The sequence below is a fragment of the Shewanella sp. 125m-7 genome (genome assembly GCF_052977045.1).
In genome coordinates this window covers 1-55,675 of sequence record NZ_JBRILQ010000034.1, presented here as the reverse complement: position 1 = coordinate 55,675, position 55,675 = coordinate 1, and the positions used below count along the sequence as shown (strand labels likewise).

The 55,675-nt window shown below is 43.5% G+C and carries 43 protein-coding genes, 3 tRNA genes and 1 pseudogene; 31 read left to right on the top strand and 16 right to left on the bottom strand.

The features are described from left to right. The first annotated feature begins 112 nt into the window (after positions 1-112). From ACVBIL_RS15180 to aguB, 10 genes are all read left to right on the top strand, one after another. Positions 113-189 (top strand) — tRNA-Arg (locus ACVBIL_RS15180). Between the two features lie 37 nt (positions 190-226). After that, positions 227-303, top strand: a tRNA-Arg gene (locus ACVBIL_RS15175). 8 nt (positions 304-311) lie between these two features. Continuing rightward, a tRNA-Ser gene (locus ACVBIL_RS15170) sits at positions 312-403 on the top strand. Positions 404-1,881: 1,478 nt separating this feature from the next. Then, positions 1,882-2,130 (top strand): OadG family protein, encoded by a 249-nt coding sequence (locus ACVBIL_RS15165; RefSeq protein WP_447167808.1) that lies wholly within the window; start codon positions 1,882-1,884, stop codon positions 2,128-2,130. Between the two features lie 19 nt (positions 2,131-2,149). Further along, positions 2,150-3,964 (top strand): sodium-extruding oxaloacetate decarboxylase subunit alpha, encoded by a 1,815-nt coding sequence (gene oadA / locus ACVBIL_RS15160; RefSeq protein WP_447167807.1) that lies wholly within the window; start codon positions 2,150-2,152, stop codon positions 3,962-3,964. 8 nt (positions 3,965-3,972) lie between these two features. Then, positions 3,973-5,103 carry a sodium ion-translocating decarboxylase subunit beta gene (locus ACVBIL_RS15155; RefSeq protein ID WP_447167806.1) on the top strand — a complete coding sequence of 377 codons (1,131 nt, stop codon included), beginning with the start codon at positions 3,973-3,975 and terminating at the stop codon, positions 5,101-5,103. A 146-nt stretch (positions 5,104-5,249) separates the two neighbouring features. Further along, positions 5,250-6,191: a LysR substrate-binding domain-containing protein gene (locus ACVBIL_RS15150; protein ID WP_447167805.1), complete on the top strand. Its 942-nt coding sequence runs from the start codon at positions 5,250-5,252 to the stop codon at positions 6,189-6,191. Between the two features lie 233 nt (positions 6,192-6,424). Continuing rightward, positions 6,425-7,531, top strand: a complete 1,107-nt coding sequence (gene aguA / locus ACVBIL_RS15145; RefSeq protein WP_447167804.1) for an agmatine deiminase — start codon at positions 6,425-6,427, stop codon at positions 7,529-7,531. Positions 7,532-7,577: 46 nt separating this feature from the next. Further along, the gene (locus ACVBIL_RS15140; protein WP_447167803.1) at positions 7,578-8,663 is read left to right on the top strand and encodes a polyamine ABC transporter substrate-binding protein; all 1,086 of its coding nucleotides are present in this window, start codon (positions 7,578-7,580) and stop codon (positions 8,661-8,663) included. A 90-nt stretch (positions 8,664-8,753) separates the two neighbouring features. Then, positions 8,754-9,638, top strand: coding sequence for an N-carbamoylputrescine amidase (gene aguB, locus ACVBIL_RS15135; protein ID WP_447167802.1), 885 nt, complete (start codon positions 8,754-8,756; stop codon positions 9,636-9,638). 122 nt (positions 9,639-9,760) lie between these two features. On the opposite strand, the gene ACVBIL_RS15130 is transcribed toward aguB, so the two are convergent. Both ACVBIL_RS15130 and ACVBIL_RS15125 read right to left on the bottom strand, forming a co-directional pair. Continuing rightward, positions 9,761-9,946 carry a hypothetical protein gene (locus ACVBIL_RS15130; protein WP_447167801.1) on the bottom strand — a complete coding sequence of 62 codons (186 nt, stop codon included), beginning with the start codon at positions 9,944-9,946 and terminating at the stop codon, positions 9,761-9,763. Positions 9,947-10,046: 100 nt separating this feature from the next. Next, entirely contained in the window at positions 10,047-11,297 is a 1,251-nt protein-coding gene (locus tag ACVBIL_RS15125; RefSeq protein ID WP_447167800.1) for a dicarboxylate/amino acid:cation symporter, read from the bottom strand. A 490-nt stretch (positions 11,298-11,787) separates the two neighbouring features. On the opposite strand from ACVBIL_RS15125, the gene ACVBIL_RS15120 reads away from it, so the two are divergent. From ACVBIL_RS15120 to ACVBIL_RS15105, 4 genes are all read left to right on the top strand, one after another. Then, the gene (locus ACVBIL_RS15120; protein ID WP_447167799.1) at positions 11,788-14,622 is read left to right on the top strand and encodes a M16 family metallopeptidase; all 2,835 of its coding nucleotides are present in this window, start codon (positions 11,788-11,790) and stop codon (positions 14,620-14,622) included. A 177-nt stretch (positions 14,623-14,799) separates the two neighbouring features. After that, positions 14,800-16,365: a glutamate--cysteine ligase gene (gene gshA, locus ACVBIL_RS15115; protein WP_447167798.1), complete on the top strand. Its 1,566-nt coding sequence runs from the start codon at positions 14,800-14,802 to the stop codon at positions 16,363-16,365. A 2-nt stretch (positions 16,366-16,367) separates the two neighbouring features. Continuing rightward, entirely contained in the window at positions 16,368-16,808 is a 441-nt protein-coding gene (locus tag ACVBIL_RS15110; RefSeq protein ID WP_447167797.1) for a hypothetical protein, read from the top strand. A gap of 125 nt (positions 16,809-16,933) precedes the next feature. Then, positions 16,934-17,551 (top strand): transglycosylase SLT domain-containing protein, encoded by a 618-nt coding sequence (locus ACVBIL_RS15105; RefSeq protein ID WP_447167796.1) that lies wholly within the window; start codon positions 16,934-16,936, stop codon positions 17,549-17,551. 156 nt (positions 17,552-17,707) lie between these two features. Here ACVBIL_RS15105 and ACVBIL_RS15100 read toward each other — a convergent pair whose 3' ends face one another. Further along, complete coding sequence (locus ACVBIL_RS15100) at positions 17,708-18,964, bottom strand: sensor domain-containing diguanylate cyclase (protein ID WP_447167810.1); 1,257 nt, start codon at positions 18,962-18,964, stop codon at positions 17,708-17,710. 448 nt (positions 18,965-19,412) lie between these two features. Here ACVBIL_RS15100 and purE point away from each other — a divergent pair, with 448 nt between their 5' ends. The 3 genes from purE (at position 19,413) to ACVBIL_RS15085 (ending at position 21,383) form a co-directional block, all read left to right on the top strand. Beyond that, a complete protein-coding gene (purE, locus tag ACVBIL_RS15095) occupies positions 19,413-19,916 on the top strand; it encodes a 5-(carboxyamino)imidazole ribonucleotide mutase (RefSeq protein WP_447167795.1) in 504 nt (167 codons plus the stop codon). 353 nt (positions 19,917-20,269) lie between these two features. Continuing rightward, positions 20,270-20,827, top strand: coding sequence for a sigma-70 family RNA polymerase sigma factor (locus tag ACVBIL_RS15090; protein ID WP_447167809.1), 558 nt, complete (start codon positions 20,270-20,272; stop codon positions 20,825-20,827). Beyond that, a complete protein-coding gene (locus tag ACVBIL_RS15085) occupies positions 20,817-21,383 on the top strand; it encodes a hypothetical protein (protein WP_447167794.1) in 567 nt (188 codons plus the stop codon). The genes ACVBIL_RS15090 and ACVBIL_RS15085 overlap by 11 nt, the downstream gene beginning before the upstream one ends. 130 nt (positions 21,384-21,513) lie before the next feature. Here the strand turns inward: ACVBIL_RS15085 and ACVBIL_RS15080 are convergent, their stop codons facing one another. Beyond that, positions 21,514-21,930 carry a hypothetical protein gene (locus ACVBIL_RS15080; protein ID WP_447167793.1) on the bottom strand — a complete coding sequence of 139 codons (417 nt, stop codon included), beginning with the start codon at positions 21,928-21,930 and terminating at the stop codon, positions 21,514-21,516. 211 nt (positions 21,931-22,141) lie between these two features. Between ACVBIL_RS15080 and ACVBIL_RS15075 the strand changes: the two genes are divergently transcribed. From ACVBIL_RS15075 to ACVBIL_RS15060, 4 genes are all read left to right on the top strand, one after another. Then, positions 22,142-25,417, top strand: a complete 3,276-nt coding sequence (locus ACVBIL_RS15075) for a S41 family peptidase (protein WP_447167792.1) — start codon at positions 22,142-22,144, stop codon at positions 25,415-25,417. Between the two features lie 356 nt (positions 25,418-25,773). Next, positions 25,774-26,919: an HlyD family secretion protein gene (locus tag ACVBIL_RS15070; RefSeq protein WP_447167791.1), complete on the top strand. Its 1,146-nt coding sequence runs from the start codon at positions 25,774-25,776 to the stop codon at positions 26,917-26,919. After that, positions 26,909-28,000, top strand: a complete 1,092-nt coding sequence (locus tag ACVBIL_RS15065; protein WP_447167790.1) for a DUF2955 domain-containing protein — start codon at positions 26,909-26,911, stop codon at positions 27,998-28,000. The genes ACVBIL_RS15070 and ACVBIL_RS15065 overlap by 11 nt, the downstream gene beginning before the upstream one ends. 193 nt (positions 28,001-28,193) lie before the next feature. After that, positions 28,194-28,778, top strand: a complete 585-nt coding sequence (locus ACVBIL_RS15060) for a lipid-binding SYLF domain-containing protein (protein WP_447167789.1) — start codon at positions 28,194-28,196, stop codon at positions 28,776-28,778. A 147-nt stretch (positions 28,779-28,925) separates the two neighbouring features. Here the strand turns inward: ACVBIL_RS15060 and ACVBIL_RS15055 are convergent, their stop codons facing one another. The 5 genes and pseudogenes from ACVBIL_RS15055 to ACVBIL_RS15035 all read right to left on the bottom strand — a co-directional run bounded on the left by ACVBIL_RS15055 (position 28,926) and on the right by ACVBIL_RS15035 (position 31,261). Next, positions 28,926-29,372 (bottom strand): OsmC family protein, encoded by a 447-nt coding sequence (locus ACVBIL_RS15055; RefSeq protein ID WP_447167788.1) that lies wholly within the window; start codon positions 29,370-29,372, stop codon positions 28,926-28,928. A 241-nt stretch (positions 29,373-29,613) separates the two neighbouring features. After that, positions 29,614-30,276, bottom strand: a complete 663-nt coding sequence (locus ACVBIL_RS15050; protein ID WP_447167787.1) for a hypothetical protein — start codon at positions 30,274-30,276, stop codon at positions 29,614-29,616. Positions 30,277-30,282: 6 nt separating this feature from the next. Continuing rightward, positions 30,283-30,528: pseudogene (locus ACVBIL_RS15045) on the bottom strand (DUF3325 domain-containing protein); the annotation flags it as partial. A gap of 107 nt (positions 30,529-30,635) precedes the next feature. Further along, positions 30,636-30,791: a hypothetical protein gene (locus ACVBIL_RS15040; RefSeq protein ID WP_447167786.1), complete on the bottom strand. Its 156-nt coding sequence runs from the start codon at positions 30,789-30,791 to the stop codon at positions 30,636-30,638. Between the two features lie 185 nt (positions 30,792-30,976). Next, positions 30,977-31,261 (bottom strand): hypothetical protein, encoded by a 285-nt coding sequence (locus ACVBIL_RS15035; protein ID WP_447167785.1) that lies wholly within the window; start codon positions 31,259-31,261, stop codon positions 30,977-30,979. Between the two features lie 571 nt (positions 31,262-31,832). Here ACVBIL_RS15035 and hpf point away from each other — a divergent pair. Continuing rightward, the gene (gene hpf / locus ACVBIL_RS15030; protein ID WP_447167784.1) at positions 31,833-32,189 is read left to right on the top strand and encodes a ribosome hibernation-promoting factor, HPF/YfiA family; all 357 of its coding nucleotides are present in this window, start codon (positions 31,833-31,835) and stop codon (positions 32,187-32,189) included. A gap of 106 nt (positions 32,190-32,295) precedes the next feature. Here the strand turns inward: hpf and ACVBIL_RS15025 are convergent, their stop codons facing one another. Together ACVBIL_RS15025 and ACVBIL_RS15020 are read right to left on the bottom strand one after the other, a co-directional pair. Further along, complete coding sequence (locus tag ACVBIL_RS15025) at positions 32,296-34,224, bottom strand: monovalent cation:proton antiporter-2 (CPA2) family protein (protein WP_447167783.1); 1,929 nt, start codon at positions 34,222-34,224, stop codon at positions 32,296-32,298. Further along, complete coding sequence (locus tag ACVBIL_RS15020; RefSeq protein ID WP_447167782.1) at positions 34,224-34,844, bottom strand: NAD(P)H-dependent oxidoreductase; 621 nt, start codon at positions 34,842-34,844, stop codon at positions 34,224-34,226. The genes ACVBIL_RS15025 and ACVBIL_RS15020 overlap by 1 nt, the downstream gene beginning before the upstream one ends. 456 nt (positions 34,845-35,300) lie before the next feature. Here ACVBIL_RS15020 and ACVBIL_RS15015 point away from each other — a divergent pair, with 456 nt between their 5' ends. The 5 genes from ACVBIL_RS15015 to ACVBIL_RS14995 all read left to right on the top strand — a co-directional run bounded on the left by ACVBIL_RS15015 (position 35,301) and on the right by ACVBIL_RS14995 (position 42,022). Then, positions 35,301-36,512, top strand: a complete 1,212-nt coding sequence (locus tag ACVBIL_RS15015) for an NnrS family protein (protein WP_447167781.1) — start codon at positions 35,301-35,303, stop codon at positions 36,510-36,512. A gap of 58 nt (positions 36,513-36,570) precedes the next feature. After that, positions 36,571-37,980, top strand: a complete 1,410-nt coding sequence (locus tag ACVBIL_RS15010; protein ID WP_447167780.1) for an ammonia-forming cytochrome c nitrite reductase subunit c552 — start codon at positions 36,571-36,573, stop codon at positions 37,978-37,980. A 338-nt stretch (positions 37,981-38,318) separates the two neighbouring features. Continuing rightward, entirely contained in the window at positions 38,319-38,807 is a 489-nt protein-coding gene (locus ACVBIL_RS15005; RefSeq protein ID WP_447167779.1) for a hypothetical protein, read from the top strand. Between the two features lie 94 nt (positions 38,808-38,901). After that, positions 38,902-39,888: an AraC family transcriptional regulator ligand-binding domain-containing protein gene (locus ACVBIL_RS15000; protein WP_447167778.1), complete on the top strand. Its 987-nt coding sequence runs from the start codon at positions 38,902-38,904 to the stop codon at positions 39,886-39,888. Positions 39,889-40,009: 121 nt separating this feature from the next. Continuing rightward, positions 40,010-42,022: an alkyl/aryl-sulfatase gene (locus tag ACVBIL_RS14995; protein ID WP_447167777.1), complete on the top strand. Its 2,013-nt coding sequence runs from the start codon at positions 40,010-40,012 to the stop codon at positions 42,020-42,022. A gap of 1,900 nt (positions 42,023-43,922) precedes the next feature. On the opposite strand, the gene ACVBIL_RS14990 is transcribed toward ACVBIL_RS14995, so the two are convergent. Beyond that, positions 43,923-44,552, bottom strand: coding sequence for a hypothetical protein (locus ACVBIL_RS14990; RefSeq protein WP_447167776.1), 630 nt, complete (start codon positions 44,550-44,552; stop codon positions 43,923-43,925). A gap of 179 nt (positions 44,553-44,731) precedes the next feature. Beyond that, the gene (locus ACVBIL_RS14985; RefSeq protein WP_447167775.1) at positions 44,732-45,643 is read right to left on the bottom strand and encodes a hypothetical protein; all 912 of its coding nucleotides are present in this window, start codon (positions 45,641-45,643) and stop codon (positions 44,732-44,734) included. 855 nt (positions 45,644-46,498) lie between these two features. On the opposite strand from ACVBIL_RS14985, the gene ACVBIL_RS14980 reads away from it, so the two are divergent. Further along, complete coding sequence (locus tag ACVBIL_RS14980) at positions 46,499-46,639, top strand: hypothetical protein (protein WP_447167774.1); 141 nt, start codon at positions 46,499-46,501, stop codon at positions 46,637-46,639. Positions 46,640-46,985: 346 nt separating this feature from the next. Further along, a complete protein-coding gene (locus ACVBIL_RS14975) occupies positions 46,986-47,960 on the top strand; it encodes a choice-of-anchor H family protein (RefSeq protein WP_447167773.1) in 975 nt (324 codons plus the stop codon). A gap of 383 nt (positions 47,961-48,343) precedes the next feature. Here ACVBIL_RS14975 and ACVBIL_RS14970 read toward each other — a convergent pair whose 3' ends face one another. Next, the gene (locus ACVBIL_RS14970; RefSeq protein WP_447167772.1) at positions 48,344-50,623 is read right to left on the bottom strand and encodes a TonB-dependent hemoglobin/transferrin/lactoferrin family receptor; all 2,280 of its coding nucleotides are present in this window, start codon (positions 50,621-50,623) and stop codon (positions 48,344-48,346) included. Positions 50,624-51,049: 426 nt separating this feature from the next. On the opposite strand from ACVBIL_RS14970, the gene ACVBIL_RS14965 reads away from it, so the two are divergent. After that, positions 51,050-51,322, top strand: a complete 273-nt coding sequence (locus ACVBIL_RS14965) for a hypothetical protein (RefSeq protein WP_447167771.1) — start codon at positions 51,050-51,052, stop codon at positions 51,320-51,322. A gap of 96 nt (positions 51,323-51,418) precedes the next feature. Here the strand turns inward: ACVBIL_RS14965 and ACVBIL_RS14960 are convergent, their stop codons facing one another. Then, positions 51,419-52,747 (bottom strand): hypothetical protein, encoded by a 1,329-nt coding sequence (locus tag ACVBIL_RS14960; RefSeq protein ID WP_447167770.1) that lies wholly within the window; start codon positions 52,745-52,747, stop codon positions 51,419-51,421. A 407-nt stretch (positions 52,748-53,154) separates the two neighbouring features. Then, positions 53,155-54,471, bottom strand: coding sequence for a DEAD/DEAH box helicase (locus ACVBIL_RS14955; protein WP_447167769.1), 1,317 nt, complete (start codon positions 54,469-54,471; stop codon positions 53,155-53,157). A gap of 489 nt (positions 54,472-54,960) precedes the next feature. Here ACVBIL_RS14955 and ACVBIL_RS14950 point away from each other — a divergent pair, with 489 nt between their 5' ends. After that, positions 54,961-55,083, top strand: a complete 123-nt coding sequence (locus ACVBIL_RS14950) for a hypothetical protein (protein ID WP_447167768.1) — start codon at positions 54,961-54,963, stop codon at positions 55,081-55,083. The last annotated feature ends 592 nt before the right edge of the window (positions 55,084-55,675 follow it).

Here is a 55,675-nt window from a genome sequence, read left to right as displayed (position 1 = left end):
CGGATGTAGCTCAGCTGGATAGAGTACCTGGCTACGAACCAGGCGGTCGGAGGTTCGACTCCTCCCATCCGCACCATATAAAACATAATTAGATTTAAGTAGTACCGATTTTGCGGATGTAGCTCAGCTGGATAGAGTACCTGGCTACGAACCAGGCGGTCGGAGGTTCGACTCCTCCCATCCGCACCATATTAAACATAGTTAAATAGTAAGTTTTACCGATTTTGCGCGTGTAGCTCAGCTGGATAGAGTACCTGGCTACGAACCAGGCGGTCGGAGGTTCGACTCCTCCCACGCGCACCATGTTTTGCGGAGAGGTGGCCGAGTGGCCGAAGGCGCTCCCCTGCTAAGGGAGTATGGGCTTTAACTCCCATCGAGGGTTCGAATCCCTCCTTCTCCGCCATTTATTAGATACAAAAAACCGCACTAAGTGCGGTTTTTTTGTGTCTGTTATTTACGCTTGTGTTAACCCATTATTGTTATTGGCTGATTAGATTGTTTTTCTGTCTATTATTGATTTTACCTTCCTCGTTTTAGCTCCTAATATTTAACCCTCCTGTTTGAGTCATATTTCCCATGCATCTGAATATCCAACATTAGTCTTAATTGATTAGCTGTAAGCATCCAGTGATCTACATCTAGCCCAGTTTATTCAGGTCTAATCGTTCCGAACACCTTGAGTGGGCATAATACGAATGTCAATCAAGGTATATATGAATGCAAAATGACAATATCGAACCCACAGCAAAGAATCCAAAGAAGAAGCCAACGGCTTAATCACTGAGCAGGGCTACGTCTATTCCCCATGTTAGCTAAGAGTCTGTTGATGGTATGAGTATGCCTCTGCAGAGCCTGAGCTTATTGATCAAAGCAATTGTGGGGGAAGCAAAGGCACGGTTATCCAGAAGTTTAGTTACCAAGTATTAATGCTCGGCAGATTTATGTTGGGGTCAAATTATCACTGGGTGTGACTTGATCACGGGGTGCAGCAAATTAGGCTTTTGACTCACGCCGTCAATGTCGCTGGTTGGACTGACATAAATACACTACAAGTTGCGATAGCAATACTGATTTAAACACTCTTGTTTATCGTAACCGTCTATTACAAATGGCAACAATCAACGCTTAAAGGACAGGCCTAGCAAGCGCTCGCAGCGAAAGACTGGTATCGATTCATCAGTGTTCTTTATCGACAACGAGATAAGGTTAATGCCCCTGCAATATTGGAAGTTGATGATAGTGAAGCGCAGTTAATGCAGAGTGATGAAAAAACGAATCAAACACTATCAAGATTACTTTATTGTTTGTTTAGTCGGCCTGCGAAGGTTTGTAGCAATGAGTCGCTAGGGGCTGCTGAGACAGCTGTAGCAAACAATATGACTCGCTCCTTAAACTCTGCCGCCTCAGCCCCATCTCAAGCATCATTAACAAAATGGATAAAATAGCGGTGAATTCTCACCTTTTATATATGCCTATTGAGTGACTCTTTCCGAGAAACGTAATTGCATAAAATCTCACCGTAGAGTGAAATCTAATCCTCTGTTCTATTTTCTGAATTCATTTTCCAGAAATTACACCGTTAAATTATAAAGAAATTGTCATAAAAGCTTGTATATTGTTGGATATTGAATTTTTAGTCACTTTCAATGAGGAATTGTTAGTTAGCTTGTGTTGTTGATGTTTTTCGTGGTATGACCAATTTACAGCTTGGTCGCTATTTTGTTATAAATAGGTTGTTGTTTTTGCTCGGCGCTCGCAATTTCACTGTAAAGCAGTATCTAAAATGAATGGAATGAAATGCATAGTTTGTGAGTGTTAGGTGAATAATTATTGGGTGGTTGTTGTTTTTGTTCGCAAAGAAGATGCCAATGAGAGGGTGAGATGGATTCAATATCTGGGCAGTTATATGACGCACTGGGGATCATGGTACTAGGCATGACGCTAGTATTTGTTTTTTTGAGTATTCTCATTTTAGCAATCAATTTAGTAGCTCGAAAATTTGGACCTTTACCGCAACAGGATGTGAGTCAAGTTCCTTCGACTCAACCGCAGTCGGGGCAAGCGAGTGTGAGTCCTTTAATAGCTGCAGTTATCACTGCTGCAATTCATCAGCATCGTAAGAAAGTATAATAAAAGCAGGGAGTTTTGTATGAGCAAGCCATTGGCTTTAACTGACGTGGTCCTAAGAGACGCGCACCAATCTATTCTCGCTACTCGTTTGCGTACCGAAGATATGTTACCTATTGCACCTTTACTCGATCAAGTTGGCCTTTGGTCAATTGAGTCTTGGGGAGGCGCAACGTTTGATTCGTGTATTCGCTATTTAGGTGAAGATCCATGGGAACGTATTCGTGAGTTAAAAAAGGTCATGCCCAACACACCACAGCAGATGCTGCTGCGTGGACAAAACCTGTTAGGTTACCGTCATTATGCTGATGACTTAGTACATCGTTTTGTAGAGCGGGCACATACAAACGGAGTCGATATATTCCGTGTATTCGATGCCATGAATGACGTACGTAACCTTGAAACAGCAGTTAAATCAGTTATTGAAGTCGGTGGCCATGCTCAAGGCACACTCTCTTACACGACCAGTCCTGTACACAAGCTTACAACCTGGGTTGATATGGCCAAGCGCATTGAAGATATGGGCTGTCATTCTTTATGTATTAAAGATATGGCGGGTTTGCTTAAGCCTTTTGAAGCTTTTGACTTAATTAGCCAAATTAAATCTAAAACTGATCTTGTGGTGTCACTGCATTGCCATGCCACCACAGGCCTAAGTACTGCTACCTACCAAAAAGCCATTGAGGCGGGTATCGATGTACTCGATACAGCCATTTCATCAATGAGCCAAACCTATGGTCATACAGCTACAGAGACGGTTGTTGCCATGGTTGAAGGTACTGACAGAGCTACAGGTTATGATATGGAGTTGCTAGAAGAAATAGCTGCGTATTTTAGAGTCGTGCGTAAAAAATATGCTGCATTTGAAGGTGAGCTAAAGGGCATCGATTCGAGAATTTTACGAGCCCAAGTCCCTGGCGGCATGTTAACTAATATGGAAAGCCAATTAAAAGAGCAGGGTGCTGCAGATAAGCTTGATCTTGTTTTAGAAGAGATCCCGCGTGTGCGGGAAGATTTAGGTTTCTTGCCCTTAGTTACACCGACTTCGCAAATTGTCGGTACTCAGTCAGTTATCAATGTATTAACTGGCGAGCGTTATAAATCGATGACTAAAGAAACTGAAGGTGTATTAAAAGGCGAGTATGGCGCAACGCCAGCCCCCGTTAATGCCGAGTTGCAACAGCGTGTATTGGCGGGAAAAGAGGCAATTACTTGCCGTCCTGCTGACTTGCTTGAATCAGAGCTTGATAGATTGCGTGTAGAGCTAAAACAAAAAGCGGCTAGCGATGGTATTACTCTTGCCGAGGAGCTTGATGATGATGTACTGACCTACGCATTATTCCCACAAATAGGTCTTAAATTCCTAAGTAATCGTAATAACCCAGATGCGTTTGAACCTAAGCCAGAAGTGGCAGCTAAAGCACTCGAAGAAGATAAAAAGGTAGCGGCGAAAGCCGCTAGTCAGCAAGGGCCAGAAACCTATACGGTGACCGTGCAAGGGCAAAGCTTTGTGGTAGAAGTGGCCGAAGGTGGCGATATTAGTCAAATAACTCCTAGCGAGAACGTAGTGCCTTTTGTTACGCCTGCAGCAACAGCAAGTGTGAATGTTGAAACCGCGGCGGTAAAACATGAGCAAAATGCGCCGTTATCGGGCAATATTTTCAAAGTGCATGTCTCTGCTGGTGACAGCGTTAAAGAAGGGGATGTGGTTATTATCCTCGAAGCGATGAAAATGGAAACCGAAGTCCGCGCCGAAACCGATGGCGTCATCTCAAAGGTTTGGGTTAAAGAAGGTGACGCGGTTGCAGTTGGTAGCCAGTTGTTGGCGTTAGCTTAGGAGTCGTCATGGAAGGATTAATCGCATTCTGGTCAGAGTCCGGCATTGCCAACTTTACTGGTGGCCAATTGCTAATGATGGGGGTTGGCTGCTTACTGTTATATCTGGCAATAGCTAAGAAGTTTGAACCCTTATTGCTGCTGCCTATTGGGTTTGGTGCAATACTGGCGAACATCCCCAACGGTGGTTTTACTGAGGAGGGGGGCTTACTTTATTTTGCTTACCATGTGGGGATTGAAACTGGTGTCTTCCCATTGCTTATCTTTATGGGGGTGGGAGCATTAACTGATTTCAGCGCCCTTATCGCTAACCCTAAAATGTTATTGCTTGGTGCGGCAGCTCAGTTTGGTATCTTTTCGACCTTGTTAGGTGCTATTGCGCTTAACTGGATACCCGGTTTTGAGTTCTCGATGAAAGACGCTGCTGCAATTGCCATTATTGGTGGAGCCGATGGGCCGACGGCTATCTTCTTAGCCTCTAAACTTGCGCCAGAACTGCTAGGAGCAATTGCGGTTGCAGCCTATTCATATATGGCACTTGTTCCGATAATTCAGCCACCAATTATGCGTTTGCTTACAACTGACTCAGAGCGTCAAATTAAGATGGAGCAGCTTCGTGAAGTGAGCAAAAAAGAGAAGATCATCTTCCCTTTAATGGTACTTGGATTAACGATTTTGTTCCTACCCGCAGCAACGCCACTAGTGGGTATGTTCTGTCTTGGTAACTTGATGCGAGAATCGGGTGTTGTTGATAGGTTATCGAACACGGCGCAAAATGAACTTATCAATATTGTGACCATCTTTTTAGGTCTTGCTGTTGGTTCTAAGTTGTCGGCAGAACAGTTTTTGCAGATGGAAACGCTAGGTATTTTAGTGTTAGGTGCCGTTGCGTTTGCGATAGGTACAGCCACGGGGGTGCTGATGGCAAAACTGATGAACAAGCTTTCGGGCGGTAAGGTTAACCCATTGCTTGGCGCCGCAGGTGTCTCTGCTGTGCCGATGGCTGCGCGAGTGGTGAACAAGGTTGGCCTTGAGGCCAATAACCAAAATTTCTTGCTAATGCATGCCATGGGGCCAAACGTGGCCGGAGTGCTAGGCAGTGCAGTCGCCGCAGGTGTGTTGTTAGCCGTACTCGGCTAGTTGATGCCTTTTGGAAAAGTCCCGTATTCAGTACTCTGAAGCGGGATTTTTTTATTTATGGAGTAATGATTAATTGTTGCTGTTAATTTCAGCTGTTCTAGCTTAGTCTAATTTAACACTTTCTTTACTAACTAAATTATGAGCTTATGCGGCGCTTACCACCGTTAAATCCTTTGAGAGCTTTCGAATCTGCAGCTAGGCATGAGCACTTCTCTCGCGCCGCAGATGAGCTTTGCGTCACTCATAGTGCGATTAGTCATCAAGTGAAGACATTGGAGGAGGCATTAGGCATTAAGTTGTTCGAAAAGCAAGGCCGTAATGCTAAGTTGACGCCGTCGGGGGCAAACTTGTTACCCGCAATACAGGAAGCGTTCGATATTATCAGTCAAGCCTGTGAAAAAGCAGTTGAGCCCGGATTAAGTGGTCGCTTAGTTATTTCTGCCCCCCCTGAACTTTCTTCTAAGTGGCTTATTAAACAGATTGGTGATTTTGCTATTCGTTATCCTTCAATCGATGTCAGTCTATTGCTGCACTCTAGCGACGAAACTAGCATTAATCCACAGACAGATCTCTCTATTATCTATGGTGCTGGAGACGCAGACTGGAATCGCTATTGGGTCACTCCGATTAAACGGATGGAGTTTTTTCCTGTGTGTAGTCCCTTGTTACTCGAATCGGATAATAATGTGGGGCTAGCGGCTAAGAAAGAGGGCTTTCTCCCCTTAGACTTGAGTGCGCAGCGCCTATTACACGATGATCAAGACGGTAAGACGTGGGCGACTTGGCTCGGAGCTCATGCGCCGCATATCTTAAATACGCCACAACATTTAAACTTTGCCCATGCAGGTCTGTCTTTAGAAGCCGCAATAGCAGGGTATGGCGTTGCTATTGGAGATAATTTCACTGCCAGTACAGAGTTAGCAAGTGGCAAGCTGGTTAGGCCGTTTGAGCAAAGTGTTCCTTCGTTAGGTAACTATTATTTGGTCGCCGAAAAACGAAAAAGAGGGGATGCTAAACTCATTACTTTCATCGATTGGCTACTGGCTCAAATCAATAATAAATTCAGTGCTGAGACTCTGTCAGATTAATTATTTAATAAGCGTCGCTCTAACTCCTTCTTATTCGTCAAACCAGGTTATTTTCATAAGCGTACTAAGGTTAGTTTTTCTCTATATTTTTACGATAAAAAGCTAATAATCGCGTAATGCGTGAAAAAAACTCACCAATCTAGGTAACTTTTCTCAGTAGACCCTACATTTTTATCTCGTTAGGTTTGGATATATCAAATCAAAACCAATTAAATAAAAACAAGGTTAGGTCTATGTCACGAACATTAAGCTCCACTCCTCGCGAAGACGGTTTTCGAATGCCGGGTGAATTTGAACCTAAAAAAGGCTGCTGGTTAGGTTGGCCCGAGCGCAGTGATGTTTGGCGCAATGGTGCCAAACCAGCTCAGAAAGTGTGGGTTGAGATCTGCACCGCCATCGCATCCAGTGAGCGGGTCACTGTATGTGTATCTCAGGCTCAGTATGAGAATGCGCGTCATATGTTGCCTGAAGCGGTTCGAGTGCTGGAAATGAGTACCAATGATGCTTGGTTTCGAGATTCTGCCTGTGCTTTTCTGGTTAACGATAAAGGTGAGGTTAGAGGCACTGATTGGGCGTTTAACGCTTACGGCGGCTTAAATGGAGGACTTTATTTTCCATGGGATAAAGATGAGAAAATCGCGCAGAAAATTCTTGAAATAGAAAACCTTGATCGTTATCGCTCATCGCTTATTGCCGAGATGGGGGGGATTCAATGTGACGGTCAAGGAACGTTACTGACCACAGAGCAGTGCTTACTTAATGCGAACCGCAATGGTCATCTTGGTAAGGCGGCAGTTGAGCAGCAGCTACGAGATTACATGGGAGTGGAAAAAATCATTTGGTTACCTCGTGGTTGTAAGTTTGATGAGACTGACGGTCATATTGATGATCTTGCTTGTTGGGTTGCTCCGGGAGAGTTATTGCTGCAGTGGACTGATGATAGCAGCGATTCACAGTACGAAATCTATCAAGAAGCGTATGCGATTTTAAGTCGAAGCACAGATGCTCGTGGCCGGAAAATTAACATCCATAAAATCCCGCAGCCTAAGCCATTGGAGTGGACTGAGGAAGAAGCTTATGGGTTGGATGTTTCGCAGGGAACCCATAGTCGCGTGGCAGGCACTAAAATTTGCGCTTCTTATATCAATTATTACATAGGTAACTCAGTCATTATGGTTCCTGCTTATGACGATCCTATGGATGAACCTGCCCAAGCAATATTGCGACAACTATTCCCCCACCATAAGGTTATCGGGATTCAAAATGCCCGTGAAATCTTGCTTGGAGGAGGCAATGTTGCCTGCATTACTCAACCACAGTACGCAGGTATTAACCCATAGAAGATACAACTCGTCATCAGAACTATACCAGAACAGGGAAGATAAGATGAATAACCAATCAAGAATGTTGTTAGTGACATTAGCACTATTCACGGGCTCTGCATCGGCGCAGAGTACCCTTAATATTTATAACTGGTCAGATTATATCAGTGAGGCTGCAATAGCCTCATTTGAAGCCAAAACGGGGATTAAAGTGAACTACGATGTTTATGATTCCCAGGAGCTTGCCGAAACCAAATTATTACTCGGTAAAACAGGCTACGATCTAGTGGTGTCTTCAGGCTCATTCTTAAAACGACAGATTAAGGTCGGGGTATTTCAGCCGTTAGATAAGAGCCGTTTAAAGAACTATGAACACCTAGATCCTAAGGTTCTCAACATAGTTCAGTCTTTTGATGAAGGTAATAAGTATGCCGTTCCCTATATGTGGGGAACTACAGGTATTGGCTATAACATAGATAAGGCGACTCAAATATTAGGCGAACAAGCCTTAAATACTTGGGATCTTCTGTTCCAAGCCGAGACGGTTTCAAAGTTTACTGAATGCGGCGTCGCCATGGTTGATGCGCCAAGCGAAGTTGTCAGCGCTATGTTGAAGTATTTAGGTAAGGACCCCAACTCTCAGAATTTAGACGATCTCAACCTAGTTGAGCAGCGTCTTTTAGCCATACGCCCCTATATCACTTACTTTCACAGTTCCTCCTATGTTACCGACCTTGCAAGTGGCAACATTTGCCTCGCTATGGGCTGGAGTGGTGATGTATTTATGGCTGCAAACAGAGCCCTTGAGGCTAACAACGGGATCAATGTTGACTATGTGATCCCAAAGGAGGGCGCACAAGGTTGGGCCGACACGTTTAACATTACCGTTGATTCTAAAAATGTCGATGCAGCCTATGCCTTTTTGGATCATATCTTAGAGCCTAAGGTTATCGCTGAGATCTCTAATTATGTCTGGTATGCCAATGCTAACGCCGATTCACAGCAATATATTAATAGTGACATTACCTCTCATCCCGGGATATACCCGGATGACAAAACCTTGGATAACCTGTTTGCGGATGAGGGGCGTAGTTTGAAATATGAACGGGCAATGAATCGCATGTGGACTCGTGTTAAGACGGGCCACTAACCGCTATCACCCGCAGTTATAGAGACTCATTTTGAGTCTCAATTTTTAGCTGGGAACATATTTTTAGACACTAAAGAAAAGGGGCTTTGTATGTCAAAACCTGTCAAATTTGCAGCTATTCAACTCGCTATTAACTGGGATGTTGAATGTAATCTTTCTAAAGCAATTCAAAAAGTCAAAGAGGCTGCAGCTAATGGTGCTCAAGTTATTTTACTTCAGGAACTGTTTGCCGCCCCCTATTTTTGTAAGCAGCAGAATGCCAAATATTTTGAATTAGCGACAGAGTTAGCAGATAGCAGTTTAATTAAGCAAATGAGTGAATTAGCCAAATCCCTACAAGTGGTTCTGCCTATTAGTTATTTTGAAAAGTCAGGTAATAACTTCTTTAACTCACTGGTTATGATAGATGCTGATGGCACTGTTCTAGACAATTATCGCAAGTCCCATATTCCCGATGGCCCGGGTTATTGTGAGAAGTACTACTTCAGCCCTGGAGACACAGGTTTTAAGGTGTGGCATACCCGCTACGGTTGTTTTGGAGCTGGGATCTGTTGGGACCAATGGTTTCCAGAGTTAGCCCGCTGTCTAACTTTAGCGGGTGCAGAGGCAATATTTTACCCTACCGCTATCGGCTCTGAGCCTCAAGATCCGAACTTAGATTCTAAAGGACATTGGCAGCGAACCATGCAAGGCCATGCTGCCGCAAATGTCATACCGGTTATTGCAGCCAATCGTACTGGTGTAGAAAGCGATGACGGAGTAGAAACACATTTTTATGGTTCCTCTTTTATTACCGACCATACGGGGGAAATATTAGCGGAAGCTAGCCGTGATTTAGAGGAGGTCATCTATGCAGAGATAGATCTTCACTCTACTCGACTTGCTCGCTATAGCTGGGGACTGTTTCGGGATAGACGGCCAGATTTATACTCAGAATTATTATCTTTGACAGCAGTACGCCAGCAACAGCGATAAGTGCATAGGCTCTAATCGGAAGGCTATTAAGCGCGATATTAACTAAGCGCTTTAAATACGATTTATGCGCCAATCTAAGTTGTCAGTTTTGGCGCGCATTGATTGTGCTGATGTTTATGATACTAATTGCGAATATTTTGACCCGCCGTGAGCCAGAGTAAAAATGCCAATGCAAAAATGATGGTTAGGCTGATGCCGATGATATAAAGAAAACCAGTCTTTCCTTGCTTTAATGGAACACCGTTATAGTTAAGAAAAAGCGCCCATACCAGTGAAAGCAATATGGGAAGAATGAAGAGTTTTGTCATACCTAACCACTCCTGAATTATTGTTTTTAAGCAGTAGAATATTGAAAAGTATAAAGTAAAAAGGCCGCAAATGCGGCCTTTATTTAATCAAAGATTGAGATTAGCTTCGCACCTGCTCAGCTGTTGTATCTTCTTGAGCATAGAACTGTGCTTCATCGAGTTGCCCTTCTGATTTACCAATAACCACTGCAGTCATCATGTCGCCGGTCACGTTAGTTGCCGTGCGGATCATATCAATAATACGATCAATCGCTGCAATAAAGGCGATACCTTCTAGCGGTAAACCGACCACACCTAATGTCACGCTTAACATTACCATTGCGCTGCCAGGTACGCCGGCGGTTCCCACTGAGGCGACGGTTGCTGTAACAGCAATCAGCATATAGTCAGTCATATCCAGTGGAATGCCATAAATTTGAGCGATGAAAATTGCTGCAATCGCAGGGTAAATCCCCCCGCAGCCATCCATATTCATGGTCGCACCTAAAGGAAGAACAAAAGAGCCATAACGCTTAGATACACCCATAGATTCGCTGCAGCGAGTGCTCGCAGGTAGGGTGCCAAAACTTGATGCAGTGGTAAAAGCAACAATTTGCGCTGGTATCGCTTTACGGAAAAACTGTAGCGGACTGAGCTTTGCTGCAAACTTAATTAAACCACCGTAAACGAAAATGATGTGGATTAGAGCCGCTAAATAGATAGCGCCAATAAACTTACCTAATGGAAGTAGAGTCGATAAACCATATTCACCCACAACCCACGCCATTAAACCAAATACACCGATAGGAGTCAGTTGTAGCACCATACGAGTGAGTTGGAACATCACTTCTGCGCCCGCTTCGATTGTACGTTTTAAGGGCGCAGCTTTTTCACCGACTTTATTGATCGCAATACCAATTAATGCGGCAAAAACGATAATTTGCAGTACCTTACCTTCAGCTAGAGACGCAAAAGGGTTGACTGGGATCATATCTAATAGCACCTGAGTAAAGCCCGGCACATTTCGTTCACGCACTTCGGTCGCAACGAGTTCCAGCGAGCCGCCCATGTCGATTACAGAGCCGATAGTCAGGCCTATCAGTGAGGCGATGGTGCCGGTAAACATGAACATGGCTAAGGTTTTAAAGCTCAGTCTTTTTAAACTAGCCTCAGATCCAAGCGAGGTAATACTCACAACGATGGCGCAGAAAATGAGAGGGGCAACCAGCATCTTAATCGCACTGATAAACAGATCGCCAAGCGGTTTCAGTACTGTTGCTGATTCGCCAAAAATGACACCTACGCCGGCGCCTAAGATAAAGGCAGCTAATACTTTCTGCCAAAAAGGGATGTTTTTAATTGCTTGCCACATTATTGAAGTTCCAAATGTTTTATTTTTATAAAGTTACTTTACGGGTGAATCTTTGTTCACTCCAGCGTTAATTTGCAGGCAATAATTAATCATCTCTAGCAAGATTTACATTTAGTTACCCAATTAAGACCATTCTATAGATAGTCTGACTTGCATCACAAACCTATTTAGTTATAACTTATCGTTATATAAGAGTTTGTTTTGATAACTTTAAATTTTAACTATATTGCAACATGGTAAGGTTTTTGTCGTTAACAGTATAAAAAAATTAGTTAATTCACTGGCTAAGGGATTTTTCTGGCTTTTGGATTGTCGATAGGTAAGTTCTTTTTGAGTTTTAATTGTTATTAAAAGCGGTATTTATTTTTAGCGAGTTAATTCAAATATCACTGCTGGTTGTTTTTTCTGTAGTAGGTAATACTAGGTGCAATATCAAACGCCTCAGCAAAAGCTAGAAATATTGCTAGTTGGTATAATAAGGAGAAAGTCTTTGAAAAAATGGATATTAGCCGCGGCAATCAGTGCTGCATTAATGGGCTGCGCAGGACAACAAACAGAAACAACGCTTCCTCAAGGGGTAAAGCTAGTCGAATCAGTGAGCTTTGCCGCTGACCAAGTCGGGATCCCTTACCGCAAGTATCAATTGGCCAATGGCTTAACGGTAATCCTGCATGAAGACCATTCAGACCCATTAGTCCATGTTGATGTGACTTATCATGTGGGCTCAGGGCGTGAGTTAGAAGGCCGCTCAGGCTTTGCTCATCTATTTGAACATATGATGTTCCAAGGTTCAGAGAATGTCGGTGACGAGCAGCATTTTAAAATGGTCACCGAGGCGGGCGGCACGTTAAACGGTACCACTAATTCCGATAGAACCAATTATTTTGAAACTGTCCCGAATAACCAGCTAGAGAAAATGCTCTGGCTAGAGTCAGATCGTATGGGCTTTTTCTTACCTGCGCTAACGGAAGCAAAGTTCGAAGTGCAGCGCGAAACCGTTAAAAACGAACGTGCTCAGCGTATCGACAATCGCCCTTATGGGCGGATGGGAGAGCGTTTCAATCAAGCATTTTATCCCCAAGGACACCCTTACTCATGGCCAGTAATTGGTTGGCCTGAAGATTTAAACCGTGCCGATGTTGAAGATGTTAAGCACTTCTTCCAGCGTTGGTATGGTCCGAACAATGCCACTTTAACCATAGGTGGTGACTTTGACGAGATGCAAGCGCTTGCCTGGGTAAATAAATACTTTGGTGAGATCCCAGCAGGCCCAGCGGTAGATGCACCTGTAAAAGAGCTAGTGACACTTGATCAAACGCGGTATTTATCAATGGAAGATAGGGTTCATCTTCCATTGCTGCGCATTGGCATGCCAACGGTTTATGCTCGCCATGAAGACGAAGCTGCACTCGATCTGCTGTCTAATATTTTAGGTGGCGGTAAGACCTCACTATTTTATAAAAACCTAGTCAAAGATGGATTAGCTGTGCAAGCTGGTGTAAGCCATCCATGCCAAGAGTTAGCCTGTCAGTTCTCTATGTATGCGTTGGCAAACCCCGCTCGTGGCGGTAATTTGGCTGAGATAGAGCAAGCTATGCAAGACTCGATTAAAGAGTTTGAGCAACGCGGCGTGACCGATGACGATCTTGAAAAAGTGAAAGTTAACTTTGAGGCGGGCACCATTTTTGGCCTACAAAGCGTTCAGGGCAAAGTGGCTAGCTTGGCCTTCAACGAGACCTTCTCTGATAATCCAGACATGATTGGCTTTGATTTAACCCGTTATGCCAATGTCACTAAAGAAGATGTGATGCGTGTATTTAACAAGTACATCAAAGATAAACCTATGGTGGTTATGAGTGTTGTCCCGCAAGGGCAAACACAGCTTATCGCTAAAGCGGATAACTTTGTTGCACCAGCTGAAAAGATTGCCAGCGTTGCGGTTGAAAGCCTAGAGATTAAGCCGCAGATCGCCTCTACATTTGATCGAAGTGTTATCCCAGCAGCAGGCCCTGCACCGGTGCTGACGATGCCTGAACTTTGGCAAGGTCAGCTTGCCAATGGTATTGACGTGATTGGTACTCAAACAACTGAAACCCCTACGGTTGAAATTGTTATTTATCTTAACGGTGGCCATCGTTTGCTTGATGTTAGTCAAGCGGGTCTCGCAGGCATGACTGCAGCAATGATGAATGAGTCGAGCAAGCAGCGTAGTTCAGAAGAGTTAACTCAAGCATTAGAGATGTTAGGTAGTAACGTCAGCTTTAGCGCCAGTGGTTATCAAAGCCAAGTTAAGATCTCATCGTTAACGACGAACCTTGGTAAAACCATGGCAATTGTGCAAGAAAAACTGTTTGAACCGGGTTTTACAGCTGCAGACTTTGAGCGAGTTAAACAACAGAAGTTACAGCATCTGCAACGTGAGTTGACTGAGCCAAACTATTTAGCATCGACAGCCTTTAGTGAGTTGCTATATGGTGATCAAAGTCCATTTGGGATCAGCAGTGGTGGGTCACTTGAAACGGTTTCTGCAATGACTCTAGATGACGTCAAAGCCTTTTATAAGCAGCAATACACGGCGGGTAATGCACAAGTCGTAGCAGTCGGTAGCTTAAATGAAGCGCAGATGCTGACAAATCTTGCTACGCTTTCAGATTGGAAAGGGGCTGCAACACCCTTACCTGCACTTGCTAGCTTGCCTGCATTTGAAGGTGGCAAAATCTTTATCGTTGATAAGCCCGAAGCGGCGCAGTCGGTGATAAAAATAGGTAAACGTGGACTAAAATATGATGCAACCGGCGAGTTTTTTAAATCATATTTGATGAACTATCCATTAGGTGGTGCATTTAATAGCCGCATAAATCTTAATCTTCGTGAAGATAAAGGTTACACCTATGGCGCGAGAAGTTACTTTTCCGGTGGTCCAGAGCAAGGATATTATCAAGCGACGGCCAGCGTGCGTAGCGATGTGACAACGCAGGCGTTAATCGAATTTATTAAAGAGATTAATAGCTTCCAAGAAGCGGGGATGACGCAAAAAGAGCTCGAGTTTATGAAGAGCTCTATTTCGCAGTCGAAAGCACTAAACTACGAAACGCCATACCAAAAAGCGGGCTTAATGCGTAATATTCAACGTTATGATTTGGACGATAACTACAGTGAACAACAAACGGCAATTACCAATGGTATTGGCCTTAGTGAACTAAATAAATTGGCAAAAGAACAGTTGAATTTAGACGATATGGTTATTTTAGTGGTAGGTGATCGCGCTAAAATAGAGTCTGAATTATCGACACTTGGCTATCCAATTGAAATTTTACAGTTGTAAAAGACTGAGTTAGTCCATATATCCGAGTGATGGTGTCTATTCTGTGGCATCATCTCATCGTTTTTTATGGTGGCAGTTGAGTAAACGCTAATTGGGTACGACTTGAAATTTAAGTTGGCTATAGCGGGTCTGCTGACATGCTATATGGGTTAGAGTCACGTACTAGAGAGCAATATATTGAAATCTTTCAATGAAGTAATAGGCAAACTGTCGGATACGGCAAGTCGTCAGGCGCTAAAATCAATGCAACGAGGCATTGAGCGTGAAGCGTTAAGAATCGAAAAGTCGGGCCACTTGGCATTGGATAAACATCCGAAGGCATTAGGGTCTGCTTTAACGCATTCGCGGATCACTACAGATTATAGCGAATCTCTACTAGAGTTTATTACGCCAGTTTTTGAAGATATTGATGAGCTAGTCGAAGACTTGACTCTCACTCACGCCTATAGTGTGCGTCACTTAAATGGCCAACGTTTATGGCCCGTGAGTATGCCATGTTACTTAGGCGATGCGGGTGATATTCCCATTGCCGATTATGGTAGTTCAAACACAGGGCAAATGAAGCGGTTATATCGAAAAGGACTAACCTATCGTTATGGCGCGCAAATGCAGATCATCTCAGGTGTGCATTTTAATTTCTCAGTGTCAGACCAACTCTGGAGCAGACTGTACGAATTGTCAGATAAGTCATTAACCTTAGATGACTTTATTTCTGATTCCTACTTTGGTCTTATTCGTAACTATCGTCGTTTAGTCTGGGTGTTACCATATTTATTCGGTGCGTCACCTGCGCTTTGCAGCACATTTATTCAAGATCCAAAGACCAATAACTTTCCGTTTGAAGTCATAGGTAATGGCACTTTATATTTGCCGTATGCAACCTCGTTACGGATGAGTGACCTGGGTTATACCAACCAAGAGCAAGACAACTTAAACATAAGTTACAACAGCTTAGATTGTTACTTAGACGGGATGAAATCAGCGATTAATATGCCTTCGGCTAAGTTTGCAAAAATTGGTGTCAAAGTTGATGGCGAGTACCGTCAGCTAAACGCCAATATTTTACAGATTGAAAATGAATTCTATTCGCCAATTCGTGCCAAGCGAGTAGCAAAAGGCAACGAAAAACCTTCAGAATCACTTGCTCGAGCAGGGGTTGAGTATATCGAGGTTCGCGCTTTAGATGTGAACCCATACAGCTCAGTTGGAATAGAGAAATCTCAAATTAGATTCCTCGACCTATTTTTATTAAATTGTTTGTTGCAGCCATCAGCCACATCTGATGCCGCTGAAGAAGCAGAAATTGCGGCTAACTTGCACGCTGTCGTACTTGAAGGGCGTAAACCTGGGCTGATGTTAAGCCGCTCAGGTGAAGAGATAAGTTTAAGCAACTGGCTTGAATCACTGTTCGGTAATTTGAAAGATATTGCGCAGTTACTCGACGATGACCAAGATGATTACCAAGTTGCACTGGCTAAATGGCATAAAGCGATTGATAACCCAGATGAAACCTTGTCGGGCCAAATCATTAAAGGGCTAAAAGACGATCAAATTGATCATAGTGATTGGGTGCTGCAATTAGCAGAAGAGTATCATCAGCAATTAAAAGCCTATCCATTATCAGAGACAGTAACAATGCGTTATGAGCAAGATGCTATAGCGTCACTCGACAAACAGGCAGCACTAGAAGCTGAGCCTAGCGTCAGTTTTGATGAGTTTTTAATTGATTACTTTAAGGCGTAACCTTGGTGACTAAGGCCTTCAACAGCGTATTGAGTTTTACTGTATTGGTGCTGCTAGTATCAGGTTGTGCGACACAATCTGATACGGCTAATCAGTGTGGTATTGTTGCGACGTATATGGAGCCTGATCGCGACGCGGATATATACCGCGTCGTGGTGACACATCTCGATGGAAAGCCCGTTATTTCCCAGCCAAATTATCGTTTAAGTGTTGGAGAGCACACCTTTATCGTGGCCGAGTTAATTGATGCGCCAAGTTTGAAGGTCAAACTTTCTGCCCGTACACCTAAAGAGCTTAAGGTTAGAGTCGGTGCAAATGAGCGTTATCATATAGGCGCAAAATTTAATACTGGCCAAGTGTATCGAGGTAATGATAGCGGATTTTGGCAGCCTGTAGTGTGGCAGCAAGAACCCTATGAGTGTGAAAGCCCCTCAGCGTTATAGCTTATCATTGATTTAGCTTTTCCCTTGTTGATTTGTAACACAATTTACTAAACCCTCAATTGCATCTTTAGTTCATCAATGTGACACTATGGTTTTGCTATTACTGTCTGTTGGTACTCCTTCTTATGAAATGGCCTGCATTATTTGCGACTATTGTTTTAGCCACGCTGTTAACAGGGTGCGCGACTCCTCCTCCAAAAGATCCTGAGAATCTTTGTTCGATTTATACCGAGAACCGTTCTTGGTATAGCGCGGCGAAAGATACCCGCGAAAAATGGGGGGTACCAGTACACATACCTTTAGCCATGATGTATCAAGAAAGCTCTTTTAAGCATAACGCGGCGCCACCAATGGAATACTTCTTAGGTTTTATTCCGATAGGTCGAGCGAGTGATGCTTATGGGTATGCGCAGGCAAAAACTATGACATGGGATGATTATGTCAAGGAAACCGGCAACTCCTGGTCTAGTCGCAGTAATTTTGATGACGCCATGGACTTTATGGGTTGGTTTATTTATAAGACGCATAAAATTAATGGCGTGTCTAAATGGGATGCCCGTAATCAGTACTTAAATTATCACGAAGGCTGGGGTGGTTATAAACGTAAAACCTATAACCAAAAGGCGTGGTTAATTAAAGTCGCTGGCCGTGTAGATGATCGTTCTAAACGCTATGCAGCACAATATAGGCAGTGCCAGGAAGATCTTGATTCATCTTGGTTATGGCGACTCTTTTTCGGATAGTGCCAGTTTTAGCTAACTCAAGACCATTCGAGCCTCTGCACTGCAGGGGCTTTTCTTTCCCTGCTGTGAAGTGGCGTAGCTCTGATTACAATCAGTAGAAAGCTCTGATCGCTAGGCCGAGTTTAACACTTGTGAGCTAAGGTCATTAATTAAGAGTTAACAAACCTGTTGATGCTTTAGGCGCTTATTTTGATACAAAATATCATTGGCGGCCTTAAAACTTGCATTGAAATTACCTTGGTAGAGAGTTATAGCGTAGCTAAACTTTACTTCGGGTCTAACTTTTTCATGATTAAGATCGTCTGTATTTGGCGATGCCAATGTTTGCTTGATCTTAGTAAGATCACTTGTTATTTGTTCTAATGGACCATGGCAAAGGGCAATAAATTCATCACCGCCATATCGAGCGACTAAGTGTTTTTCATGCCAATAGTGTTTTAGTGTATTGGCGAATATTTGTAGCGCTTTATCACCAAATTGATGGCCAGCACTGTCATTAATCGCCTTTAAATTATCAAGATCTAAAATAATGAAATAGCTGCCAAAGTGTGATTTTATCTGCCAGTTTTGCAATTCATTTTCAAAACGCTGACGATTAAAAAGCTGAGTCAAACTATCAAAGTTGGCGAGGAGATTGATTTGCCGAGCCTTTTGATAGAGTGCAATTGCATTGGCCGCTTCATGAGTTAAAATGGCAACAAGGTTCCGGTCATAATGGCTGAAGGCTTTCGGGCGGCCACTGTCTAAATTCAGCATGCCATATAGCGCACCATCAATATGTATCGGACTCGATAAGGTTGAACGTATCGCTGTTTGTGGGGCTGTGAGTAACATGCGTTGTTCATCGGTAGATAGACTGCTATGGGCATTTATATTGGCCATATCATCAATGACGACCACTCGATTGCATTTCCCTTTAGTGAGTCGGTATTCAAAAGATTGGTTAAGGTTAAATTTAACTTGCCTGAGCTTTTCAATATCAATACCTACAGTGGACTCAAATTGTAGTGCTCCGGTCGTTGTGTCAACTTTAATAATCGAGCCCATTTCTGCCCCATCAATACTGCCTACCGCCTTTTTTAATAAGGCATTAAGAAACGCGCGTTCATCTTGATATTGATTAGCAATATTGACCAGTTCGAAGGTGGTGTCGTTGACATGGATGACTTGCTGAAGATGTTCCCATAATCTGTTTAATCGACCCTGATGAAAGTAATAATTTAAACTGTAACCAAGTAGGTAGATGATTGCGACAAGCAGGAGGTTTGCAACGGAGTTTGGATTCGGACTGATCCTAAAGAAGATCCCCCAGCAGATAAGTAACAGCAGCATAGGTGTCCCTAAAAGCGCCAGATGCATTTTAAGGTCTAATGAATCAATCTTTTTTTTCTTTAAGCTATCTCTAATGGGCACAGTGAAAATCCTTATTCGTAAAAACTTGCCTTCGGTGCGCAGGGTGTGTGGCTTAACAAGATTGTTATGCAAATTATCCTCATCAACTTTTAAACTTATCATGCTTATCTTAAGTAAAAAACTGAGGGGGTAAAATTGTAGGCTTGGGCAAGAGTATTAGGCCCATTATATGCAATCTGGCGATAGTTTCTTGGTAAAAGAGTGGCGTTATTTACTACTGATTAATGCAGTTTCTGCGTGATAAACTCAGTTATATCAGCTTTATAGTTTGATAATCTACTCTTTTCCTTATTTGTTATACATATGTACTAATAAGTTATTTGCAGTTCTTTAAAAGCTTAGGGATAATTGCGCCGCAGGCTTGGGGGAAGCCTGTTTACTAAGTGCGCTAAATGTCATTATAATGCGCGCAAATATAATAATGTACCGCCCTACTCAAGGACTTAAAATGAGCAAACCATTTGTTGCAGTATTAATGGGATCTGATTCAGATCTGCCTACAATGCAAGCCACCCTCGCAGTGCTTAAAACTTTCGAAATCAACTTTGAAGCTAAAGTGACTTCAGCGCACCGTACGCCTGCTGCTACGCACGCCTACGTAACTGATGCTGAAGCGCGTGGTTGTAAAGTCTTTATTTGTGCTGCAGGTCTTGCTGCACACTTAGCTGGCGCAGTTGCTGGCATTACAACTCGCCCTGTTATTGGCGTTCCAATTGATTGCGGTCCGCTACAAGGACACGATGCACTTCTTTCTACTGTAATGATGCCAGGTGGTGTACCTGTAGCAACTGTTGCTATTGGTAGTGCCGGTGCTAAAAATGCGGGTTATCTAGCAGCGCAAATGTTAGCCGTTGGTGATGATGCACTTGCTGTAGCCGTTAAAGAAGAACGCGCTAAGTCAGCTGAAGCTGTTCAAGCTAAAGATGCAGCGCTACAAGCAAAACTAGCTTAAGTTAACCAGTCGACGCAAAATTCGCCTGTTAACAATGAAATGCCGCCGATAACGTTCTGTTAGGCGGCATTTTTTATTGCAAAATTAAGTCATATTATCGGCACGGCATCAATACCGCTGTCAGTCAGTCTATTTTTAATGCACTATTTTCCCTTATTAGTCTTTCACGATAGCTAACTTCTTATAATGATTCATATAGTGAGCTATAGCTGAGATAAGGCACTGAGACTCTAGACAAATCTTGGCGCTCCATGCAGACTAAACGGGTAACCGTTTTTGCTAAGGAAGATGCAGTGGAGCAAGCTTTACCCTCAGATGAAACCGCGAATGAGGTTGATTCAGATCAAGCCCTTATGCTGCAATATGCAGCTGGCAGTACGCGTGCATTTGAACGACTCTACCTCAAGCATAAAGGCCCCTTGTATCGTTATTTTGTGCGGCAGATTTATGATCAGCAATTAGCCGAAGATCTCTATCAAGAAACATGGAGCAGAGTGATAAAAGCGGCGAGTAACTATGAGACTAGCGCAAAATTTACGACATGGTTATATCGTATTGCCCATAATTTAGTCATAGATCAGGTAAGAGCGGTTAAACCCGTCAATAATTTCACCGAAGTATTTGAGGCCGAAGAGGGTCGCGAGAGTCAACTCGCTGATGATAATGGCTGTCCCGAAGTGCAAATACTCGATGAGCAGAAAGCTCTGCTACTCAAGGGCTGTGTGGCTAACTTACCGCAAGTGCAAAAAGAGGCGTTTGTGCTTAATGTCGAGATGGGCTTTACGGCAGCGATCATTGCCGACATTGCTGGAGCGACATTAGAGGCAACTAAAAGCCGTATTCGCTACGCTTATAAAGGGCTTAAAGAGTGTGTTGACTTAAAGTGGCAAGGAGCTGAGCATGACAGATAAAGGGCATGAAGCAATTGAAGCAGAAATTAAGTCACTTTATCATCAAATGGATAAGGAGTTACCATCGAGTGAACTCGATGAGTTGATCCTTAAACAGGCACGTCGCCGAGTTTCTAAGCCAGCACAAAGCCAGTCTTTTTGGCGCAAATATCGTTGGCCTTTATCTTCAGCGGCTTCAGTGTTGGTAGTGGTGACACTGTTTGTGATAAATCCTGCAATGAAAAGTGGTGATGTATTAGAGCAAGGGGAGGCTGTGATGATGTCTTCTCCACCTAAGCCACAGATGATGCGTTCGATGGAGAATCCTAGCCAGATAGCCGAGCAATTGGATGACAAGGCTATTGAAGTCATACAGAGCAATGAGTCTAAGTCTGAAGATGCGCTATTAATTATGCAACTAAATGATATTGAACAGCTAATTCTGAATAACGAGATAACAAAGGCTCAGCGTTTACTTAAGCAGATAGCCGAGCAAGAGCCGCAGTTGCTTCAGGCGGCTCATCCGCTTAACGTCAGGTATCTTAAGTTACAAAAGGCGCTAATGTCAGGTCATTAACTCTGGTTAATTGATGCTCAGCTCTATTGCTTTAATTTTCAGAACGATAAAGCCCGCTTTTAAGCGGGCTTTATTATGCCTTTCACTTGCTTGAGTGGCTAAAAATGAAGTGAAGAGTTAAATAAGTGAATTAAAGTGACTTGAACCAGTCCCAGATCCCAAGGGAGCTCCCTTCAAAAAGGTCGATACCCAGCATAGATTTCAATAAGTAGAGTAATAATAAGCCAAAAGCGAGTGATATTAATATAAACGCCAACACGCTGAGTACAAATAGGGCTAATGAAAGCTGCTTTTCTTTGCGGTTATATGCGCGTTTGTTACGTCCTAATAGAAACACATAGAAGAAACGCCAGCCAATAAAGGGCAGATAGAAGCTACCGCGATTATCGAGCATGTGTTTCTGCCATCGGTTGTTGATCAATGCTCGCCTCATATAGAGTAACTGTGACTCAGCAAAACTATCGGCGTGGGCTTTGGGCATATTTCCCAGTGCTCGACTTACGCTAAGATCATCTTTTAGTGATGGGCGGACATAGTCTTTAGGCATTAATACCTCGTATATTAAAGGCGTTTACATAAGCTTAGCAGTTATTGATTAGCTAAAACTAAGCCAGCTTTTGCTTAATTGTACTTAAGGAATAAGAAACACATTTGCTAATACTTATTCAGTAGTATTTTGCTGCTGCGTCGTAAAAACTTTGCTACCTTGTTGCTTTAAAAGTTAATTAACAATAATAACAATAGGATTGGTAGCTCAGATGAAACTTCGTCACTCTCTTGCATGCTGCATGCTTGCCTTAGGCACATTTAATATATCTCCCGTTTTTGCCGCGCAGTCCACGGTCACCCCAGGTTATTTTCGTGCACCAGCATTGAATCAGCAGACCTTGGTATTTACAGCAGAAGGCGATCTTTGGACGCAGTCATTAGGAGACTCTAAAGCAACGCGCCTGACAAGTTTACCGGCACAAGAGTTAGGGGCAACCATCTCTCCTGATGGAAAGTCAGTTGCATATGTGGCCAATTATGAAGGTTCGAGCGAGGTTTACGTCATTCCTATTGCTGGTGGCCAAGCTAAGCGTGTCAGCTTTGAAAATAGTCGAGTCCGTGTACAAGGCTGGACCGCGGATGGCAAGGTGCTTTACTCAACCGATAATGCTTTTGGCCCAGCTAATTATTGGGTGCTGCGAACGGTTGACCCTAAGACCTTATTAACGACAGATTTACCGCTAGCCGACGCCATAGAAGGGGCAATTGATGATAAAAGTGAATATGTCTATTTCACCCGTTTTGGTCTACAAGCGACAGGCGACAATGCCAAGGTATATCGCGGTGGAGCTAAAGGCGAACTGTGGAAGTTCAAGCTCGGCAGTAACCAAGAAGCTATACCACTGACTCAGGCTCATCAAGGTTCAGTCAGGCAACCTATGTTATGGCTGTCTCGCTTGTATTTTATTAGTGACAGTGATGGCAATGACAACATCTGGTCTATGTCGACAGCAGGGGATGATGTTAAGCAGCACACTCATTACCAAGACTGGCAAGTTCGCGGCGCAAGATTAAATCAAGGGCGCATCGTGTTTCAGCAAGGCGCCGATATTAAATTGTTTGATATCGCGTCAGGCAAAGAGCAAACCCTTGATATTGATCTTGTCTCTGATTTTGCACAAAAGCGCGAACACTGGGTCAAAGAGCCAATGAAGTACGCAACATCCACGACCTTATCACCTAAGGGAGATAAGGTTGTGATCACCGCTCGAAGCCATGTGGCTATCGCCGGCACTGATGGCCAACGCTTGATTGAAATGGCATTACCAGATCATAGCCGAGTACGTAATGCGCTAATGAGCCAAGATGGTGCTTGGGTTTACGGTATTAGTGATGCCTCCGGTGAACAAGAAATATGGCAATTTGCAGCCGATGGCAGTGACAACGCTAAGCAACTCACTAAAGACGGTAAAACCTTAAGGCTTAATCTGCATCTGTCACCCGACGGACGTTACCTTGCCCACGATGATTACGACGGCAATGTATGGCTACTCGATCTTAAAAAAGGCAGTAATAAGCAAATTATCACTCAAGGTGAGGGATTAGCGCCCTATGCAGATATTGTTTGGTCTGGCGATAGCCGTTTTATTGCGTTAACCAAAGCTGAAATGGGTAAGGCGCGGCCACAAATTGTGTTGTACTCCTTAAAGAGTAATCGTGCAGAGTCTTTAACGAGCGATAAATATGAGTCTTTTTCCCCAAGCTTTAGTGTTGACGGTGACTGGCTATACTTTCTATCGAATAGAAAGTTCGTTTCAACTCCTAGCTCGCCTTGGGGAGACAGAAATTTAGGACCAATGTTCAATAAGCGCACCGAGGTATTTGCTATTGCATTGAATGAAGGTGCGCGTTTTGCGTTCCAAAAGCCTAATGAGTTGATGTCAGAACCAGCAAAGCCTGATGATGAAGTAGAGACTCAAGTTGATTGGGATGGCTTATCGAGTCGATTATGGCAAGTCCCGGTTGCTGCGGGTAACTACGATTCATTGCAGATGGCAAAAGATAAGTTTTACCTACTCGATAGCACGACGAGTGGCAAGTCGACGCTGAAGCTGGTTAAATTTGATCCGCTCAGTCCAAAAGTTGAAACCTTCTCTGCGGATGTTGGTGAGTTTACACTTTCTCAAGATGGCGATAAGTTATTTATTCGTAAGCAATCTAAGCAAGGCCGTGAGATGTTGATTGTCGATGCTGGAGATAAGCTTGCTAAAGAACTTAATGATGCCAAAGTACAAGCTAACCTATGGCAACTTGCTATTGACCCGGCTGCTGAATGGCAGCAAATATTTGAAGATGCGTGGCTAATGCACCGTGATTCTTTTTACGACAAGAACATGCGTGGCCTTGATTGGCAAGCCACTAAGGTAAAATATCAGCCGCTTGTCGATAGACTAACTGACCGCCATGAGCTCAACGATCTGTTTATGCAGATGATGGGGGAGCTCGACTCTCTTCATTCTCAAGTTCGTGGTGGTGATACGCCAAAAGATGCTGATAAAGCAAAATCTGCCAGTCTAGGTGCGCGGTTAGAGCAGACTAAAGCTGGTGTGGTTATTGAGCATATTTATCAAGGCGATCCAGAGTTGCCTGCACAAGCGGCTCCACTTAAGCAAATGGGCGTTAATGCGAAAGTTGGCGATGTGATTGTGGCAATCAATGCGAAGCAACTGAGCAATATTGCCGATGTCACTCAGCTTTTACGTAACCAAAGTGGTAAGCAGGTATTACTCACGCTTAAGCGCGGTAGCAAAACACACCAAACAGTAGTTAAGCCCGTGAGTCCATCTAAAAATGCCAAACTGAGATACCAAGATTGGGTGCATCACAACAGTGATCAAGTGTCTAAAAACAGTGAGGGTAAAATAGGTTATTTGCATTTATACGCCATGGGTAGCGGTGATATTTCAAGCTTTGCACGTGAGTTTTATGCCAACATAGATAAAGACGGGTTAATTATCGATGTGCGTCGTAACCGCGGTGGCAATATTGATAGCTGGATCATCGAAAAGCTGCTGCGTCGAACCTGGGCATTTTGGGCGCCAACTCATGGTACGCCATCGGGTAATATGCAACAGACCTTTAAAGGCCAGCTTGTGGTATTAACCGATCAGCTGACCTATTCCGATGGGGAAACCTTCTCTGCTGGAGTTAAAGCACTGGGTATTGCCCCATTAATAGGTAAGCAAACTGCAGGCGCTGGAGTGTGGTTATCAGGTCGAAATTCATTAACGGATAAAGGTATGGCGCGCGTGGCTGAGTATCCACAATATGCGATGGATGGCAGCTGGATAATTGAAGGTCGTGGCGTTAGCCCTGATATTGAGGTCGATAATTTGCCGTATGCAACATTTAGCGGTACAGATGCTCAATTAAATAGAGCGGTAAGTTATCTAAAAGAGGCGCTTGAAAAGCAACCCGCTGCCGAATTTAGTCCAAAGCCTATGCCGAAAAATGGTATGGCTGAAGATGTGCATCAAGCGTTTTAATCTGTACTAGTGCTTGTGTTTATCAAGCATGACAAACCTAAAGTTTCGGGCGTTATTGGCTAAGCAGTTTCCAGGTTAATAACGCCTATTTTATGTAATTTTTAATAAAGCCAATTCCCCTCAACTCATCAAGTATCGCTACCAACACGCTATAAGTGTTCAATTCTGCTATTGTTTTTTATTTAACGGAAAATAAATCGCTTATAAATTAATTTGTTAAAAGTATTGAATGTTAACTGTTTAAGACACTAAACTGATTAAAAATAGCTCAGTGACTCGAACGTTTGCAGGCGCTAATGCTGAGCACCTGTCTAATAGCCATTAGTACAGGCTTATCGGTGACAAAAGGGATGAGTATGACGGAAGAGAAGGGTGTGAGTGCTAACGAGAATGTAGCTAGCAACAAGCAGAATGAAGAGCTTGAACCAACCGAAAACAATAAGAACACCAAAATCCGCAAAGCGACCAATATCATTTTAATCGTGGTAAGTTTTTTATTCGTATTTCATCTTATCGCTGACAGGTTTATCCCATCAACGGATCTCGGCCGTATTCGCGGTTATGTTGTCCCTATTAGCCCGCAAGTATCTGGTGAAATTATCGATATTATGGTTGAACCAAATACGTTGATTAAAGAAGGTGATGTACTGGCTAAAATTAACCCGCAAGATTATGAGATCGCACTGCATCAAGCGGAGCAATCTCTTAAAAAAGCAGGGCAAAATGTGGGAGCTCAAACGGCAAATGTTGCAGCTGCTCAAGCTAAAGTGACCAATGCTCAGGCTAATTTAACCAATGCTCAAGTTCAGTCAAAGCGAATTTTTGCCATGGTCGATAAAGCGGTGATGTCCAAGGCTGATGCAGACAATGCTCGTGCAGAGCTGACAAAGGCTGAAGCGGGTGTTGCGAGTGCTAAAGCTGACTTGGCCAAAGCCAAGGAGCGTTTAGGCGCTGAGGGAGAGAACAATACGAATGTAAAGTCGGCTCTGTTAAGTTTAGAAACAGCCCAGATAAATTTAGCGCGCACATCGATTATTGCACCGACAGATGGTGTGGCATCAAACTTTAGGTTAAAAGAGGGCATTTATGCCAGTGCTGGCCAGCCAGTGATGACCTTTATCTCATCCGAAGATGTGTGGATTGAGGCTTATTTTAGAGAAAACAGCTTAGGCAATATGAAGCCGGGTGATGAGGTTGAATTTGCTCTCGATTATGCACCAGGAGAAGTCTTTAAAGCTAAAGTCGGCAGTATCGATTACGGAGTCGACTGGGGACAGAGTGAACAGACTGGCAAGTTGGCTCAGGTCACTGGTCAAACGGGCTGGTTACGCCAATCTCAGCGATTTCCTGTAACGATAGTACTACCAGCAGATGAAGCTGTAGGGCTAAGGCGTGTAGGTGGTCAAGCTGATGTAATTGTTTACACTAGTGATAACAGCATTATTAACCTCCTAGGCCAGTTTTGGATCCGCGTGGTGAGTTGGTTCTCCTATGTCAGATAATGACCTCTCAAATAGTGACTTAGCTAAGGTGAGTACCAAACCTAAATCTAAGCCTAAGCCTGAAGTGACTAAAGAGGCTATATATACTCGCAGGGTATTGCGCTTTACCTTAGGGATAGGCCTTGCGGTGGCAGTGTCTGCTATTTGGGCTTGGCCGCTGGCATTTATTGTTCCTGTATTTGTGGCCAAGTTTTTAGTCGACAGACAAGAGCCCACAGTGCAAACCGTGTATGAATTGTTGATCTCGATGATTTGTACTATCGGTTTAGCTTGGATCGTGAGTTTTGGCCCTACCCAATATCCTGTGGTGCTATTACCGCTACTCGCGATGATGATGTTATGGGGCTATTACCTTTTTAGCGATCCTCGTTGGAACTTCTTTGCTACTATTTTCATTGTGGCAACGCTGCTACTGCCATATTTGAGTTTACTACAGCCCGGAGCCGCTATTCTTGTTGGTGTGGGCTTAAGCTTTTCTGGTGTAGTAGCCGTAGTGATATTCGCGTTACTTCACGCTTTGTTACCCGAACTCTCTCCTAACAAAGAACAATTAGCTGATGCGCAACAGAGCCATGACGAACGTACCCATGAAGCGTTTAGAGCACTGATCCTTGCTTTTCCCGTTATCTGCTTTTTCTATTTTTTTGAAATTTCTGGTGCGCTATTAACCATGATATTTATCGCTATTCTGTCCTTGCAAGCAGCGGGTGCAAAAAGCATTAAAGTGAGCCTTTTTCTGCTAGTGACTAATGGCATTGGTGGCGCGTTAGCTGTTGTATTCTATAACCTATTGACCATAGTGCCTGAGATACAGTTTTATATCGGTATGTCGATGTTGGCCGCTTTGTTCTTCGGGCAAAAAATTTACGCTGACCCTGCTAAAGCGCCGCTTTATGCTGGAATATTATCGGCATTGCTAGTGGTGGTGGGATCAACGGTTTCCTCTACCGATAAAGATGTTGCAGTCAACTTTTACCTAAGAATTTTGCAGTTATTTCTAGTGGGCGTGTACATGATTTTTGCCTCTTTCTTTTTAGAGTCAAGGAACTGGAAATTCTTAAAAAAGCGCAACAACCTGTAAGTGATAATTATTTTTAAGGCATGTTAATGCAACCTATGTTTATTGAGGACAGCATTGGTTAAGCAAATATATGATATATAACTGAATCAACAACTTGATTCATATGCTATATATTAAATGGCGCGAAATTTTGATGAACAAAGATAACAAAGAGTGTTTCACGCACTCATCATTTATCGATAAGGATGAAACGATGTCTCGACTAAATAAACTTAAATTAGCAGCTGTAGCCCTACCAGTACTACTTGCTGGTTGTGCGACTGGTGATACGCCAGAAGCTAAGAAAATGCATGCCAGAGAAGAGACCCAGTCTGCGCTACAGGAGATCTATACTGAGCATCCAGCGGCTAAGACTGCGGTGGCAAACTCTATAGGCTATGTGGTTTGTACCGGTAGTAATAGTTACTTATTTGCCTTATCTACAGGTGGTGGGATCTGTGTTTTACATGAAGGCAGCAAGATTTCTTACTACCGCTTTGCAACGGGTGGTGTTGGTGCTGGTATTGGCTGGAAACAGATGGCCTTTGTACAAGCATTTTCTCAGCGTGATGCGTTAACTCGTTTTAAAGAGTCTGGCTACGAAGGACAAGCGCAGGCAGAGGCCAGTGCCGAATATGAAGGCAGTGGCGATCAGGCATCGGCTAACCAATCAGTCGATGTGTCAGGTGTTAAGACCTATCAAGTTAACCTGATGGGTGCCGCTGCTCAAGCCACTGTGCAGGGCTATAAGTACTGGGAAACTGACTTTACCGACGACTTTGTCGAAAATGATGGTTAGTACTGCTTAATGTTAAAATGAAAAAAGCTAGGTGATGTCCTAGCTTTTTTACTTTTAGACTAAAATGGATAACGTCAGTGATAGATTGGCACTTATCTGTAGCTATACTGATTAGTATTAGTATTAGTATTAGTATTAGTATTAGTATTAGTATTTTATTTCAAAGAGCGTCTCTGGATTAAGGCTATTAGCAATGAAACAATTGCTGTGAGACTTATCATGGATCTTAGCTATTACCTCAGCCTCTACTGCTTCTGCAAACTCAATTTTTGGTTGCAACACGACTTTATTAACAAAGAGTTTACCTGCTGCATTTTTGCCTAACTCTGCGTATGCATCATCTTGATACGAGATTATAGGCAAACGCTTTAGGTGAGCAATGGTTAAAAATGTCAGCATATGACAGGAAGACAGTGCTGCTAATAGGCCTTCTTCAGGGTTTATTTTGTCGATGCTTCCGCTGTACTCTGGCGCCGAAGATGCATTTATTTGCTGGCCACTGCCAAAGGTTATACGGTGATCGCGGCTAAAACTCTGGGGATCAACAATAGGTTCCTCTGCTGCAATCCAGCGGAGGTTGATTTTAAAGCTCATATTGCTAACTCTTTAATTAGATGCGTAGATAGCGAAAGTTAATAACTAGATGTAATCGATTAGGCTTAACTTTACCAGTCAATACGCCGCTGCTGAAAATAATTAAAGTGGAGCATACTCCGAGTGCGGATAGAGTAAATTGATTTTAATCAACAGCCCCTTAGCTTAAATGAATAGATTTGCCTGATTCATTGTACTTTTATCGAAGCAGTTGATTAATGCAGTTGATTAATGCAGTTGATTAAGACGCTTGGTTAAGGCTTTTAGTGGTATCAACATATGTTTGCATGCTTGCTACTTGTTGTTGCAGGGCTTTTGCGTTGACCGTTGCTGCACGTGCTTCATCGTTGTTTGATAGATAATATGCCGTTGCTGGGGACGTGCCATTGTTACTCCCTGTAGCGATGTTCGCTATATCTGAGTAGATCTGATACTGCATTTTTGCCTTTTTATACTCTACATACACCTCAATTTTGTCTCCGTCATTTGGTAATGTCGGGCCAACTGGTAGTGTTTGTAAGTCATCGCTACTTTGCTTCGCTAGTTCTATCGCTTGAGGACTAAGGGTTACAGTATCTTGTTGTAAAGTAAGCTGAGTCGAATTCAGACTCTTGTCACTTGCGAGCAGAGGAGCATTGCTAACCTGCGTGGCCATGCTTGATTGTGACAGACTTGGTTGAGACTGACTCGGTTGAGACTGACTTGGTTGAGACTGACTTGGTTGAGACTGACTTGGTTGAGACTGACTTGGTTGAGACTGACTTGGTTGAGACTGACTCGGTTGCGACTGACTCGGTTGAGACTGACTTGGTTGAGACTGACTTGGTTGCGACAGGTTTGGCGACTGGGTCATTTGAGCCTGTTCGGTGCTCAATGGTAGCGGGGGCGAGTGTGAAATAAGCATAGGGCCTCAGTCATAAGTTGATTTATATGACAATATTCTAACGTCATTTCGCTGTACGTAAGCTGAACTGTCTTTGAAGTGAAGAATGAGTCGATATTCAATAAGCTTGCTAGTAATACATCCCCAATATGTGCCACTTATACCAATCCAGCCTGCAAAATAAAGTAACTGGGCTTGCTGTGGACTGGGGACTTTACCAAATGACTCTCGGTAATGAGAAAACATAGCCAGCGCAAAGAGTCCAAATGCAAGATAACTAAACCCTAATCACGGCCTATATTCCTTGCTTTATCTATGATGAAGTTGGGGGTCTAACCTCATTGTTTACAGTGCGTGTTGTTGCTTGATTAGCTAAGACATTATGCTTGCTGTAGCCAAAGGTAGTCCGTGATGAATGTTAAGTTTAAGCCTTCAACCAAACGTAAGCCGAAGCTGGTTTTAGCGCCTTGTTTTATCTGCTTCTGTTGATTTTGACGAATTTTAACAGCCCAGAGTAAGGTAGCTGTTGTGATCATGGCGCAGCCTAAAAAACCACTAATGAAAAATAAGGCTCGTAGCAGAGGCTCGCAAATCGTCCGGTATGCAGGGCGATTAATGTATCGTGGGTATTTTGTGCGCCAGAGTTGGGCCCGAGGCCAGGACTTAGCTGTTCACCGATCGCACCATTAAAAGTAATCGCCGTTCTTCTATCGGTAATGGCTTAGCCCGTGTCATAGTAAAAATTAATTTGGCGACTTTTATCGCTTGGGTTATTGACCGCAACGGTAATAAGTTCATCGCCTTTAATTGGCGCGAACGGCTCGATAAATTGACCGCGGCGTTGGCCCTCTTCCGGCAGTGTCTGCCAACCATAGCTCATGTAAGGCTTACGGTCGGTAGGGAAGCTAATATGCCAATCTTTAGCGTGATCAGCGTGATCAGTTAAGTCGTCTTGCGCTCGTAACAGTTCGTTAGCAACTTGAATATTGTCATATTGTTGGATCACATTTTTGTGCAGTTAAGCTGTACTCCAAAGGGTCATAAAGTCAGTGGAATAGGAGTTGCTTTTATTCGTATTTGCGCGCAAAAGTTTTAGACTTGAGGGCGATGTTGCAAATAGCGCGCTGGTTTTCGGAGTAGTGGCAGTTGCAGAGTAGAGTTATATTCAACCGTTTTAAGATTGTAATTGTAAATTTTTCTGCCTGTAAGTGTTTGATGTGAAGTTAACATCAAAATTAATTTAAATTTTTTGATGAAATCGTGATAAAAATCAAGCCAAGACGCTAATTTTTGTCTAAATTAGTAGAGGAGCTATTAGCGTTTAGCTTGTTGCTTGCTAATTCTCCACACTCACAAGGAAAAGCTATTTTAGATTATGTTTTAACCATAGCTAGATGGCTGTTTGATGGAAACTACCAATATAACAAAATTTGATTTTTCCTTATAAACACTGGGCTGTAGCGATAAATACCACTTTTTGATAACAAGTTTTATGTGAATTATTTTTAATAAAAGCTTGTAATTTAAAGCGAAAGACCCAAATGTATTAGATGAAATCATTGTAAAAAGGAAAACCTATGAAAATAAATCTTTCTGGTCACCACGTTGATATTACTGACGTAGTTAGGCAGCATGTCCAAGAGAAGTTTTCGAAGATAGAGAGTCATTTCCCAACCCTGATAGCACTAGATATTATTATTGCTAAAGAGCACGGCCAATTTCAGGTTGAAATTAGAACCAATTATGAGGGAAGCAGTATTTCAGCTTCTGGTAATGATTCAGTTATGTATCCAGCAATTACCAGCGCAGCTAAAAAACTCGATGCGGCACTAAAGCATCGTAAAGGACAACTGAAGGCTGATTTGCATTCTAAGCCAGTTGTTACAACACCAGAAATTGCCCATGAAAAAGTTCAAGAGATGAACTTGCTTTAACGCCTTAAAAGCAATTTTTTATTGTTAGATAGTAAATGTAAAGCCCTAGCAACTTTGGTTGTCAGGGCTTTTTTTGATCAGTCGATTAATCATAAAACGTGGAATGTTAATCCGTTTCAGATTGCGAAAATTCTGTGTGATTTTCTTTAGGGGGTGGCGTCCAGCCTCGCTCCATTTTCGAGAAGCTCCGATAGCGTTCATCCTTCATTGCCGCGCTCAAGGTTTCTTCTAGCTGGATAAACATGTCACGATAATGGACTAAGTATTTATCATCTTCTGTCACTTGCTTCCAGGCTTCGTACAGCGTGTCTTTATGTATCACTTCGGTTTCATAGAAGGTTGCCCGCTGCTGCTCTGCTTTAAATGGATGCACGCCCAATCTTATTAGCGCATGTTTACCAAGGTTTAAAGCTGAATGGAATGTCTCGCTTACCATAAAGTCGGCGCCAGCGTTACGTAGGCGATAAAGGTGTCTGCGGTCAAAGGCACGCGCCATAACTATAATGTGAGGATAGGTATGCTTTATATATTCGACTAGGCCTACAGCTCGCTCAGGATCATCGATTGCAATCACAAGCATTTTGGCCTCTTCGATACCTGCGGTGTGTAATAAGTCAGGTTTTGTTGCATCACCATAAAAGCTTTTAGTGTTTATTTTTCTTAAGTTTTCAACCTGTTGTACCTCGTGGTCAAGTACCACCGTTTTTACACCATTAGTGACCAGTAGGCGGTTAACTATCTGACCAAAGCGACCAACTCCGGCAATAATAACGGTACCTTTTTCGTCAATGTCGTCTGGCTCTCGGCTATTTTCTGTTTGTTCGTAGCGGGGTAAAATAACTTTATCGAACAGGATAAATAGACCCGGTGTAAGGAACATAGAAAGGGCTACGACTAGCGATAAAATGTGTGCAAATTCATTTGAAATAACATTATTTTGCACCGTATAACTTAGCAGGACAAAACCAAACTCACCTGCTTGAGCTAAGCTCAGAGCAAAAAGCCAACGGTCACTTCCACGAATCTTAAATATAAATGCCAACACTAATAACACCACGGCTTTGATTAGCATTACAGCGAATGTCATCGCCATAACCGGGCCAATATTATCGAACAGCACGTCGAAGTTAATGCCTGCACCAACAGTAATGAAAAACAGCCCTAGAAGCAGCCCTTTGAAGGGTTCGATATTTGACTCTAACTCATGCCTAAACTCACTGTTTGCAAGTACCACGCCTGCAAGGAAGGTCCCTAATGCTGGCGATAAACCGACTAGGCTCATCAGAGCGGCAATACCTATCACTAACATCAATGCGGTGGCAGTGAATATCTCACGCAGACCTGAGCTTGCGACGTAGCGAAACAGAGGCCGACTTAAAAAGTGACCGCCAACAACCACGCTAGCAATCGCTAGCAGTACCACTATCGCATAAGCCCAGCCTGGAAGTCCGGCAACTAGAGAGAGCTCTTCATGATGCCCAGCAGCGCTTTGTGCAACAGACTGCGCTTTTGCAACAAGCTCAGGTAGCGCAAGCAGAGGGATAAATGCCAACATGGGAATAACGGCGATATCTTGGAACAGCAAGACGGAAAAAGCGTTTTTTCCGCCTTCGGTTTTCGATAAGCTTTTTTCATTGAACGTCTGCAATACGATGGCGGTTGAAGACAGCGAGAAAATCATACCTATGGTCAACGCGACGCTCCAACCGTAGCCAAAGCCCATGGCGATCCCCATGACAACAAGTATTGATAAGCCCACTTGCAATCCACCTAAACCAATGAGCTTGTTGCGCATATCCCATAGCATTCTAGGTTCTAGCTCTAAGCCGACAAGGAATAGCATCATCACCACACCAAACTCGGCAAAGTGCTGCAGCGTATTGGTTTCTGTGCCGACTAAGCCAATGATCGGGCCGATTACCACGCCTGCGATAAGATAACCTAGCACAGAGCCTAGGCCTAACCGCTTGGCGATGGGCACGGCGATGACTGCGGCGCACAGATAGATAAAAGCTTGAATAAAGTAAGCTGTCATTAGTGCTCCTGAATCAACTGGTCAAGGTGAGCATTTAATTTGTCGAGTGACTTTGCGAGTTCGATATCGAATCTATCTTCACTGAGTGCGGTTAATATTCGAGTCCATTTTTCAACGTGGATATGAACTCGGTTTTCCTCAAGGGCGGTTCGGGCGCAAAAAATAGCAAAAGGAGCAATAAACTTCATACCTGTTAGATTGGCCGTTTGCTCAAGAGGCCGCAGTAATTCTCTAAGTGTAAAATGGTTAAAACCATCTTCTTTATAAGCGGCTTCACGCCCTCCAGCGCTTAACGCACACAGAAAGATTTTACCTTCCAGTGCGTTACCGTTTGATCCATAGGCAAAGTTGTACTCTAAAACCAGATCTTGCCACTCTTTCAAAATCGCAGGAGTGGAATACCAATACAATGGAAACATAAACACAATGACATCATGGTCTATGAGCCTTTGCTGCTCTTTATCGATATTAATTCTAAACGTGGGGTACTCGGCATAGAGATCGACAGCTGTCACATTGGGTTGCTGCTGCGTTGCATTAAAAAGTGGTTTGTTGATTTCAGATCGTTCCTGCGAAGGGTGCGCATATAATACGAGGATTTTTTTTGCCGCGAGTGCCATTTGATATCCAGTCACTTTACATAGTCGATTGCTATTAAATCTAGCACAGACAAGAAGATGCAATAAGTGTTTTTAGGGGGGAGTTGATATCGATTTTAGCAAGCCTAACGTTTAAATTCAGGTTTGATATTAAGGTTAATCATTTCGTAAAGCCAAAGTAGGTAACGCCAATTAATCGTGGCTATTATTAATGAACCCGCATTCAGGTTTAATGAGTTATTAACACCTCTCCCTCAGGTTTAGTGAACCTGTAGTGGTCAACTAATATTGGCCACGATCTTAGTTGACCACTACAACCATTCTACCTATTAGGATATAAGTAAAAACAGCGAGATAGCAACACAGTTCACATAAGTTGTAATCACCATTAATATCAATTGTTATCACTGATTGACGTAGATACACTAATAATAAATAAAGTCGCATTTAAAATGCTTGTTATAAAAGGTTGGCGTTATGCTAAATATTGATGATCCAAAAGAGATTGAAAAAATCCCAGCTATATTTCGTTTGGGGTTTCGACCTTTTTTCTTAGGTGGTGCAAGCATAGCGATGTTATTTGTGCCCTTATGGTTACTGACCTGGTTTTATCCTCAATATAGTTTATTTCAGACTGATTTTTGGGTAAAAGTGGTGCCGCTCTGGTGGCACCCGCATGAAATGTTATTTGGTTTTGCACTAGCCATTGTTTGTGGTTTTTTACTGACCTCGGTGCAAACTTGGACTAATCAGCCGGGGATGAAAGGGTGGGCACTGGCGCTAACATTCAGTTGTTGGTTGTTAGCAAGGCTTACCTTATTGTTACCTGTTTCAATCCCCTTGTGGCTGCCAGCTCTTTTTGATTCCCTATTTTTAACCCTGACAGCGATTAAGCTCTGGCACTGTATCTATAAAGTGAAGCAATGGCATAACATTGGTTTTCCTATCATGTTGCTGGTGGCTATGTGCATAAACTTGTTAAGTTATTACGCATTGAGTCAAAGAGATTTTTCCCTTAGTCAGCAAATTTGGCAGGCAATGCTTTGGTGGCTTGGCTTATTAATCACCATTGTTGGCGGTCGTGTCATTCCATTTTTCACCGCAATCAGGATTAAACAAACCAAGCCAAATCCGATACCTGTACTGGAAAAAAGCTTAATCGTTATAATGATCTTGTTAGTGATCCAAGCGATTAGCCAAGTGTTACCAAAAGGCGTTGAGCAAGTTCTATTGTTTGTGGCATCCGCACTGCATTTTGTACGTTGGGCGCGCTGGTTCCCCCACAAAACATTGAAAGAGCCTATGCTGTGGTCTTTGCATATTGCTTATTTATTTTTGCCGATAACATTATTTTTATTAGCTTGGAATATCGATGATTCAATGGCATACCGACATTTGCTACATCTGTTTGCTATCGGAACATTAGCGGGAATTTGTCTATCGATGATCTCAAGGGTATCACTTGGGCACACCAGCCGTAATATCTATGAAGGACCTAATATGACGCTGGCTTTTGCTTGCTTACCCGTTGCGGCAATACTGCGCTCAGTGATGCCAATCGTTGCGCCTGGACAATATCAAATGTGGTTGTGGCTGGCGGGTGGTTTGTGGTCATTAGCGTTTGCGATGTTTGTGGTCAATTATACGGTCATCTTGTCAAAGCCACGTATCGATGGCAGACCTGGTTAGGTAAAAGAGCTTTTATAATAAATAATTAAGTCAGTACATAAGGTTGATAGAGACATAAATGACAGTAAATAATCTGAAACAAATAGCTGGGGTGATATCTTTCGCTTGCCTACTACCGATAATGAATCTGCAAGCACAAGAAAACGTGAATGCTCAGACCGTTGCAGCCAAAGAGCAACAGCAAAGAGACATAGCGCTTAGAGAAAAATTTCCGGTGCAGTACCAAAGCTGGCAACAAACGTCTGATCAAACAGAACGTGAAGATATGTTAGCGAGTTATCCAGCTGCCATTATTTTGTGGGCAGGTTCTTCATTTGCAAAAGAATATAACAGCCCTCGTGGGCACCATTTTGCGGTTGCAGATGTGACTCATACGCTACGTACTGGCGTCGCTCCTGCTGCAGGAGAAAAGGGGCTGTCGGCAAGCTGTTGGACTTGTAAGACACCCGATGCGCCAAGATTAATGAAAGAGCTCGGTGTTGAAGGTTTTTCTGCCAAAAACTTTACTGATGTAGGTACTGAAGTCAACAGTGTGGTGTACTGCACCGATTGCCATGTGGACGGTAAGGCTGAGCTTGCTATGCCACGTCCTCATGCTCAAGATGCGATGGCAAAAGTACATCTGCCTTTTGATAAGCAAGATACCAATATGCAAGGCGCGCAGGTGTGCGGTCAATGCCATGTGACTTACTATTTCCAACCTGAGCGCAGCGACAAGGTTAATATCCCTTGGATCTTCGGTAACAATGTCGATGACATTGAAAAATATTACGATACCCGCCGCTTCTATGAGTGGATCCATCCGATATCTAAAACGCCTATCTTAAAGGCGCGTCACCCAGAGTTTGAACACTGGAGCCGCAGTAAGCATGCTGAAGCTGGGGTCACGTGCATTACCTGCCATATGCCTGAAGAGACTGACAAAGAAGGTAATACGTTTACTAGCCATAAGGTAAGTAAAGCGCTGGACCATTTTGATTCGGTGTGCCAAAACTGCCATAAGAGTGAAAAGACGATTATTAAATCACTTGAGAACAGCAAGGCGACAATTAATGCCAAGGCGCGAGAAGTCGAAGGACTTTTGGTGAAAGCGCACTATGAAGCAGCCGCAGCTTGGGATGCGGGTGCAACCTGGCCGCAGATGAATGATGCAATAATGGCTATTCGTCATTCTCAGTGGCGCTGGGATTTTGCTATGGCGTCTCACGGTTTGTATGCACATAACCCTCAGGAAGGTAATGCGTTACTTGATATGTCGATTAAACAAGTAAAGTACGCTCGTGAATCATTAGCTGAAATTCTCAAGATGTTTGATGTGACTAAGGTCAATTATCCTGACATTAGCAGCAAACAGTCGGCTCAGGCTGCTGTTGGGATTAAGCTTGATAAACTCACCGAGAAAAAGCAGCAATTTATTAAGCAAGAAGTCGATAAAAATTGGTCGGAAGTGACGGGCTACGGTTACTAATTAGCCTTGCTAATATGACTTAGTCAGTGACTCGCCTTAAAGGCTCAAAGGTTCTCCTTTGAGCCTTTTTTATTATCACACTTTAGATAAGTGCTTTAGATAAGTGCTTTAGATAAGTGCTTTAGATAAGAGCTATAGATAAGTGCTTTAGATAAGTGCTTTAGATAAGCGCTATAGATAAGCGCTATAGATGACAGCTATCTATCAAAGCTGATAATCTGTTTTTAGTGAGTAAAATTTGCGCGAAATATAGAGTTAGTCACTTAGTGAAATGAGCTCGCTTTTAAAACACGATTTGAAAACAGGGTCTTACCACTATCAGGCAATAGGGATTGATTATGTGTAATAGGGTGCTGGTTTTTTTAATACTCTCTTTTACAAGTTTAGTGTTTGCAAACTATAGCTTTGCATCCGCAGGCTTGAGCGAAGTACAGCTTGAGCAAAAAGGGGTGGAGTTTGTTGCGGCTAAGAATGCTAGACAAAGGCTCGATAGTGGAGTTGAGGATATTGACCATTACCTTAGTCTGTTATCTGAGAGTTTTATCGATGAGTATGTTCACTATAAGGTGACTTTTTCTGCCGATAAAACCAAATTACGCGCCCGCCTGATTGAGAAGATGAAACAACAAACCTTAGAAAACCAAGTGCAGCTTCAGCAGATGGTGGTCGGTCCTAATGTTGTCGTACTAAAGCTGGTGGAAAAAGGCAAAATTAAGCCAACAGGTCAAAGTCAGGTGTTGGATATCGACCGCATGAGTGTGGTTACCTTAGAGTTTGATAAACAAGGACTGATTAGTCATATCCGTCGTCATGGTGAATCACTGTGATCCCATTTAATTCCTCTGCTCTTTTTATGAGCCTATTTAAAGGCTGGCAACTTCGTTGAGCTGCGCAAATTACACTACGATAGCCGCGTGGTCCTTGGCGATAGCTAGAGCGTTAAGTGTCAGTAAAATAGAGCCTAAGGCTGTATTTCAGCGAGTGGGATTAGATCTTCACGCACTCGAAGCTCAGCCTGATAGCCGTGTTAAAATCGATAAAATGACGCGACTCTGGCGAGCGGCCGAGCAGGCGTCAGCATCAGATGCGTTTGGGCTCATGGTTGGTCAGTATGCTTTCCCTATGCATTTTCACTCTTTGGGGAAACTCATGGTAAGTAGTGACTCATTAGCACAAGCTTTTGAAGCTCTCCCTGATTATTCCGCTCTGGTGAGTAACGGTGGCCAGATCCGCTTGCAACGTACACCGCAGTGGCTGGGTTTTACTATCAGCCCTCTAAAAGGTGTCGAGATCAGTGAGTTAGCGATCGATGCGTTTTTTAGCAGCTTGATGCAGCATGGTAAGCAGATGGTCGGCCATCGACACTTTGTGCGCAAAGTGGAATTAATGCGCCGTGAGCCTAAATTAAAGCAACCATGGCAAGACTGTTTCGGTTGCCCTGTGGTGATGAATGCAGCTGATAACTGTATGTGGATGGACAGAAGCGTGCTGGAGCAGACCGCGCTGACTAAAAATTCTCACGTGGCCGAGTCAAATGAGCTGGCCGTGCGTCAATACTTACATGATATGCAGGCATTGAGTTGGCGACAAAAAACCAGTCAAGGGATCCATGCAATCTTGCTTAATCAAGAGCCTACAGCGGCGAAAATCGCTCAGATGTACAATATCAGTGAACGGAGTTTAGGTCGCTATCTACAGCTTGAAGGCACAGGTTTTAGAGCGCTATTAAAACTTAAGCGTCAAGAGCTTGCTCTACATTATCTTACGCAAACCAATATGCCCATTAACTTACTGTCAGATACATTAGGCTATAGCTGCGTGAGTAACTTCACCCGCTCATTCAAAGCGTGGCGAGGGATTAGCCCTTCGCAATATAGGCACTCGGCAGCGGTTAATCATCTAGCGTAAATTCAGCTTAGTTTGGGTTTTGATAATCAGTTTAGAAATCAGTTTGGCGAAAAATGATAACTGCAATGTTATCATTGTGTAATAGGTTGGTTTGTAGTTCTTAACATGCGAGCCATTACACATGCTAATAAAAACAAAAAAACAGACACTCAACCCCGCTTTATTTGTAGGGTTAACTGCACTTTTAGTCATCGGATGCCAGCCAGACAACAGCTCCTCAACAGTTTCCCCTACCGCGGTTGATAATGCAGGTTTTACGCCAGCAAGCTCACACACAGCAGTCGCAAATCAAGCCGTTTTATCTGAGCTGCCATTTGAAGATGTGCAGGATTTTGAGGACGCAAATCGCGGTTTTATCGCCAGAATGCCTGAGCTTAAGGTCGATGGCGCAAACGGTGAGGTTATTTGGGATAGAACCGCTTATGATTTTATTGAGGGTGAGGCGCCTGCGAGTGTGAACCCCAGTCTGTGGCGTCAAGCGAGTCTAAATAATATCGATGGTTTGTTTGAGGTGACAACTGATGTTTATCAGTTACGGGGTTTTGATTTAGCCAACATGACGGTGATTAGGGGCGATAGCGGTTGGATTATTATTGATCCGCTGACCACGGCAGAAACAGCTAAGGTCGCACTTGAGTTTGTTAATAACACATTGGGGCGGCGACCCGTATCAGCCATCATTTTTACTCACAGCCATATGGATCACTTTGGCGGCGCATTAGGCTTATTAGCACAAGGACAGGACTCCTTTGATGGTGTCGATGTGATTGCCCCCGCAGGCTTTATGCACGAGGCGACCAGCGAAAATGTGATGGCAGGAACCGCCATGAGCCGCCGTGCTATGTATATGTATGGTAAGCAGCTACCGCGTTCAGCGCGCGGACATATTGGCTCTGGATTAGGTAAGGAGCCTGCCTTTGGCCAGTTTGGGATCATGAGCCCGACGATAACCATTGAGCAAGACTCGGCTCTAATGATTGATGGTGTGCCGTTCGAGTTCCAAATTGTATCTGGTTCAGAAGCACCGGCAGAATTTACCTTCTACTTACCAGAGCAGCAGGCTTATTGCGGAGCTGAGCTTGTATCAAAGAATATGCATAACCTGTACACCTTGCGCGGTGCTAAGGTCAGAGATGCGCTGACATGGAGTCGGGCTATCAACGAGGCATTAACCGCTCAGCGCGACACTAAAGTGTATTTTGGCAGTCATCACTGGCCAATTTGGGGTCAGGAAAAGGTTAATGAGTTTCTAGAAAAGCAGCGAGATACTTATAAGTATATTCATGATCAATCAGTGCGGATGCTCAACGCTGGACTGACGCCTGCAGAAATCGCCGAACAAATTCAGATGCCACCATCGCTATCCAACACATTTGCCACACGTGGTTACTACGGCACGGTAAAGCATAATGCTAAAGCCGTGTATCAAGCCTATTTAGGCTGGTATGACGCTAATCCAGTCAATCTTGACCGATTACCCGCTACGGCATCATCGATTAGGTATGTAGAGCTGATGGGCGGCGCTGACAAGATCATAGCTGCGGTTAATAAGGCTATTGCTGCTGGCGAGTATCGCTGGGCAGCTGAGCTAGTAAATCATTTAGTGGTGGCTGAGCCTGATGAGGAGCAGGCTAAAGGCTTGCTTGCCAACATTTATGATCAGCTGGGTTATCAAGCCGAATCAGCACCTTGGCGTGACGTGTATCTGACTGCTGCCTATGAGCTACGCCATGGCACTCCTGATAAGGGGATTGATTTGGCGTCAATGAAACAGATCTTACTGCAATCGCCAGTAGAAAACTTTATGCAGTCAATGGCATCTCGGGTGATTGGGCCTGACGTTTTTGGTGAAGATTTAGTGCTCAATATTAACTTTATCGATCTCGATAAAAACTACGTATTAAGCCTTAAAAATGCAGTTATGCACCATAAACTCGCACCTAAGTCCGCTAAGGCTAACGCGACGCTTAACATCAGTCATGAGTTGTTTGTCGATCTCATCATAGGTAATGCCGGTGCTAAAGAGGTGCTGTTTTCTGATGAACTGCAGATAGAGGGCAGTAAGCTGGATTTAGTCAGCTTTTTCTCTTCTCTCGATAAGCCAAAAGGCGTGTTTAATATTGTGACACCATAGTGGATAATGTTGCTGGAAGCAAAGCCAGACAAGTCGGAATCGCCTCCAAGGCGTTTGAATCAAGCGGCGCTTGATAAAGGTCGTGAGCTTCCAGCTCACACACAAACTCCAAGTTAGACTGCGTCTAACAACTAACGTCGTGGCGCTTCGCCCACACCCGAGCCAAGGGGGAAAGCGCTTGTCCCCCTTAGCGAACCCTCAGCGCCCCAGACGAAGTTACATGCATTAGATACGGGCCTCATACTTATGGATAAATCACTACCACTTCCGATGGGGCATCCTGCCCCGCGAAAGCTACGCCGACATCCCTGTCGGCATCACGCGATTTATTCCAACGAACTTCGGCAACTTCGATGGGGAATGGGTGTTTTCTGTAGGCCTAAATGCGCCACTAGGCTTTTGAGTTATGACTAAAGCTCCGCTCGTTTTTGGACAACAGCTATTCACCACGGAGGACACGGAGCGCTACGCTACACGAAGAAAAGCAACAGCTAGAACAAAAGCAACAGTAAAAGGCTCGTCATCAAACATTTTAATCTTTTGCTCTACGATCTTCTCCGTGACCTCCGTGAAAGCGAAGCGCTTCGTGGTGAGATTCGTGCTTTGAAAGAGTTATGCCTGTTCTAGATTTTCTGTTTCATTAGATTTATAGCCTGTTGCTGAATGTGCGAACACTTCAGTGACACGGCGCGGCTTTTGATTTCGTAAGAAGTGTCCCTATAGCCTCTACGACAGCTTCCCTGCTGCCGAAGGTCACTGCCGTATTCACACCTCTGCATTCATCTCATCGAATTTGCTTCTCTAATTCGCTTGATGATCACAACCGCGGAGGGCTTCGTTCAACTCATTTTTGGACAAAAGATATTCACCACGAAGGACACGGAGCGCTACGCTACACTACACGAAGAAAAGCAACTGCTAGAACAATAACAACTGTAAAAGACTGGCATCCAACATTTAGATCTTTTTCTTTACGCTCTTCTCCGTGACCTCTGTGAAAGCGAAGCGCTTCGTGGTGAGATTCGTGCTTTGAAAGAGTTATGCCTGTTCTAGATTTTCTGTTTCATTAGATTTATAGCCTGTTGCTGAATGTGCGAACACTTCAGTGACACGGCGCGGCTTTTGATTTCGTAAGAAGTGTCCCTATAGCCTCTACGACAGCTTCCGTGCTGCCGAAGGTCACTGCCGTATTCACACCTCAGCATTCATCTCATCGAATTTGCTTCTCTAATTCGCTTGGTGATCACAACCGCGGAGGGCTTCGTTCAACTCATTTTTGGACAAAAGCTATTCACCACGAAGGACACGGAGCGCTACGCTACACGAAGAAAAGCAACTGCTAGAACAATAACAACAGTAAAAGACTGGCATCCAACATTTAGATCTTTTTCTTTACGCTCTTCTCCGTGACCTCTGTGAAAGCGAAGCGCTTCGTGGTGAGATTCGTGCTTTGAAAGAGTTATGCCTGTTCTAGATTTTCTGTTTCATTAGATTTATAGCCTGTTGCTGAATGTGCGAACACTTCAGTGACTCGGCGCGGCTTTTGATTTCGTAAGAAGTGTCCCTATAGCCTCTACGACAGCTTCCCTGCTGCCGAAGGTCACTGCCGTATTAACACCTCAGCATTCATCTCATCGAATTTGCTTCTCTAATTCGCTTGGTGATCACAACCACGGAGGGCTTCGTTTAACTCATTTTTGGACAAAAACCATTTAGTCAAAGGGTCTAAAGCTGGCTCGTGGGATTAGGAAATGTATGGTGCGCAAATAATGTTTACACTGACCCCACAAATTAGGAGCCAAGAGAAAACCAGAAACTAAGGCAAAAAAGCCTCGGTTACCGAAGTACTGTCTTGACTAACCGGGAGCGTCCATATATGTCTCAGTTATTGCCGTGGAGATTATGAATATAGACTTTTCAATTTTTCGGCCATATATGTGTCACCATCATTCATTGAAGATCCCATTCCATGATGAACAAACTCACTAATATCAAAGTATATTTCTTTTACACGTCCATCTGTCAGTTGAATTTTGACAACGTCAAAGTAAATTTCTTTTTCCATTTTGTCTTTTGTTAGCATCTCCAATGTCGATAAATATTGCATTTTCCTCTCTGCATTTGGATATTTATGGTTTATCCATTGGTATTCAGCTGCTACTCCAAGCTGATGAGTGTGAGCAAAAATTTTCACCACGTCCTTTTTAAGGCTAGTCATCTTTTCTTGAAAAGTAATTCGTTCTTCGCCAACTACAAATTCAAATTCTTTCTCATGTTCTTCAGTTTCTTTGCTTTCATTTTTGTTTGGCTCCTTCGGTGAATCTTTAAATTGATTTGGAGACCAACGATGTAAAGCGAATAACACAACGCCTCCCACAATTAGTAAAAACAAAATAACGATAACAGCAGTCCATGTAGGAGAAACAGAAGAAAACTCAAAATTAAGAGATTTTAATAATAAGTAAAAAATACCAAGAGCTACGCCTGGAACACCGAGAGTCACGAGAGGTTTAATAAATTTAATGTCCATATTCGTCCTAAAAAGTAGTAAAGAGTTAACTGTAAGTAACTATAGAATTTGCGTGTTAATTAATAAGCCTAACGTTCCCATAAATTGTGAGCAATACAGTCACATTTGTTGCGCCTTTTGTTTTTTGCAACCAACGTGATAGCGTTGCGAATCAGTCTTGATGGGCTGGTTAGCTACATTTAGGTGGGGTCAATGATATTTCCCTGCATGTCTTTGGCTACCCATATTCCACTTGATTCAAATACAAAGGAATACGTGGTTTCCTTCTGACCAAGCTTCCACTGTAATGGGCGACCTGTCCATTGCAGTTCTCCATCTACAACTGATGAAGCCGAATCTAGGACATTTAACGTATACTGTCCGTCATCAAAACTAGCAATTTCGGCATATTCGACATTAACAAAGTCCAATGAACTATCTACGTATTCTGGTTTCAGAATAAGGTTTTCAGCATAACCAAGCATTTGGTTTGTTGGATACATTAAGCCATTAATGATGTTGCCTTTCATCATTAGCTCTGCAATACAAGACGTTAATTTATAATAATCCTGTTCTTCGCCACTAACCAAAGGCTTTGAGAACATAAAGCCAAGGTACTCATGTACCATTTCATTTAGCTCGCTGAAGTTGTTAGTGTTTTTAACAAAACTATAAATCGAAGCTAAATCTCGTTTGCAATTCAGTTTTGTCCTAATCTCTTCCGTGAAACCTATATGGTTTAGCAATAAAGGTTTATTGGTACGCCAGTGCGATAAAGCTACCTTATCACCAACATTTCCGCGTAATTCGAAAAGAGGAACACCACGGTAGTTCGATCCATAGAAAACAGATTGGTCGGATTTATTTGCCCTGCCTAGGGCTTTAACGTATTGGGGGGAAGGGTAGCTACACTCTTGAACACTATTGGGTTTATCACAAATACGAGCTCTAAATATATCTAACCCTGAAGATTTTTGCGGTGTCTGCGCTCGATAGCCTGTAATTAAGCGTGATACTACATTTTGAACTTCTTGTTGCTCAATCGCACCTAGATCCATCTTTTCTAAACGAGATATACAATCACGTATCGTTCTACTCTTTAATTTTAACAACTAATATGACTTCCTAATTCTATTACGTCGAATGTAGCTAACAGCTTATTATCCAGCGTCTCGGTTAAATCCCTGCTCTTTATTAAGTCACGTCAAAACTAGCAACGTAACTCATTGATGTAAAGTGGTTAATCTTGCTGATGTTAACAAAAGTTGAATGTACTCTCCCCGCAAAGTCATGCAGAACATTTATCGGGTCTCTTGTAAGCTTAAAGCGGAAATCTAACTGTATGATAAGCAAATGCTATTTCAGATGTTAAAAATTTATCGATGCAATTATTTTACTTTCTAGCATCGATAAACCAGTCTAATTCATCAAGTTCATTATACCTGTATAGGATTGCAGTTATTTGGGTTTGTTCTAGGAAAGTAGAATCAGAAGAATTGAGCTTAAAGAAAAAGGACTGGCATAACTTATGGTGTACGCAAGACCTTTCACATTAGCTTTTCTATAGCCAAAGCTTTACTTGTGCCATTTACCATTTTGATTCGTGAAAATGATTTTGGGGCATTTCCGTGTTAGACAACAAACCGCTATAGCCCAAATTAGTGCACCAATTATCCGGTGTAGATACGGCCGTGACCGTCCATGACATGGACGTCATGGCCGAGCTTCCAAGGATGGACTTGCAGCGTGTCACGGCTGTGTCTGCACATACGCCCGCTGCAGGCGCTTGATAACTCTAAAGCGACAATTTCAAATTAGCAGCCCTGTAGCCACAGCTCAGACAAAAAATGTAATCAGCCTTCATTCGAAGGTAAACACGTTTTGGGGCATTTTTAAGTCAGAAATCTAACTCTACAGCCTAAATCGGAGAAGAAAATTATCCAGTGTAGGTACGGCTGCGGGCTTCGATGACAGGGCCGCTCTATGACGTCCATGTCACCGCGGCATTTGTGAATCCATTCACATCAGATGTCATCGCAGAGCTTACAGGGATTGTACTTGCAGCGTCTCGCAGCAGTATCTACACATGCCCCGCTGGAGGCGATTGATAGCTACATAGCTTCAAGTTCAAACGGGCAATCCCATAGCAACAACACAAAGTTAATGTAATGACCCTTCATTCGAAGGCTAACTCACTTGAGGCAAAAGCTATTCACCACAGAGGACACGAAGAGCACGGAGAAGAGCAGCAGAAAAAGCAACTGCGTGGTCAGTAAAGCTCTTCATCTTTACCTCAGTGCACTTAGTGAAAGTGTAGCGATCCGTGGTGAGTTCCGCCCTTTGGTGTAGCCTTTTGGTTAAACAGAATAACTCCAATGACAATTTTAGCGTTCAGCTTGTGTTCACACTCTGTGGACTCTAATGGCCTCATTAAGAAAGAACTTCGAGGTGAAGATGAACACAAAACAAAATCATAAGGCTCATATAACTCATACAACTCAAATAAGTGAGCAAAAGTGCATGTTGGCGCGAGCGGCGAGTATTGGCCTGTTAACCTTATCAATGAGTGTGACACTGGCTGCCAGTGCCAGTTCGGATATGAGCCTGCTTTCGCAGCCGAAAAGCACCTCGGTTGCACAAACCGTTTCTGGTGACGACCAAGTCCCTCAAGCCGCCCAAGACGCCAATAGCTTATCTGAGCTACAAATCAGCAAGCTTGAACAGCAGCGAGTTAAGCAAGCGGATCTGCAGGCCAGCGATGATGCGAAAGGAGAGGCTAGTGCTAAAAAGCTGACCGGTGAACCGCTTACTCGTGAACTGCTTACCCGTGAACAAGTCATACAATCTCATCAGGATAAGGCGACTCTGGCTCAGCAGAGCCTTGCAAAGAGTGGTTCGGTGAAGCAATTTGCCAACGGAATCTACCGTAACTTTTATATCTACGATGCCTATAGCCGATTGTTTGTCGATTATGATTACGATGGTTTTTACCAGACTTTTAGCGTGACCTTTGATGCCGATGTTGAGGGGTATTATGCCAATGAGCGCGCTGATGTGTTTGCAGAGCTTTACTTGAGCCGTAATGGTGGGCCGTGGGAGCATTATTACACCACCGATATCTTTAGCATTTATGGCAATGCTACCGATGATGACTTTGAAGTATTAACCACGCTGGAGTCAGGTTACCGAACCGATCATTACGATGTGTTAATTGATCTTTATGAAGTGGGTTATGGCGATATTGTGGCGACCGTGAGCTCGAATGACTTTGACAGCTTATATGCGCTGCCATTGGAGAGTAGCGATAGAGACGATATCTACATTGATGACGATTACCATGGCGGTAGCCTGTCGGCTGCTTGGCTACTGCTGCTTAGTTTGTTGTTAATCAGAAAAGTCACTCAACATTCAAACTTACAGCGTATTTAAGTGACAGTGTATTTAAGTGATGAGTTGGCGGTTAACTTATCTGTTTACTGGCTGATGAGTGGATTAACTTAGATGACTTGTGTAATGGGTTAGCTTAGAGGATTAGCTTAGGGGGTTAGCTTAGATGACTAGCTTAGGTGATAGTAGGGGGTAACTGAGGCAATGGCTTAGATATTTGGCTTAGATATTTGCCTTAGATAATGGCTTAGTAACCTGCTTAAGTATTCGTAAGGGGAGTCGCGTGGTGACGATTTTCAACGGCGGACGTGTTTATCTGGAGGCTCACTAATGGCAGCAACCCAATAGCTGCAACACTGACCATAGACACAAAAAATGCAGCCTAGGCTGCATTTTTTATACGTGCTATATCATCAAGCTAAGGGTTAGAACTGATAGTTCACACTCACGTTGAAGTAGCGACCCGGCTGGGTGAAGTCTTCTTTTTCAAGGTCCATACTTGCACCGAGTAAGAATACCGATTGACCAGCAACATCGGCGTAATCGATATACTCTTTGTCAAACACGTTATAAACGCCAGCACGTAGTTTCCAGTTATCGTTAATTCTTAAGCCAAAGGTAAGGTCCATTACCGCATAACCAGATGTACCGTAGACTTCATTAAACTTCTCTTTAGGAATACACATGCCCATGGCACAAATATCATCCTCAGCTAGCACGATATCATTGGTACGGTCCATATCATCCGCCCAGCGCACTACCGCACCAAAATCGGCTTCCATAGTGGCAATATCGGTATACCAGTTTACACCCGCGTTACCCTTGAGTGGGCTAACACTGTTAAGGTAGTCGCCATTTTCATCTTCACCATAGGTGTAAGAGATGTTACCCCACAGCTCAACGCTATCTGTTAGCCAATGATTAATTTGAGCTTCAGCGCCATACAGAATCACTTCATCGCGGTTGTAGTACTGATACTTAAACTCCATTGGCTTCATCACTGGCGGAAGCCCAGGAATAAACACTGGTGGTTTAAAGCTGACATACTGCCAGTCAATAAAGTCTTTAGCCAGCGTGTAGAAAGCGGTTAGCTCATAGTTAGTGTCACTGTGATTACCGCGAACACCGACTTCCCAAGTATGTGACTGCTCAGACTCTAAGTCATAGTTAGCCTGAATAAGCACATCAGTCATAGGGCCTGCATCGACTTCTAACTCACCCCATTTTTGATCTGGGGTTGGCATCTTGTAGCCGTAGGCGTACTGACCATAAACGCTAACAGAGTCTGACAATTGATAGACTAGGCCTAGTTTAGGCGACCAGAAGCTGTCACTCATGGTTTGGAAGTCAGCAGCATCTTTACCAGCGTCAACGGCTTGCTGTTGATCTGGGGTATTGCGGAAATAGTCATAACGAAGACCCGCGATCAAGTTTAAATCGCCATCAAGCAGGGTGACGTCATCCTGTACAAAAATACCTAAACGCTGACTGTCTGTAGTGGCAAAGGTAAATGGCGTAGTTGTCTCATCCGTCACTACGTTATTTACCGTGCGATGACGTGACATGGTTGAAAACTCATAGTCCAGACCATAGGTGATCTGATGACCATAGTTGTCACTGCCAACATACTTGCTAAAGGTGCTGTTAATACCAATACGCTGATCTTCAAAGCTGTAATCGCGGACTTCGCTCAAACCATAAACAGTTTCAGCCTTATTCCACTCAAAGTAGTCTCTATGCTCTAGCTGTTCGGTTTGGCCAAAATAGGCGGTTACCGTCAGCGTGTCATGCATGTTAGTCGGCTTGTTTGATACTAACTGCAGCGCACCATTAATAACTTGCGTGTCGCGGTCGGTATCGATATTTTCTTCAAGCGCATTGTCTTTATCAAAGTCGTACTGCCAGCGCTTAAGGGTCTGCTCTAGATAATCTAAGGTCAACTGCACAGAGGTGTAGTCATTGAAGTGGTACTTACTCTTAAACAGCACACTGTCTTGCACTAGATCACTGTCTGGCTGCGTGTCAAAGTAGTTAGGTAGCTCTTCGCCTTTACGGTGCTGATAAGTGATTAGATTTTCAAAGTCACCGTAGGCTGCTGCACTGGTAAAGCCGGCACTGTATTCGTTGTTGATACCCGCATAGCCCGCATTAACCGACACATAATAGTCATCGCCCATTAAGTAGTCGCTGGCATCTTTGGTGCGCATTACCACCACGCCGCCAAGTGCATCTGAGCCATACATGGTTGAGGCGGCAGCTTTCACGACTTCAACTTGCTTTAAACTTTGTACTTCAGTTAAACCACGGCCAGTACCTTCAGCACCAGGGCCTAGTGGTGAGGCATACTGGTTGTTAACGCGTACACCGTCTTTTACCATCATCACACGATTGCCACCGATACCACGAATGGTCACAGAGGTTGGTTTACCGGCACCGCCTTTTACGGCGATAGCGGATTCATTTCTAAACAAGCTACCAAAGTCATTGCTCATCGTTTTTTCGATAGCGTCTTCATCAAGAACCACAATCGAACCGGCAACCTGCTCAATATTCTGCTCCATACGTGAGCCAGAAATAACGATTACCTCGTGCATTTGTGCACTGGCTTGCTGGTTTGACGGAGTCTCGACTGTGGCCTCTTGAGCCTGAGCATTGAGCACAGTACTAACAGCAATTGCTAGTAGACTAACTTTGAGCTTATTCATGATGCACCTTAACTATTTTACGACAAAATGAGAATGATTCTCTTTAGCGGGCGCTATCTTATACTCTATTGGTAGTAGGGTCTCCTGTAGAGTGAGCTAATTTGCTGGCTTTATCGGACTAAAAAACAAATTTTTAAAGTGGATCACATTTATGTTTTTTATAGCAAAAACAAATGGCTACTTATTGTTCTTGTGGCTTATATTTTTTAACAAATGTAAGCCGGTGTTACGTTTGTTAATTATTCATCTCTGCTAAGCTCGGCATGGCTCCTACCTTGGGCCGCTGGCGTTAATCGGTTTACATGTTTTATCTGTGTGTTAGCTTAATATGTTAGCTTAATGTGTTAACGGGGTTAAACGACAAGATGATGATGTGCTTGAATATAATGCTAGTAAATCAAAGCATTACTTAAAGATTGTTCGCTGGTGTTTATCATTGGCTATCGCTTAACTCGTGCAGGTTATGCAACAGATTTAGCAGGCGCTACAACTAAGGCTTTGCCTAAACTCGCGGCCTTATCTCTGCATCTGCACCAAAGTCTTGAATTGTCTTGTCGAGAAAAAGCCAGTAGCGCACGTATAGCCAAAGAGTTAGCAAGTTTGGGTTTTGACGTTACTGAAAACGTTGGCGTTTTCGGCGTGGTGGGGATATTAAAAATGGCAATAACAATGAATTCGGGGGCATGGTTGTGGTCATGATGTTGACATGACGAGCCTCTTGGCAAATGAATCCTAACTCAGGGGCTAGGCTTTCATTACGCTTTTCATAAAGCTATCGCTGTTGCCTAAAATGAGTTAGCGGGTCCGCTGAAGTTTATTTTCTATTTTGGTGAGCAACTTAAACGTAGGTTCGCTAAGTTGGCTCAACTCCTTTTGGGTCACAAGAGCAACAGATAGTTGAATCGTTTTATATGCGAGAGAATAGTTGTGTTGCAGTACTTGCAACTTTGCTTGATTATTCAGTGCTATGACTTGGCCTGCTGGGTAGCCAGATTTGCGATGATAATCTAGCGAATACTGATACTGGGCTTGGGCCTGTTGATAGCGATTAAGCCGCTGATAAATATAGCCTGACCAATTAGAGATGTAACCTAAATACAGCCAGTCTTGGGCATTGGCAGCCAATATTCTAGCTTGAGAAAGCTCACTAATCGCCAGTTCTAACTCACCATTTTTAAGCTTGTTTTGCGCTAATGCGAGCCTTAATCGAGCCAATTGACGTTGATAGTTAGCTATTATCTTGGGATGAGTCTTTTCACTGGCGTTTGCACTTCCATAGAGGATCCCGCGTTCAAGCCATCGCTTACTCTTTGCTAATATTTGCTGTGCATTGTTATCGTCTTGCCCCTCGGTTTCAGCCATTATTAACTCGGCTAATAGTCTTATGGCAACGAGATTATTGGGTGATATTGCTAACAGTTGATTAAGGCTAGAGCGTGCATCATCAAGTTCGGCGTATTGAATTTGTTTGAGCGCATTGATGAGTAATGGGTCGTTAAACCAAGCTTCTTGGACTACATCATTGGTCGTTGCTGAGAGATTGGCAAAGTCTTGCACACGCTGAGCTAATTCATGATGTAACGCGGGTAGCGATACCTCGTTGAACGATCCCGTGCTAATTTTTTGTGCGCTTAATAAACGATAATCAAGCTGATAGTGGTTATCTAAAAATGCAACTGAGCTTTCTACAATGAGGCTACTACCAGAAATCGTAAATAGTCGATTAAGGTCGATAGCTTGATGGTCTCCAATAAAGCTTGAGGCTTGCGATAGCATAGAGATCACATCTTCAGCCTGTAACACAGGGTACTGGCCTGAGGTGCCAAGCGCTAATATCACTTGCTCCATCTGGGCATAGGCTTGCCAGTCATCATTTTTACTCTCTTCAACACTCTCTTTAATACTATCTTCAATAACGCCTTCAACACTGCTTTCTACGCCATTTATTGCCGCGCTACCTAATTCCATATTGATTGGTAGCACCATAATCGAGCCAGTGGCTAAATGAGTTGTCTGCATCTGAGTAAAAGCAAAAAATCCACCGATAGAAAGTAAACTGACTAACGTTAAAGCGGCGAGTAATAGCCGTTGTCTTGTGGTGATCTTCTGCATAAATGCAAACATGTTGCTCCTAGGATGAATCGAGTAAAGATTTAAGAATTTGCTAGGTTAACAAAAAGTTATCACTTATGAAAATGGCTTTATAACAGAGTATAGATTGGTTGTTATGATTTCAGGGGTATTAACGGAAAAATGCTGAGTGTTAATAGAGAGCTCGGTATGGGGGAGTTTTATACCTGCGATGGGAATGTAAGTTTAATTGCGAGGATTATAAATGTAGGGCTTAGCTTCTGCTAAACCCTCTTTATTTCAACCTTGCTAGCTTCTATGCTTGTGCTGATATCTTTAACTAGCAGATTCTAGGCCTGCAACATTTAAATAGGCATGTTAGCTGTTTAAGGTTGAACCAAGCGTGCAAAATCTCAATTAATGTAATTGAGATTGTTGCTCAATAACTTTTACTAAATGCTTTACAGATTCCAAGGATTTGGTGGCAATTTGTTGCTGTTGTTATCAGTGGCCTTGCTTGTGCTCTTGCTGCTTTCTTTAGCCTTAGTCTTATCCGATCCGCTAGTCTTTGGTGGTGTCTTTTTATCAGCGTCGGTGATTTGCTTGCTCTTAGGCTTGAAATTTAAAATAGAAACAGGGACTTCTTTTCTCGGTGCAAAACCTTCAATTTCTCTACGTTCAATCAAATGGCCTAAACGGCTTTCAATCATGCATAGGTTTTTGAAATCATCTTTAGATACTAAGGCGACCGCTTCGCCGCTGGCGCCAGCACGTCCTGTTCGGCCAATTCGATGAATATAATCATCAGCTGGGTAAGGCAAGTCGTAGTTAATTACTAGCGGAAGTTCGTCGATGTCCAAACCACGGGCGGCAATACCTGTGGCAATCAATAAGCCTATTTTTCCAGACTTAAAGTCTGCAAGGATTTGCTCGCGAATTTCTTGGCTACGACCACCATGAATGCATTCTGCAACAATGCCGCGCTTTTCAAGTTGGCTAACGAGCTTAGCTGCACCTTGCTTAGTTTCGATAAAGATAAGCGCTTGTTGCCAGTTGTTTTCTTGAATTAAATGGCTCAGTAGCGCAGATTTTTTGTCTTTATCAACGGTAACTAACCACTGTTCGATTTTAGGCTTGTTGTCAGTGTTATGAGTGACAGAAATTTCGATAGGTCTATCAATCGTAGCCCTTGCCAGCTCTTTGACTTGTCTAGATAGGGTTGCTGAAAATAGCAGCGTTTGTCTATCTACAGGCAGCTTTTCGATGATCTTATTGATGTCTTCAATAAAGCCCATATCAAGCATTCTGTCAGCTTCATCAAGCACGAGGATTTCTAGCTCGTCGAAATGAATCGCGCGCTGGGTGTACATATCGAGTAGACGACCCGGCGTGGCAACCAAGATATCGACACCATCAATTAACCCCTGACGTTGCGGCTTTGAATCAACGCCACCGTACATGGCCATTGAGGTTAGAGTTAGGTGCTTACCATATTGGCGAATGTTGTCTTCAACCTGCACCGCAAGCTCGCGGGTTGGGGTTAAAATCAGCGCACGAATACGCTTTTTACGTTGAGTCTCGGCTTGGCTTAGCATCTCTAAGATTGGCAGCACAAAGCTAGCCGTTTTACCGGTACCGGTTTGCGCTGCCGCAATCAGGTTACGCTGACTTAAAATAACGGGAATAGTCTTAGCTTGAATCGGAGTCGGGCTAGTGTAGCCTTGCTCAGTAACGGCTTTAACGATGGGAGTGCTTAATCCAAGCTTAGAAAACGGCATGCGAGTCTCAATTAGGTGTCTGATTTATTTATTGCAGTTATCGATTTTGCGCAGATTGGCGCAGATAACTGTGTTGCTGTTTGCCATTATAACAGCATGTAGCCCAATGCGCTTTATTGATGTTGTTCGCTATGGTCGCAAACAGTGGTTCCAATTGCCTGCAGCAGGTGCAGCACATGGATGTACAAATGTCGTGTTCACATAGACGTGAGTTAACGACCGTATGTGCAGATACTTCCGTGACATGCTGCAAGTCCATATATGGCCGTACCTACACTTGGTAGAACAGCATAATCTTTGGCATGTAGAATTATGATTAAAGCCACTAACTCGTTAGTGGACAAAAGTTTGTCGGCGCTTGCCGCTGAGCTAAATCTAAAGCCAAATCAATCAAACTTCGTTTGATAACAAAGCCCATGCTGACTCCATATATCTTTATGCTGAGAGTTGATTCCAACAAAAGTGGTTCCAATGGCCTGCGGCCAGCGTATGTGCAGACACTGTCGTGACACGCAGCGAGTCCATCCCTGGAAGCTCGGCCATGACGTCCATGTCATGGACGGTCACGGCCGTATCTACACTTGGTTAGAACAGCATAACCTTGGCATTTAGAGTTATGATTAAAGGTCTAGCTCGTTTTTGGACAGAAGTTTGTTGGTACTTGCAGCTTGCTTCGTTTGATAAAGTTAGTGAGCTTCCAGCTCACACTCGGGCAAAAGGGGGACAACAGCTTCCCCCTCTTGCATCACCCGAGCCGCCCCGACGAAGTTACATGCATTAGATACGGGCCTCACACTTATGGATAAATAGCTAACGCTTCCGATGGGGCATCTGATGTGAATGGATTCACAAATGCCGTGATGGCATGGATGCCAAGGAAGGGCCAGCCCCGCGAAAGCTACGCCGACATTCATGTCGGCATCACGCAACTCTGGTTTATAAAGAGTTTCCAACGAACTTCGGCAACTTCGATGGGGAATAGGTGTTTTCTGGGAGTTAAGTCAGCTCATCTAGCTTTGCGATTATGGCTAAAGATTAAAGAAGCTTTAAACTCACTTTTGGACATAAGCTATTCACCACGGAGGACACGGAGCGCTACGCTACACGAAGAAAAGCAACAGCAGAAGAAAAGCAACAGTAAAAGGCTCGTCATCAAACATTTTAATCTTTTGCTCTACGATCTTCTCCGTGACCTCCGTGAAAG

Excerpts from the sequence above, each read along its gene's own strand:
- ACVBIL_RS15165 (WP_447167808.1), top strand. The coding sequence starts at position 1,882 with ATGGATTCAATATCTGGGCAGTTATATGACGCACTGGGGATCATGGTA.
- oadA (WP_447167807.1), top strand. The coding sequence starts at position 2,150 with ATGAGCAAGCCATTGGCTTTAACTGACGTGGTCCTAAGAGACGCGCAC.
- ACVBIL_RS15155 (WP_447167806.1), top strand. The coding sequence starts at position 3,973 with ATGGAAGGATTAATCGCATTCTGGTCAGAGTCCGGCATTGCCAACTTT.
- ACVBIL_RS15150 (WP_447167805.1), top strand. The coding sequence starts at position 5,250 with ATGCGGCGCTTACCACCGTTAAATCCTTTGAGAGCTTTCGAATCTGCA.
- aguA (WP_447167804.1), top strand. The coding sequence starts at position 6,425 with ATGTCACGAACATTAAGCTCCACTCCTCGCGAAGACGGTTTTCGAATG.
- ACVBIL_RS15140 (WP_447167803.1), top strand. The coding sequence starts at position 7,578 with ATGAATAACCAATCAAGAATGTTGTTAGTGACATTAGCACTATTCACG.
- aguB (WP_447167802.1), top strand. The coding sequence starts at position 8,754 with ATGTCAAAACCTGTCAAATTTGCAGCTATTCAACTCGCTATTAACTGG.
- ACVBIL_RS15130 (WP_447167801.1), bottom strand. The coding sequence starts at position 9,946 with ATGACAAAACTCTTCATTCTTCCCATATTGCTTTCACTGGTATGGGCG.
- ACVBIL_RS15125 (WP_447167800.1), bottom strand. The coding sequence starts at position 11,297 with ATGTGGCAAGCAATTAAAAACATCCCTTTTTGGCAGAAAGTATTAGCT.
- ACVBIL_RS15105 (WP_447167796.1), top strand. The coding sequence starts at position 16,934 with ATGAAATGGCCTGCATTATTTGCGACTATTGTTTTAGCCACGCTGTTA.
- purE (WP_447167795.1), top strand. The coding sequence starts at position 19,413 with ATGAGCAAACCATTTGTTGCAGTATTAATGGGATCTGATTCAGATCTG.
- ACVBIL_RS15090 (WP_447167809.1), top strand. The coding sequence starts at position 20,270 with ATGCTGCAATATGCAGCTGGCAGTACGCGTGCATTTGAACGACTCTAC.
- ACVBIL_RS15085 (WP_447167794.1), top strand. The coding sequence starts at position 20,817 with ATGACAGATAAAGGGCATGAAGCAATTGAAGCAGAAATTAAGTCACTT.
- ACVBIL_RS15080 (WP_447167793.1), bottom strand. The coding sequence starts at position 21,930 with ATGCCTAAAGACTATGTCCGCCCATCACTAAAAGATGATCTTAGCGTA.
- ACVBIL_RS15075 (WP_447167792.1), top strand. The coding sequence starts at position 22,142 with ATGAAACTTCGTCACTCTCTTGCATGCTGCATGCTTGCCTTAGGCACA.
- ACVBIL_RS15070 (WP_447167791.1), top strand. The coding sequence starts at position 25,774 with ATGACGGAAGAGAAGGGTGTGAGTGCTAACGAGAATGTAGCTAGCAAC.
- ACVBIL_RS15065 (WP_447167790.1), top strand. The coding sequence starts at position 26,909 with ATGTCAGATAATGACCTCTCAAATAGTGACTTAGCTAAGGTGAGTACC.
- ACVBIL_RS15060 (WP_447167789.1), top strand. The coding sequence starts at position 28,194 with ATGTCTCGACTAAATAAACTTAAATTAGCAGCTGTAGCCCTACCAGTA.
- ACVBIL_RS15055 (WP_447167788.1), bottom strand. The coding sequence starts at position 29,372 with ATGAGCTTTAAAATCAACCTCCGCTGGATTGCAGCAGAGGAACCTATT.
- ACVBIL_RS15050 (WP_447167787.1), bottom strand. The coding sequence starts at position 30,276 with ATGCTTATTTCACACTCGCCCCCGCTACCATTGAGCACCGAACAGGCT.
- ACVBIL_RS15040 (WP_447167786.1), bottom strand. The coding sequence starts at position 30,791 with ATGATCACAACAGCTACCTTACTCTGGGCTGTTAAAATTCGTCAAAAT.
- hpf (WP_447167784.1), top strand. The coding sequence starts at position 31,833 with ATGAAAATAAATCTTTCTGGTCACCACGTTGATATTACTGACGTAGTT.
- ACVBIL_RS15025 (WP_447167783.1), bottom strand. The coding sequence starts at position 34,224 with ATGACAGCTTACTTTATTCAAGCTTTTATCTATCTGTGCGCCGCAGTC.
- ACVBIL_RS15020 (WP_447167782.1), bottom strand. The coding sequence starts at position 34,844 with ATGGCACTCGCGGCAAAAAAAATCCTCGTATTATATGCGCACCCTTCG.
- ACVBIL_RS15015 (WP_447167781.1), top strand. The coding sequence starts at position 35,301 with ATGCTAAATATTGATGATCCAAAAGAGATTGAAAAAATCCCAGCTATA.
- ACVBIL_RS15010 (WP_447167780.1), top strand. The coding sequence starts at position 36,571 with ATGACAGTAAATAATCTGAAACAAATAGCTGGGGTGATATCTTTCGCT.
- ACVBIL_RS15005 (WP_447167779.1), top strand. The coding sequence starts at position 38,319 with ATGTGTAATAGGGTGCTGGTTTTTTTAATACTCTCTTTTACAAGTTTA.
- ACVBIL_RS14995 (WP_447167777.1), top strand. The coding sequence starts at position 40,010 with ATGCTAATAAAAACAAAAAAACAGACACTCAACCCCGCTTTATTTGTA.
- ACVBIL_RS14990 (WP_447167776.1), bottom strand. The coding sequence starts at position 44,552 with ATGGACATTAAATTTATTAAACCTCTCGTGACTCTCGGTGTTCCAGGC.
- ACVBIL_RS14980 (WP_447167774.1), top strand. The coding sequence starts at position 46,499 with ATGACAGGGCCGCTCTATGACGTCCATGTCACCGCGGCATTTGTGAAT.
- ACVBIL_RS14975 (WP_447167773.1), top strand. The coding sequence starts at position 46,986 with ATGAACACAAAACAAAATCATAAGGCTCATATAACTCATACAACTCAA.
- ACVBIL_RS14970 (WP_447167772.1), bottom strand. The coding sequence starts at position 50,623 with ATGAATAAGCTCAAAGTTAGTCTACTAGCAATTGCTGTTAGTACTGTG.
- ACVBIL_RS14960 (WP_447167770.1), bottom strand. The coding sequence starts at position 52,747 with ATGTTTGCATTTATGCAGAAGATCACCACAAGACAACGGCTATTACTC.
- ACVBIL_RS14955 (WP_447167769.1), bottom strand. The coding sequence starts at position 54,471 with ATGCCGTTTTCTAAGCTTGGATTAAGCACTCCCATCGTTAAAGCCGTT.
- ACVBIL_RS14950 (WP_447167768.1), top strand. The coding sequence starts at position 54,961 with ATGTGCAGACACTGTCGTGACACGCAGCGAGTCCATCCCTGGAAGCTC.